50 protein-coding genes and 1 tRNA gene (2 of these 51 cut by a window edge) are annotated in these 57671 nt (G+C 72.5%); 16 read left to right on the top strand and 35 right to left on the bottom strand.

The genetic code is table 11. The annotated features are described in order from the left end of the window. The 7 genes from H0H10_RS35720 to H0H10_RS35690 form a co-directional block, all read right to left on the bottom strand. Positions 1 to 387: the 5' portion of a MerR family transcriptional regulator gene (locus H0H10_RS35720; RefSeq protein WP_188185336.1), read on the bottom strand. Its footprint begins 375 nt before the window's first position; the window shows 387 of its 762 coding nt (coding positions 1-387); it begins with the start codon at positions 385 to 387; the stop codon falls past the left edge of the window. Positions 388 to 547: 160 nt separating this feature from the next. Then, entirely contained in the window at positions 548 to 1309 is a 762-nt protein-coding gene (locus H0H10_RS35715; RefSeq protein ID WP_188185363.1) for an ABC transporter permease, read from the bottom strand. Between the two features lie 41 nt (positions 1310 to 1350). Beyond that, a complete protein-coding gene (locus H0H10_RS35710; protein ID WP_188185335.1) occupies positions 1351 to 2292 on the bottom strand; it encodes an ATP-binding cassette domain-containing protein in 942 nt (313 codons plus the stop codon). A 75-nt stretch (positions 2293 to 2367) separates the two neighbouring features. Then, complete coding sequence (locus H0H10_RS35705) at positions 2368 to 3009, bottom strand: PadR family transcriptional regulator (RefSeq protein WP_188185334.1); 642 nt, start codon at positions 3007 to 3009, stop codon at positions 2368 to 2370. A gap of 10 nt (positions 3010 to 3019) precedes the next feature. Beyond that, positions 3020 to 3565, bottom strand: a complete 546-nt coding sequence (locus tag H0H10_RS35700; protein ID WP_188185333.1) for a DinB family protein — start codon at positions 3563 to 3565, stop codon at positions 3020 to 3022. A gap of 119 nt (positions 3566 to 3684) precedes the next feature. Continuing rightward, the gene (locus H0H10_RS35695; protein ID WP_188185332.1) at positions 3685 to 5145 is read right to left on the bottom strand and encodes an aldehyde dehydrogenase family protein; all 1461 of its coding nucleotides are present in this window, start codon (positions 5143 to 5145) and stop codon (positions 3685 to 3687) included. 64 nt (positions 5146 to 5209) lie between these two features. Then, positions 5210 to 6046: a Sco1979 family transcriptional regulator gene (locus H0H10_RS35690; protein ID WP_507227377.1), complete on the bottom strand. Its 837-nt coding sequence runs from the start codon at positions 6044 to 6046 to the stop codon at positions 5210 to 5212. 344 nt (positions 6047 to 6390) lie between these two features. Between H0H10_RS35690 and H0H10_RS35685 the strand changes: the two genes are divergently transcribed. Continuing rightward, the gene (locus H0H10_RS35685) at positions 6391 to 6894 is read left to right on the top strand and encodes an ATP-binding protein (protein ID WP_188185331.1); all 504 of its coding nucleotides are present in this window, start codon (positions 6391 to 6393) and stop codon (positions 6892 to 6894) included. 94 nt (positions 6895 to 6988) lie between these two features. On the opposite strand, the gene H0H10_RS35680 is transcribed toward H0H10_RS35685, so the two are convergent. The 5 genes from H0H10_RS35680 to rpmG form a co-directional block, all read right to left on the bottom strand. Continuing rightward, a complete protein-coding gene (locus tag H0H10_RS35680; RefSeq protein WP_188185330.1) occupies positions 6989 to 7258 on the bottom strand; it encodes a DUF397 domain-containing protein in 270 nt (89 codons plus the stop codon). Between the two features lie 358 nt (positions 7259 to 7616). Next, positions 7617 to 7850, bottom strand: a complete 234-nt coding sequence (gene rpsR / locus H0H10_RS35675) for a 30S ribosomal protein S18 (protein ID WP_188185329.1) — start codon at positions 7848 to 7850, stop codon at positions 7617 to 7619. Positions 7851 to 7856: 6 nt separating this feature from the next. Next, on the bottom strand, positions 7857 to 9005 hold the full coding sequence (locus tag H0H10_RS35670) for a CobW family GTP-binding protein (protein ID WP_188185328.1): 1149 nt from the start codon (positions 9003 to 9005) through the stop codon (positions 7857 to 7859). After that, a complete protein-coding gene (locus H0H10_RS35665) occupies positions 9002 to 9256 on the bottom strand; it encodes a type B 50S ribosomal protein L31 (RefSeq protein ID WP_188185327.1) in 255 nt (84 codons plus the stop codon). Before H0H10_RS35665 ends, H0H10_RS35670 begins: the two co-directional genes overlap by 4 nt. 8 nt (positions 9257 to 9264) lie before the next feature. Next, positions 9265 to 9429, bottom strand: coding sequence for a 50S ribosomal protein L33 (gene rpmG, locus H0H10_RS35660; RefSeq protein ID WP_033321692.1), 165 nt, complete (start codon positions 9427 to 9429; stop codon positions 9265 to 9267). A 62-nt stretch (positions 9430 to 9491) separates the two neighbouring features. Between rpmG and rpmB the strand changes: the two genes are divergently transcribed. The 4 genes from rpmB (at position 9492) to H0H10_RS35640 (ending at position 11269) form a co-directional block, all read left to right on the top strand. Further along, complete coding sequence (gene rpmB, locus H0H10_RS35655; RefSeq protein ID WP_188185326.1) at positions 9492 to 9728, top strand: 50S ribosomal protein L28; 237 nt, start codon at positions 9492 to 9494, stop codon at positions 9726 to 9728. After that, a complete protein-coding gene (gene rpsN / locus H0H10_RS35650) occupies positions 9728 to 10033 on the top strand; it encodes a 30S ribosomal protein S14 (protein ID WP_188185325.1) in 306 nt (101 codons plus the stop codon). Before rpmB ends, rpsN begins: the two co-directional genes overlap by 1 nt. Positions 10034 to 10218: 185 nt before the next feature. After that, a complete protein-coding gene (locus tag H0H10_RS35645; protein WP_188185324.1) occupies positions 10219 to 10710 on the top strand; it encodes a hypothetical protein in 492 nt (163 codons plus the stop codon). A 28-nt stretch (positions 10711 to 10738) separates the two neighbouring features. After that, entirely contained in the window at positions 10739 to 11269 is a 531-nt protein-coding gene (locus tag H0H10_RS35640) for a DUF4232 domain-containing protein (protein ID WP_188185323.1), read from the top strand. Positions 11270 to 11578: 309 nt separating this feature from the next. Here H0H10_RS35640 and H0H10_RS35635 read toward each other — a convergent pair whose 3' ends face one another. Next, complete coding sequence (locus tag H0H10_RS35635) at positions 11579 to 12697, bottom strand: DUF2786 domain-containing protein (RefSeq protein ID WP_188185322.1); 1119 nt, start codon at positions 12695 to 12697, stop codon at positions 11579 to 11581. Between the two features lie 86 nt (positions 12698 to 12783). On the opposite strand from H0H10_RS35635, the gene H0H10_RS35630 reads away from it, so the two are divergent. From H0H10_RS35630 to H0H10_RS35620, 3 genes are all read left to right on the top strand, one after another. Then, entirely contained in the window at positions 12784 to 13416 is a 633-nt protein-coding gene (locus H0H10_RS35630) for a LysE family translocator (protein WP_188185321.1), read from the top strand. Positions 13417 to 13486: 70 nt separating this feature from the next. Further along, entirely contained in the window at positions 13487 to 14260 is a 774-nt protein-coding gene (locus H0H10_RS35625) for a Clp protease N-terminal domain-containing protein (RefSeq protein ID WP_188185320.1), read from the top strand. 62 nt (positions 14261 to 14322) lie between these two features. Further along, a complete protein-coding gene (locus H0H10_RS35620; RefSeq protein WP_188185319.1) occupies positions 14323 to 16014 on the top strand; it encodes a bifunctional 3'-5' exonuclease/DNA polymerase in 1692 nt (563 codons plus the stop codon). Positions 16015 to 16020: 6 nt separating this feature from the next. Here H0H10_RS35620 and H0H10_RS35615 read toward each other — a convergent pair whose 3' ends face one another. The 13 genes from H0H10_RS35615 to bldG form a co-directional block, all read right to left on the bottom strand. Beyond that, entirely contained in the window at positions 16021 to 19458 is a 3438-nt protein-coding gene (locus H0H10_RS35615) for an AfsR/SARP family transcriptional regulator (RefSeq protein ID WP_188185318.1), read from the bottom strand. A gap of 269 nt (positions 19459 to 19727) precedes the next feature. After that, positions 19728 to 20642 carry a glycosyltransferase family 2 protein gene (locus H0H10_RS35610; protein WP_188185317.1) on the bottom strand — a complete coding sequence of 305 codons (915 nt, stop codon included), beginning with the start codon at positions 20640 to 20642 and terminating at the stop codon, positions 19728 to 19730. A gap of 176 nt (positions 20643 to 20818) precedes the next feature. Then, a tRNA-Thr gene (locus H0H10_RS35605) sits at positions 20819 to 20895 on the bottom strand. Between the two features lie 108 nt (positions 20896 to 21003). Next, entirely contained in the window at positions 21004 to 22596 is a 1593-nt protein-coding gene (locus H0H10_RS35600; protein WP_188185316.1) for an alpha/beta hydrolase, read from the bottom strand. A gap of 136 nt (positions 22597 to 22732) precedes the next feature. Further along, positions 22733 to 23938 carry a DNA polymerase III subunit delta' gene (locus H0H10_RS35595; protein WP_188185315.1) on the bottom strand — a complete coding sequence of 402 codons (1206 nt, stop codon included), beginning with the start codon at positions 23936 to 23938 and terminating at the stop codon, positions 22733 to 22735. Positions 23939 to 24030: 92 nt separating this feature from the next. Further along, positions 24031 to 27297 (bottom strand): dTMP kinase, encoded by a 3267-nt coding sequence (gene tmk, locus H0H10_RS35590; protein WP_188185314.1) that lies wholly within the window; start codon positions 27295 to 27297, stop codon positions 24031 to 24033. A gap of 135 nt (positions 27298 to 27432) precedes the next feature. Then, positions 27433 to 30258, bottom strand: a complete 2826-nt coding sequence (gene topA / locus H0H10_RS35585; RefSeq protein WP_188185313.1) for a type I DNA topoisomerase — start codon at positions 30256 to 30258, stop codon at positions 27433 to 27435. 268 nt (positions 30259 to 30526) lie between these two features. Continuing rightward, positions 30527 to 30724 (bottom strand): hypothetical protein, encoded by a 198-nt coding sequence (locus H0H10_RS35580; RefSeq protein WP_188185312.1) that lies wholly within the window; start codon positions 30722 to 30724, stop codon positions 30527 to 30529. 179 nt (positions 30725 to 30903) lie between these two features. Beyond that, positions 30904 to 32430 (bottom strand): DUF7059 domain-containing protein, encoded by a 1527-nt coding sequence (locus H0H10_RS35575; protein WP_188185311.1) that lies wholly within the window; start codon positions 32428 to 32430, stop codon positions 30904 to 30906. A 39-nt stretch (positions 32431 to 32469) separates the two neighbouring features. After that, on the bottom strand, positions 32470 to 33054 hold the full coding sequence (locus tag H0H10_RS35570; protein ID WP_188185310.1) for a small secreted protein: 585 nt from the start codon (positions 33052 to 33054) through the stop codon (positions 32470 to 32472). 219 nt (positions 33055 to 33273) lie between these two features. Continuing rightward, complete coding sequence (locus H0H10_RS35565; RefSeq protein WP_188185309.1) at positions 33274 to 35679, bottom strand: sodium-translocating pyrophosphatase; 2406 nt, start codon at positions 35677 to 35679, stop codon at positions 33274 to 33276. A 295-nt stretch (positions 35680 to 35974) separates the two neighbouring features. After that, positions 35975 to 36406, bottom strand: a complete 432-nt coding sequence (locus tag H0H10_RS35560) for an ATP-binding protein (protein ID WP_188185308.1) — start codon at positions 36404 to 36406, stop codon at positions 35975 to 35977. 109 nt (positions 36407 to 36515) lie between these two features. Then, the gene (bldG, locus tag H0H10_RS35555; protein WP_005475923.1) at positions 36516 to 36857 is read right to left on the bottom strand and encodes an anti-sigma factor antagonist BldG; all 342 of its coding nucleotides are present in this window, start codon (positions 36855 to 36857) and stop codon (positions 36516 to 36518) included. 82 nt (positions 36858 to 36939) lie between these two features. On the opposite strand from bldG, the gene sftH reads away from it, so the two are divergent. Then, positions 36940 to 39399 carry a DEAD/DEAH box helicase gene (gene sftH, locus H0H10_RS35550; protein ID WP_188185307.1) on the top strand — a complete coding sequence of 820 codons (2460 nt, stop codon included), beginning with the start codon at positions 36940 to 36942 and terminating at the stop codon, positions 39397 to 39399. On the opposite strand, the gene H0H10_RS41355 is transcribed toward sftH, so the two are convergent. From H0H10_RS41355 to ssd, 7 genes are all read right to left on the bottom strand, one after another. After that, entirely contained in the window at positions 39359 to 39955 is a 597-nt protein-coding gene (locus H0H10_RS41355) for an Rv3654c family TadE-like protein (protein WP_373566958.1), read from the bottom strand. The genes sftH and H0H10_RS41355 overlap by 41 nt on opposite strands. A gap of 77 nt (positions 39956 to 40032) precedes the next feature. Then, entirely contained in the window at positions 40033 to 40410 is a 378-nt protein-coding gene (locus H0H10_RS35540) for a TadE family type IV pilus minor pilin (protein ID WP_188185306.1), read from the bottom strand. Further along, on the bottom strand, positions 40397 to 40621 hold the full coding sequence (locus tag H0H10_RS35535) for a DUF4244 domain-containing protein (RefSeq protein ID WP_188185305.1): 225 nt from the start codon (positions 40619 to 40621) through the stop codon (positions 40397 to 40399). The genes H0H10_RS35540 and H0H10_RS35535 overlap by 14 nt, the downstream gene beginning before the upstream one ends. 127 nt (positions 40622 to 40748) lie before the next feature. After that, a complete protein-coding gene (locus tag H0H10_RS35530; RefSeq protein ID WP_188185304.1) occupies positions 40749 to 41528 on the bottom strand; it encodes a type II secretion system F family protein in 780 nt (259 codons plus the stop codon). Next, entirely contained in the window at positions 41525 to 42397 is an 873-nt protein-coding gene (locus H0H10_RS35525; protein WP_188185303.1) for a type II secretion system F family protein, read from the bottom strand. Before H0H10_RS35525 ends, H0H10_RS35530 begins: the two co-directional genes overlap by 4 nt. Beyond that, the gene (locus H0H10_RS35520) at positions 42381 to 43625 is read right to left on the bottom strand and encodes a TadA family conjugal transfer-associated ATPase (RefSeq protein ID WP_309141970.1); all 1245 of its coding nucleotides are present in this window, start codon (positions 43623 to 43625) and stop codon (positions 42381 to 42383) included. The genes H0H10_RS35525 and H0H10_RS35520 overlap by 17 nt, the downstream gene beginning before the upstream one ends. A 227-nt stretch (positions 43626 to 43852) precedes the next feature. Further along, positions 43853 to 44992, bottom strand: a complete 1140-nt coding sequence (ssd, locus tag H0H10_RS35515) for a septum site-determining protein Ssd (RefSeq protein WP_188185302.1) — start codon at positions 44990 to 44992, stop codon at positions 43853 to 43855. 591 nt (positions 44993 to 45583) lie between these two features. Between ssd and H0H10_RS35510 the strand changes: the two genes are divergently transcribed. Beyond that, on the top strand, positions 45584 to 46417 hold the full coding sequence (locus H0H10_RS35510) for an HAD family hydrolase (protein WP_188185301.1): 834 nt from the start codon (positions 45584 to 45586) through the stop codon (positions 46415 to 46417). A gap of 394 nt (positions 46418 to 46811) precedes the next feature. On the opposite strand, the gene H0H10_RS35505 is transcribed toward H0H10_RS35510, so the two are convergent. After that, positions 46812 to 47636, bottom strand: a complete 825-nt coding sequence (locus H0H10_RS35505) for a Fic family protein (protein WP_188185300.1) — start codon at positions 47634 to 47636, stop codon at positions 46812 to 46814. Between the two features lie 101 nt (positions 47637 to 47737). Between H0H10_RS35505 and H0H10_RS35500 the strand changes: the two genes are divergently transcribed. Beyond that, on the top strand, positions 47738 to 48718 hold the full coding sequence (locus H0H10_RS35500; RefSeq protein ID WP_188185299.1) for an ATP-binding protein: 981 nt from the start codon (positions 47738 to 47740) through the stop codon (positions 48716 to 48718). A 7-nt stretch (positions 48719 to 48725) separates the two neighbouring features. Here H0H10_RS35500 and H0H10_RS35495 read toward each other — a convergent pair whose 3' ends face one another. Continuing rightward, entirely contained in the window at positions 48726 to 50003 is a 1278-nt protein-coding gene (locus H0H10_RS35495) for a polysaccharide deacetylase family protein (RefSeq protein WP_188185298.1), read from the bottom strand. A 344-nt stretch (positions 50004 to 50347) separates the two neighbouring features. Here H0H10_RS35495 and H0H10_RS35490 point away from each other — a divergent pair, with 344 nt between their 5' ends. From H0H10_RS35490 to H0H10_RS35470, 5 genes are all read left to right on the top strand, one after another. Beyond that, positions 50348 to 52711, top strand: a complete 2364-nt coding sequence (locus H0H10_RS35490) for a SulP family inorganic anion transporter (RefSeq protein WP_188185297.1) — start codon at positions 50348 to 50350, stop codon at positions 52709 to 52711. Between the two features lie 229 nt (positions 52712 to 52940). Continuing rightward, the gene (gene acs, locus H0H10_RS35485; RefSeq protein ID WP_188185296.1) at positions 52941 to 54896 is read left to right on the top strand and encodes an acetate--CoA ligase; all 1956 of its coding nucleotides are present in this window, start codon (positions 52941 to 52943) and stop codon (positions 54894 to 54896) included. Between the two features lie 204 nt (positions 54897 to 55100). Then, a complete protein-coding gene (gene nhaA, locus H0H10_RS35480; protein ID WP_188185295.1) occupies positions 55101 to 56525 on the top strand; it encodes a Na+/H+ antiporter NhaA in 1425 nt (474 codons plus the stop codon). Between the two features lie 100 nt (positions 56526 to 56625). Continuing rightward, positions 56626 to 57114, top strand: a complete 489-nt coding sequence (locus H0H10_RS35475; RefSeq protein WP_188185294.1) for a phage holin family protein — start codon at positions 56626 to 56628, stop codon at positions 57112 to 57114. Then, positions 57111 to 57671 carry the 5' portion of an alpha/beta fold hydrolase gene (locus H0H10_RS35470; protein ID WP_188185293.1) on the top strand. Its footprint extends 405 nt past the window's final position, so 561 of the gene's 966 nt are visible here — the first part of the coding sequence; its start codon is at positions 57111 to 57113; its stop codon lies beyond the right edge, outside the window. Before H0H10_RS35475 ends, H0H10_RS35470 begins: the two co-directional genes overlap by 4 nt.

Here is a 57671-nt window from a genome sequence, read left to right as displayed (position 1 = left end):
GTCGGGGTCGTGGTCCCCGAAGACCTCGAACTTCTCCTCGGGCGTGAGGTTGATGCCCATGCTGCGTGCCTCCATGGCCTGCTCCACGGCCGCCGCCATCTTCCGCAGCTTCTCGATCCGGGCGGTCAGCATCTCGTGCTGGCGGCGCAGGTGCGCGCGCGGGTCCGCGTCCGGGTCGTCGAGCAGGACGGCGACCTCGTCGAGCGGGAAGCCGAGCTCCCGGTAGAACAGGACCTGCTGCAGCCGGTCGAGGTCGGCGTCGCTGTAGCGCCGGTGGCCCGCGTGGCTGCGCTCGCTCGGGGTGAGCAGGCCGATCTCGTCGTAGTGGTGCAGGGTGCGCACCGTCACTCCGGCGAAACCGGCGACCTGTCCCACGGAATAGCTCACTTCCGCTCCCTTCGTCTGACGCCCTCCACGCTGCCGCCTCACGCGACGTGAGGTGCAAGCCCGGGTGCGGGGCGGGCGGCCCGGACCTGCCGCAGGATCCATGCCAGCGCACCACGGGCACCACCGGCCACGGGACGAGACCGGGGACCGGTTTACCCCACTAGCGGCTGAGCCCCGCGAACCTGCGCACCGCCAGCGGGAAGAACACCGCCAGCAGGACGAGGGGCCAGACGACGGCCCACCCCAGGTGCCCGGACTCCCCGCCGGGGCCGCCGAACAGGTCCCGTACGGCCGTGGCGGTGTGGGACATCGGGTTCCACTGGACGACCGTGCCCAGCCAGTCCGGCATGGAGCCGGGTGTGGCGAAGGCGTTGGAGAGGAAGCCGACCGGCCAGACCAGGATCTGCACCGCCTGCACCATTTCCGGCTTCCCGGCGACCAGGGCCAGGTAGATGCCGGCCCACAGCATCGCGAAGCGGAAGAGGAGGAGCAGTCCGACGGCGGCGAGGAAGGCGCCGGGTCCGCCCTGGGTCCGCCAGCCCAGCGCGTGGCCGACACCGATCAGCACCGCGAGGCCGAGCGCGGACTGGAGCATGTCGGCGGCCGCACGGCCCACCAGCACCGCCCCGTTGGCCATGGGCAGGGAGCGGAAGCGGTCGACGACTCCCTTGTTCAGGTCCTGGGTGACGGCGATCATCGTGCCCTCCAGGCCGAAGGCCATGGTGAGCGCGAGCATTCCGGGGACGAGGTAGTCGACGTACTCCCCGGACACGCCCCGGCCGCCGCCGACCAGGTAGCCGAACATCAGCAGCAGCATGACGGGGAAGACCAGGTTGACGACCACCGTGACCGGCTGCCGCGCCCAGCGGGCCAGCTCGCGGCGGGTCATGGTCCAGGAGTCGGTCAGAGCGTACACGCCCATGGCGTTCGTGCCCATGGCGTTCGTGCCCATGGCGTTCGTGCTCACACGGCCTCCTCGGCGCGCTCGGTGAGGTGCAGGAAGACCTCGTCCAGGGTCGGGCGGCGCAGGGCGACGTCCTCCGCCTCGACGCCGGCCTCCTCAAGGGCCCGTACGACCCCGGAGAGTGCCGTCATGCGGTCGGTGACGGGGGCGCTGAGCAGCCGGCGGTCGGCGTCCACGCGGACGCCGGTGAGCGGCAGCAGGGCGACGGCGGCGCCCAGTTGTCCGGCGTCGCGCAGGACGACGTCGATGCGGTCGCCGCCCGTCGCCGCCTTCAGTTCGTCCGCCGTGCCGTCGGCGACGACCCGGCCCGCGTCGACCACCGAGATGCGGTCGGCCAGCTGGTCGGCCTCCTCCAGGTACTGGGTGGTCAGCAGCACCGTCGTACCGCCGCCGACCAGGGAGCGGACCGAGTCCCACACCTCGGCGCGGCCGCGCGGGTCGAGGCCGGTGGTCGGTTCGTCCAGGAACAGCACCTCCGGTTCGGTGATCAGGGACGCGGCGAGGTCCAGGCGGCGCCGCATGCCGCCGCTGTACTGCCGCACCGGCTTGCGTCCGGTGTCGGTGAGGTCGAAGCGCGCCAGGAGTTCGTCGGCACGCGCGCGTGCCCTGCGGGCGCCCAGGTGGTGGAGGCGGCCGAACATCTCCAGGTTCTGCCGGCCGCCCAGTTCCTCGTCGAGCGCCGCGTGCTGGCCGAGCAGGCCGATGCGCAGGCGCACGGCGTACGCCTCGGTGACGACGTCGTGCCCTGCCACCTCGATCCGGCCCGCGTCGGGACGGAGCAGGGTGGACAGGACCCGGACGAGGGTCGTCTTGCCCGCGCCGTTGGGGCCCAGCACCCCGTGCACCGTGCCGCGTGCGACCGTCAGATCGAGTCCGTCCAGCGCGTTCTTGCTTCCGTACCGCTTGCGTGCTCCTTCGACGGTGATCGCCGCGTCGGCCACTCCGCACTCCCTTCGCTAGCCAAATTTGACTACTGAGGGACAGTAACGCGGTCCGAGCATGTTAGTCAAACTTGATTAGCGACCGTCTCCCCCGTGGGGGCCGCCCGTCGCAAACGGGTTCTCCTCCCCCTCGGCCAGCACGCCGACGAACGGCTCGCCCTCGCCGGCGAAGGTGTAGGCGCCGCCCCGGATGCGTTCGATGAGGCCACGGGTCCACTCGGCGCCGGAGTCGGCGGAGTGGAGCCAGAAGTTCATGATCTCGCCGATGTGCCCGAGCTGCCCGGGGCCCTCCTCGGGCGTGTAGTACTCGGTGACGGAACGGCGCCACTCCTCGATCCTGCGCACCCGCTCCTGAAGGAGCGCGAGCGCCTCCTCGCGCGGCAGGTCGACCATGAAGCCGAGCGCCGCGGTGAGCACGTCCGGCCGCTGGTCGTAGGCCGTCAGGTACTCGCGCAGCAGCGTCAGGTACTCCTCGGTGCCCTGCTCGGTGATCTCGTACTCCACGCGCGGCGGTCCGCCCGCCGTCGACGGCGCGATCTCGTGGGCGAGCAGCAGTCCCTGCTTCGCCATCTGCTTCAGGGCGTGGTAGATCGAGCCGGGCTTGGCGTTGGACCACTCGTGCGCGCCCCAGTACTCCAGGTCGTTGCGCACCTGGTAGCCGTGGGCCCGCCCGTGCTGGCGCACCGCGCCGAGCACCAGGAGACGGATCGCTGACATGGGGTCCAGACTAGGCGGGGGCGCCCTGCTCCTTCGCCACCAGGTCCCAGGCGGAGGCGCCGTCCAGCGACTCCCGGATGATGTCGGCGTGGCCGGCGTGCCGGGCGGTCTCGCGGATCAGGTGCAGGCACAGCCAGCGCATCGAGACGCGCTCGGCGGCCGGGAACCAGGGCTCGTCCGGCAGCGGGAAGGTGTCGTCGAGGCTGGGCACCGAGCGGATGAACGCCTCCGTCTCGGCGGCCACCTCCTCCCAGTACGCGAGCTGCGACTCGACCGTCTCGTCACCGGTCAGGGCGAAGCACTCGTGCCAGTTCGACTCGTCCCGGCGGACGGCCGGCGGCTCCTGCTTGGCGCGGGCGATCCAGCCCTGCTCGACCTCGGCGACGTGCTTGAGGAGCCCGCCCAGGGACAGTTCGCTGGCGCTCGGCCTGCTCGCGGCCTGCTCCTCGGTCAGGCCCAGCAGCGCCCGGCGGATGCCGCCGCGCTGCTCCGCCAGGAAGGACAGCAGCGCCCCGCGCTCGTCGCCCTGCTCCTCGGCTCGCACGTGAGTGACCATGACCGTCCGCCTTTCGTCGGGTTCGGGGGGGCTTCCCCCTGACACCGACGACGCTACGGGCCCTTGCGGTCAGGTCCTGTCCGCAAGGGCCCGGCACGAGCGAGGAGATGCAGGGGGAACTAGAACGGGAACCCGCTGCGGCCGTGCTGGACGGAGATCCACTTCTGCGTGGTGAAGGCGTCCAGCATCGTCTCGCCGTTGAGGCGGCCGATGCCGGAGTGCTTCTCGCCGCCGAAGGGCACGATCGGCTCGTCGTGGACGGTGCCGTCGTTCACGTGGAACATGCCGGTGTCGATCCGCTTGGCGAACGCCACGCCCCGCTCCACGTCCGCCGTGTGCACGGCACCGCTCAGGCCGTACGGCGTGTCGTTGACCAGGCGTACGGCCTCCTCCTCGCCGTCGAAGGGGACGAGGAAGGCGACCGGGCCGAAGACCTCCTGGCGCAGCAGCGCGGAGTCGGCGGGGAGGCCTGTCAGCACCGAGGGCTCGACGAGGTTGTCCGTGGTCGTGCCGTGCACCAGGGCCGTCGCGCCCTCGGCGAGCGCCTGCTCGACGACGCCGGAGACGGCGTCCGCCTGGGAGGAGTTGATCACCGGGCCGATGACCGTCGACGGGTCGCGCGGGTCGCCGGCCTTGAGGGTCTTCACCTTGGCGACGAACTTCTCGGTGAACTCCTCGGCGATCGAACGGTCCACCAGGACGCGGTTGGCGGCCATGCAGACCTGCCCCTGGTGGACGTACCGGCTGAAGACCGCCGCGTCGACCGCGTAGTCGACGTCGGCGTCGTCGAGGACCACCAGGGCGCTGTTGCCGCCGAGTTCGAGGACCGAGCGCTTGAAGTTGGCGGCACAGACGGTGGCGACGTGGCGGCCCACCTTGTCGGAGCCGGTGAAGGAGATCACCTTCGGGACGGGGTGCTCGATGAAGGCGTCGCCGATCTCCGCGATGTCGGTGACCACGACGTTGAGCAGACCGCCCGGCAGGCCGGCGTCCTCGAAGATCTTCGCCACCAGCGTGCCGCCGACCACCGGCGTGTTCTGGTGCGGCTTGAGCACGACGCCGTTGCCGAGCGCGAGGGCCGGGGCGACCGACTTCAGGGAGAGGAGGAAGGGGAAGTTGAAGGGGCTGATGACGCCCACGACACCGACCGGGACGCGGTAGACGCGGTTCTCCTTGCCGTCGACCGGCGACGGGATGATCCGGCCCTCGGGGCGCAGCGCCAGGTGGACCGCCTCGCGCAGGAACTCCTTGGCGAGGTGCAGCTCGAAGGCGGCCTTCAGGTGGGTGCCGCCCAGCTCGGCGATGATCGCCTCGGTGATCTCCGCCTCGCGCTCCTCCACGAGCCGCAGGGTCTTCTCGAACACCGCGCGGCGGACGTACGGGTTGGTCGCCGCCCACTCCTTCTGGGCCCGGGCGGCGGCCCGGTACGCCGCGTCGACCTCGTCGACCGTGGCTATCGTGATCGAGGCCAGCTTCTCGTTGTCGTACGGGTTGAAGTCGATGATGTCCCAGGAACCGGTTCCCGGGCGCCACTCGCCGTCGATGTACTGCTGGGCGAGGTCGGTGAAGTACGACGACATGTGATCCCTCAATCCCCTAGCCGCCTTGGCGAGCCGTCTGATTGGGCGTCATCGTACTTGTGTTTCAGGAGAGTTGAAGGAGACCCCGCAGAAGATCGCGGCTCTCGTCCGGCCCCGGGCTGTCCTGCTGGAGTTCCTTCAGCGCCGCCTCGTACTGGGCGACGTCCTCGCTCTTGTCGAGGTACAGGGCACTGGTGAGCTGCTCCAGGTACACGACGTCCGACAGGTCGGACTCGGGGAAGCTGAGGATCGTGAACGCGCCACTCTCACCGGAGTGCCCGCCGAAGCTGAACGGCATGATCTGGAGCCGCACATTGGGGCGTTCGGACATCTCGATCAGGTGCTGCAGCTGTCCGCGCATCACCTCACGGTCCCCGTACGGGCGGCGCAGCGCGGCCTCGTCCAGGACGATGTGGAACTCCGGGGCGTTCTCGGCGACGAGGCACTTCTGGCGCTCCAGGCGCAGCGCCACCCGGCGCTCGACGTCCGCATCGCTCGCGCCCTTCATACCGCGCCGGACGACCGCGCGGGCGTAGTCCTCGGTCTGCAGCAGGCCGTGCACGAACTGCACCTCGTACACCCGGATCAGCGAGGCCGCACCCTCCAGGCCCACATAGGTGGGGAACCAGCTGGGCAGCACGTCGGAGTAACTGTGCCACCACCCCGCGACGTTGGCCTCCTTGGCCAGGGAGAGCAGGGAGGTGCGCTCCTGCTCGTCCGTGATGCCGTACAGCGTCAGCAGGTCCTCGACGTCCCGTGTCTTGAAGCTCACCCGGCCCAGCTCCATCCGGCTGATCTTCGATTCCGAGGCGCGGATCGAGTACCCCGCCGCCTCGCGCGTGATCCCCCGCGCCTCACGCAGTCGCCTGAGTTGTGATCCGAGCAGCATGCGCCGCACCACCGATCCGGGCTCTCCCGCGCTCACGTTCGCCAGCCTCCCCAACCGTCTTCAGGGGCCGAAGTCTGCCACTAAAACACTCCGAGCAGTACTCGCCCGGTTACGGAAACGGAATCGAGCCAAAGGAAACGCACAGCTTCACGCAGGCCCGGACCCCGAGGGTGCGCGGAGAAGGCAAGGAGAACACGCGAAGATGACGGAAAAATTGACCAACAAGCGGTACGGGCAGGTCCATTTCGGTCACGTGCACGTGCATCTGCCCTTGCATCTGCCGTACGCATCCGAAACCATGGTCCCGCACCACCGCGCCGCATCGCTACGACCGCGAATTCCCGGGAGTGCCTCGCATGGGGACGAATGGATCGACCATGCTCGAGCCGTTACGGCAGGGCCTTCCGCCACTCGACCCCGCGGCCGTGTCCAACGCCGCCTCCTGCGCCCTGCCGCCCCGGTTCGAAGCGGTGCGCGAGGCCCGGCGGTTCACGCGCAGAACGCTCGACGGGTGGGACACGGGCGACCGCTTCGACGACGTGTGCCTGGTGGTCTCCGAACTCGTCACCAACGCCCTGCGCCACGCCCTGCCGGCGAACACCCCGCGGACCGAGGAGCACCACAACGGGCCGGTGCGGCTGCACCTGATGCGCTGGACCGAGAGGCTGGTGTGCGCGGTGCGCGATCCCAGCCACGACAGCCCGGTGGCCCGCGAGACGGAGGACTTCTCGGCGGAGTCCGGCCGCGGCCTGTTCCTCGTCGACTCCTTCAGCGACAGCTGGGGCTGGCACCCGCTCGCCGGCACGCTGGGCGGCAAGGTGGTCTGGGCGCTGTTCCGGCTCCGGCAGCCCGCCGAGTGACGAACCGCGGCGCTTTCCCGCGCCGCGGTTCTACGCGTGTCACGGACGTGCCGGCCCGGATGCGGGCAGCCCACCGGTCAGCGCGCGCGGCGGGTCAGCTCGCTATCAGGTGGTCGAACTCGCCGTCCTTGACCCCGAGCAGCATCGCCTCGATCTCGGCGCGTGTGTAGACGAGCGCGGGGCCGTCGGGGAAGCGCGAGTTGCGCACGGCCACGTCCCCGCCGGGCAGCCGGGCGAACTCCACGCAGGAGCCCTGCGAGTTGCTGTGCCGGCTCTTCTGCCAGGCCACGTCGTGCAGCTGCGTGGCGGCGATGCCGTTGTACACGCCGGACGCGTCGTCAACGTCGTACACGTCGTGGTCCACAGGTCGCTCCCCGGTGGTGCACTGGCTGGTGTGGCCATTGATGCAGCGGTCAACTGATCCGGATCATAACCCCGTTCACGTGCAGATGCGCGAGCAAATGCACGTGCACGCGCGGTGGCCCTGCGATTACAGCTTTGACGCCCGCTTTACCGAAACCGCTGTCTTTATTGACGCCTGTTCGAATGAAGACGTTCCCGCATGTGCCCCGAGAACCGGCGAACATGCGTCGGCGAGCAGCAGAAAGGGCGGGGGCCCGCTCGAAGGAGCGGGCCCCTGGTGCCGGTGGTGCGGACGTGCCGCCCGGTGGCGGTCCGTCAGCGGCTGGAGTACGGGCGGTCTTCGGCCGGGGTGCGGACCGTCAGCGGCTGGAGTACGGCAGCAGCGCCATCTCCCGCGCGTTCTTGATCGCCTTGGCCAGCTGCCGCTGCTGCTGGGAGGTCACCCGGGTGACGCGGCGACTGCGGATCTTGCCGCGGTCGGAGATGAACTTCCGCAGGAGGTCGGTGTCCTTGTAGTCGATGTACGTCACCCCCGCCTGGTCCAGCGGATTGGGCCGGTGCTTGGCGGGCTTGCGGTCGCTCTTGCGGGGCATGGGCGGTCAGACCTCCAGGAGGGTGTCGAAGGCGGGCGGCAACCGCCGCCAGGCGTCGCGCCCGGCGGCGTACTCGGCGTCGGTCAGCAGGCAGGACTCCAGCAGCCACCGGAGCCCGTCGCAGTCGAGGCCGGGCGAGGTGAAGACGAGGTGCTGGCAGCGGTCGCCGTGCTCCGGGTGCCAGTCCAGCGCGGCGGCGGCCCGGCGCACCGGCGGCACCATCTCCCAGGCCGCGTCGGGGAGCGAGGCGAGCCACGGCCCCGCCCCCTCCACGCACAGGGCCCCGCCCGCGGCGTCCCAGTGCAGCAGCGTGTCGGGCCGGTCGGCGAGCCAGAACCGCCCCCGGCTGCGGGCGGCGGCACAGGTCAGGTCCTCCAGCGCCTCGTACAGCCGCTCCGGATGGAAGGGCCGGCGCCGGCGCCAGACGAGGGTGGCGACGCCGTGCGCGTCGGCCTCGGCCGGCAGCAGGGCGCACGCGGGGTGCTGGGCCGCCGCCGCGGCCTCCACGTCGAAGCCGGCGAGGGCGGCCTGCGTCAGGGGCGACCGGGTGCCCGCCGGGCCGCCGTGGCCGATCGGGACCCGGCGGGCCGTCGGATGGAGCTGGGCCAGCAGCTCGCGATCCTCGTCGTCGGCCTCCGGGGAGTCGGCGACGGCGAGGACGGGGGCGTACTCCAGCTGGCGCGCGAAGGTGTCGGCGACGGTGCGCCGGTCGGTGGCCGCGGCGGCGAGACCGCCCTCGGCGAGGTCGTCGCCGTTGCCGAGGTACGGCAGTACCAGCGCCGGGTCGACGGCGGTGATCACGCCCGTGACGGTGAAGCCGCCGGCCGTCACCACCTCCGCCATCGCCTTGGGCTCGACGGAGTCCCACAGTTCGACGACCGCGAGCGGGGTGCCGCCGGCCTGCGCGAGCCGTTGCAGCTCGGGGACCAGGTCCTCGCGCAGGGCGCAGCACGCGCAGTCGTTGACCAGCGGCGCCTCGCCGGCGGACAGGATGCCGGTGGCGTCCCGGACGGTCCGGACGACCGTGCCCGCTGTGGCCGTCGCCAGGTCGTGGTGGAGGACGACGCCACCGGGGACGTCGGCCAGCAGCCGCGCCACGGCCGCCCTGCGGGCGTCGGCGTGCAGCCCCCCGACGATCACCACCGGCAGACTCATGCCCCGCCCCGCTTTCCGTACCGGCGCTCGAAGCGCTCCACGCGTCCGGCGGTGTCCAGGACGCGGGCGGTGCCGGTGTAGAAGGGGTGGCTGACGTTCGAGATCTCGACGTCGACGACGGGGTAGGTGTTGCCGTCCTCCCACTCGATCGTCTTCTCGCTCGTCATGGTCGACCGGGTGAGGAAGGCGTGGTTCGCGGCGCGGTCGCGGAAGACGACCGGGCCGTACTCCGGGTGGATTCCCTTGCGCATGGCGGGGTTCAGCGCTCCTCTCGGAAGTCGACGTGACGGCCGACGACCGGGTCGTACTTGCGCAGGGTCAGCCGGTCCGGGTCGTTGCGGCGGTTCTTGCGGGTCACGTAGGTGAAGCCGGTCCCGGCGGTGGACCGGAGCTTGATGACCGGACGGAGTTCGTTGCGTGCCATGCTGCTATCTTACTGAAAATGAATTCCATTAACAGTCGAGGTTCGAGGAGAGGTACGTCACCGTGTCCGCCCACTGCATGCTGACCGGCGCCCAGCCCGGTTTCGGCAACCGCATCTCCCACTCCCACCGGCGGACCTCCCGCCGCTTCGACCCCAACATCCAGACCAAGCGCTACTGGCTGCCCAGCGAGGGCCGTCACGTCCGGCTGCGGCTGAGCGCGAAGGGGATCAGGACCGTCGACACGATCGGCATCGAGGCGGCCGTGGCACGCATCCGCGCCCGGGGAGTGAGGATCTGATGGCCAAGAAGAGCAAGATCGCGAAGAACGAGCGGCGGCGGGAGACCGTCGCGCGGTACGCCGCCCGGCGCGCCGAACTGAAGGAGGTCATCCGCCGGCCGTCCTCGACGGAGGCCGAACGGCTCGCCGCCCAGCGGGAGTTGCGTCGGCAGCCCCGGGACGCGAGCGCCACGCGCGTGCGCAACCGCGACCAGGTCGACGGGCGTCCGCGCGGCTATCTCCGCACCTTCGGCCTGTCGCGCGTCAACCTGCGGGAACAGGCACACGCCGGGAATCTGCCGGGAGTTCGCAAGGCGTCCTGGTAGCTTGCGGCTGTCTTGGGCCGACCCGGCCGTCCGGCAACAGCTTGGAGCTTCCGGTGACGTTGGTGACTGCGGAGAGTACGGCGAGTGGGGCGTGCACGACGTGTGCCGAGGGCACGCCGGACGCGTCGGGTGAGCCGGGCGGCCGGCGTCGGCCGCGCGGGGGCTCGCACCGGCGGGTCCGGGCCATGGCCCTGGCCGTGGGGCTGGCGGGGTCGCTGGCGCTGACCGCGTGCACCGACGGCGGCGGTTCCGACGACGGCTCCGGCGGCGGCTCCGGCGGGGCTGCGCCCTCGGCCGGCACGAGCGCCTCCGCGAGCGCGGAGACGGGCGGCGGCACCGGCGGGTCGCCGTCCGCCTCCTCCGACGGGATCGAGGGCAGCTGGCTGGCGACCACCGACGGCCATGCCGTGGCGCTGGTGGTCACCGGCGACGACGCCGCCCTCTTCGCGACCGGCGGGACCGTGTGCAGCGGCACCGCGGGCGAGGCGAACGGCACGCGGACGATCCGTTTGAAGTGCACCGACGGCAACGACGACCGGGCGGCCGGGACGGTCGAGTCGGTCGGCAGGACGTCGCTGAAGGTGAACTGGGAGGGCGGCCTCGGCGAGGAGACGTACACCAGGTCCCAGGGCGGGAAGCTGCCGCCGGGCCTGCCGACGGCCACGCTCGGGTCCTGATCCTCCCCGCTCCGACAGGAACTCCGCCATGCGCACCCTTCGGCCCGTCGCCGTCGCCGTCACCGCCGCTGTCGCCGCGGCCCTCGTCCTGACCGCCTGCGACGACGGGGGCGGTGACGCCGTCGACGACCGCGGCGGCGGCGCCTGCCGGATCGGCGCGGTGGACGTGCAGGTGGCGGCGAGCCCGGCACCGGCCGCCGGGGACACGGGCACCGTCGCCGTGACCCTCACCAACACCGGTTCGGCGTGCACGCTCGACGGCTTCCCCACCGTCACCCTCACCGCCGGCGGCACCTCGACGAAGGTGCTCCCGGACGAGGCCGCGACGGCCCAGCGGCTGACCCTGGACAGGGACACGGCCGCTTCCTTCACGCTCACCTACGTCCGCGGAGAGGCCGGCGCCGCGTCGAGCCTCCCCGTGCGATCGGCGGAGTTCGCCCTTCCCGGCGCCCGCGCGACGCACCGCTTCACCTGGTCGTACGGCGACGTGGCGGTGCAGGGCGACGGGGGCGGCGGACCGGACGCCACCGTGGGTGCGTTCCAGCGGGCGGGTGACTGAGAGGGGCGGGCGGCTGAGGGGCTGGGCGGCTGAGGGGCTGGGCGGCTGAGGGGCTGGGCGCCTGAGGGGCTGAGCGGCTGAACGGCGGCCGGAAGCCGGGAGTCGGGCACCGGCGGCAGCCCCGACGAGCCGCGTGGGCAATGCGGCCGGGCGCCGCCCGCCGACGCGCAGGCGAGCACTGCCGGGCGGGCGGCGCCCGGCACCCGCGGGGCAGGAGGCCGGCACGGGGTATCCGCCGCCGGAGGACTACGGCACGCCGCCGGAGGACTACGGCACGCCGCCGGAGGACTACGGCACGCCGCCGGAGGTCTACGGAAGCGGGCGGCGGCGGGTGACCTGGGCCTGGTCGGCCGCGCGGGTGCCCTCCGACCAGCCCGCCGCGTCGTCGACCCCCCGCAGGCGCGTCGTGGTCGTCTCCGGGAACATCCGCTCCAGGCGGTCGGTGACCGCGACCTCACGGGAGGCGAGGACCGGGAGGAGCTCCGCGTCCGCCGTCCCGGTCTCGGCGGTGGTCCGTTCGGTGACGGCCCGCAGGCGCGTGCCCGCGCGGTGCGCGTAGGCCGCCAGGAACGACTGGCGGAAGGTCTTGGTCCTCTTGCGTCCGCCCGCGCGCTGGGCGGCCTCCGCCTTCGTCATCGCGGCCTCGGCCTGCACCAGCAGCGACGTGTAGAGGAGTTCGACCGCTTCCAGGTCGGCCTCGAAGCCGACGACCGTGGAGAAGCCGAGAGGTTCGTTCCACACGGCCCGGCAGTGGTTGGCGTCGGCCACCGCGTCCAGCAGCACCGCCTTGGCCTGCTCGTACGGCGGCTCCACGCCGATCCGGCAGGCGCCCGGGGTGTCGGGCGAGGGCGCGTGGGCCGACAGCAGCGCCTCGTCGATGCTGTGCCGGGCCATCAGCTCCTGTGCCTTGGCACTGAGCGCCTCCGCCTCCTCCGGGTACCCGGTCGCCTCCGCCTTGGCGAGCAGGGCGCGGATGCGGGCGAGGGTGCGGGACCCGGCCCGGTGCTCCCGCCGGGGCTCGTCCAGCGGCTCCAGCGCGGGCAGGCGCAGCAGCAGCCGGTACAGCTCCAGCACGGCGGTGGCGTGCGAGAAGCGGTCGGTGCGCGGGGGCGGCCCGCCCGGCAGGTCGTCGAGCTGCGCGGCCCAGCGGGGGCCTCGCGCACGGTCCCGCGCGGCCTGGGCGCGGATCAGTTCCGCCGCCAGACGCAGGTGTACGTCGTCCAGCTCGCGCCGCACGATCCGTACGACGTCGGCGGGCTGCCAGCCGCGCCGCCAGGCCGTGGCCACGAACTCCTCGCCGCGCCGGGTCAGTTCGGCGTCGGCCGCCGGGTCGGCCGCGAGCAGGGACGCTCCCGTGTCGAGGCTCGCGTCGGTGCTGTCGTACAGGGCGGCCTCGAAGGCGCGGTCGACGGTGCTGGACGTACTCACCCGGCGATGGTGCCACGGTTCACCGGGCCGTCTCACTCCGTGGAATTCGGTCGATGCGGCGGGCCGCCGCGCCGAGCATGGCGCGCATGGTGGACATGACTCTCTACACGGCGTTTCTCGTCGCAGCCTTCGCGCTCTGCATCACTCCGGGCCCCGACATGATGTTCATCGTCGCGGTGGGCGGGCGGGGCGGACCGCGGGCGGGTGTGATGGCCGCGTTCGGGGTGGCCTGCGCGATGCTGGTGCACTCGGTCGCCGCCGCCCTCGGCCTGTCGGCGCTGTTCACGACGCTGCCGACGCTGTACCACGTGCTGCGCTGGGCGGGCGCGGCCTATCTGCTGTACCTGGCGGTGAAGGCGTTCCGGGACCGTTCGGTGCCGGGCGAGGAGAGCGCGGCGCCCGGCGGTGCGGGGATGCGGCGGGCCTTCTGGCAGGGCGCGATCACCAACCTGCTCAATCCCAAGGTGATCCTCTTCAACGTGGCGTTCCTGCCCCAGTTCGTCGATCCCTCCCTCGGCCACGTCCCCGGCCAGCTGCTGCTGCTCGGCGGCACGCTCGTGGTGATGGGGTTCCTGTGGGACGGCTGCGTCGGGCTGCTGTCCGGGCGGCTGGGGGGCCTGCTCCGGCGCAGCGCCCGGCTGAACCGCTGGCTGAACATCGCCTCCGGGACGGTCTTCACGGGCCTGGCGGTGCGGTTGCTGGCGGCTTCGCCGAAGTGAGCGTGCGGCCCGGAACATCAACTGTCAACCGATGGTTGACAGCCCCTGGAGCGCAACCTACGGTTGACACATGACGACGAATCCGAGCATCACGTCATCCGTACGTCTCGACGAACTCATCAACGCCATCAAGAAGGTGCACGCGGAGCCCCTCGAACAGCTCCAGGACGCCGTCATCGCCGGTGAGCACCTCGGCGAGGTGGCCGACCACCTCATCGGGCACTTCGTGGACCAGGCCCGCCGCTCCGGCGCCTCCTGGACGGACATCGGCAAGAGCATGGGCGTCACCCGGCAGGCGGCGCAGAAGCGCTTCGTGCCGAAGGAGTCGGCCGCGCTCGACCCGAACGAGGGCTTCAACCGCTACACGCCGCGTGCCCGCAACGTGGTGATGGCCGCGCACAACGAGGCCAAGGCCGCACACCACGCCGAGGGCCTGCCCGAACACCTCGTCCTCGGTCTGCTCGCCGAGCCGGACGGCCTCGCCGTCAAGGCGATCGCCGACCAGGGCGTCACCGTCGACGCGATCCGCGAGGCGGCGACCGCCGTGCTGCCGCCGGCCGTCGAGGACGCCCCCGACCTGGTGCCGTACGGCCCGGCGGCCAAGAAGGTCCTGGAGCTCACCTTCCGCGAGGCCCTCCGCCTCGGCCACAACTACATCGGCACCGAGCACATCCTGCTCGCCCTCCTGGAGCACGAGAACGGCGAGGGCGTCCTCAGCGGCCTCGGCATCACCAAGGCGAGGACCGAGGAGTGGATCACCAAGGTGCTCTCGCAGATCCAGTTCCAGCCCACGGGCGGCGAGCAGAGCGGGCAAGGCGAGCAGAGCGGGCAGGAGGAGGGCTGAGTCCCGTGTGACAGGGGGCGTTGTCAGAGGGCGTTGTCAGACCCCCCTGTCACACTCGCAGCATGGCCGACCGGTGGGCGCTCGCCGTGGCCGAGGACGGAGGCGTGGACGTCGCCCCCCTCGGCCCCGGCGGGCTGCCCGCCGGACCGGTTCGCCGGGAGCCCGACCTCGCCGGGGCGGTGCGTAGCCGGCCGGACGTCGCGCGCTGGGTGTGGCGGTCCACCGCCGAGGTCTATCCGCGCCTGCTCGCCGCGGGGGTGCGAGTGGAGCGGTGCTACGACGTGGAGGACGCCGAGACCCTGCTGCTCGGCCACGAGGGCCGTTCCGGCGAACCCCGGTCGGCCGCCGCCGCCCTGGCCCGGTTGCGCGGCGGTCCCGTACCGCCCGATCCGCCCCAGCGCTCCGCCGAGCCGGGCGCGCAGTCCCCGCTGTTCGAACCACAGGGCGTCCACGTGCCCCTGGCGGACCTCCTCGCCGTCTACGCCGAACAGCAGCGCCGTCACGACCGGGCCGCCCACCCCGACCGGATGCGGCTGCTGACGGCGGCCGAGTCGGCGGGGATGCTGGTGGCCGCCGAGATGAACCGCGCGGGACTGCCCTGGCGGGCCGACGTGCACCGCGAGGTCCTGCACGACCTGCTCGGCGAGCGGTACGCGGGCGGGGGCGAACCGCGCCGCCTCGCCGAGCTGGCGGACGAGGTGTCCGCGGCGTTCGGGCGCCGGGTGCGGCCCGACCTGCCGGCGGACGTCGTCAAGGCGTTCGCGCAGGCCGGGATCAAGGTCTCCTCCACGCGCCGCTGGGAGATCGAGTCCGTCGACCATCCGGCCGTAAAACCCCTCATCGAGTACAAGAGGCTGTACCGGATCTGGGTCGCCCACGGCTGGTCCTGGCTGCAGGACTGGGTGCGCGACGGACGCTTCCGCCCCGAGTTCCTGGCCGGCGGCACCGTCACCGGGCGGTGGGTGACCAACGGCGGAGGGGCACTGCAGATCCCCAAGGTGATCCGGCGGGCCGTCGTCGCCGACCCGGGCTGGCGGCTGGTCGTCGCCGACGCCGACCAGATGGAGCCCCGGGTACTGGCGGCGATCTCCCGCGACCCCGGGCTGATGGAGGTGGCCGGCCGGGAGACCGACCTGTACCAGTCGGTGTCCGACCGGGCCTTCTCCGGCGACCGCGCACAGGCCAAACTCGCCGTACTCGGCGCGGTCTACGGCCAGACCTCCGGCGACGGCCTGAAGAACCTCGCCGCGCTCCGGCGCCGCTTCCCCCAGGCCGTGGCGTACGTCGACGACGCGGCCCGCGCCGGCGAGGAGGGCCGGCTGGTGCGGACCTGGCTGGGGCGGACCTGCCCGCCGGCGGCCGGAGCACGCGACGACGCCGGCGAAGAGGCGGGAATCCCCCAGGACGAGCCGGCGCAGACCCCCGGCCCGCAGGAGTGGGTGCCCGGGTACGCGTCCACCAACGCCCGTGCCCGCGGCCGCTTCGCCCGCAACTTCGTCGTCCAGGGCAGCGCCGCCGACTGGGCCCTGCTGCTGCTCGCCGCGCTGCGCCGGTCCTGTGCGGACATGGCGGCCGAGCTGGTCTTCTTCCAGCACGACGAGGTGATCGTGCACTGTCCCGAGGAGGAGGCCGAGGCGGTCGTCGCCGCCATCCGGGACGCGGCGGACCTGGCGGGGCGGCTGACGTTCGGCCCGACACCGGTCCGCTTTCCGTTCACGACGGCGGTGGTGGAGTGCTACGCGGACGCCAAGTGACCGGCGTCAGCCGGCGTCGGCGGCGGCCAGCAGCTCCCGCAGCTGAGCCACCACCGCCTTCGCGTCCGTGCCGTCCAGGGCGGCCAGGGCCGCCCGCCACTGCTCGTACGCCTCCCGGTCGAGGCCGCGTTCCCGCAGCAGGAGCCCGCGCTGGTGGCGGGCGAGGCCCCCGGTGTAGCAGTCGGCGCGGGCGTCGGCGCGCCTCAGCAGTTCCGCGCACTCGCGGTCGGCGCGTTCGGTGCGGCCGAGCAGGCGCAGGGCGCGGACGAGACCGAGCCGGGTCTGCGATTCGCCGTGCCAGTCGCCGTGGCCGCCCAGAATGCGCAGGCTCTCCTCGAAGTGCTCCGCCGCCGCGGCCGGTTCGCCGAGGGTCAGGTGGGCGTAGCCGATGTTGCAGTGCGCGGAATGCTGCACGATCACGTTCCCGATCTCGTCGCCGATGGCGAGCGAACGCCGGTGCTGCTCGATGGCGGCCCGTGCATCGGTGTGCTCGTAGAGGTTGCCGAGGTGGCTGCGGGTGATCGCCTCGCCATGGGGGTCGTTGAGCCGCCGCGAGTACTCGAGGCTCTGGCGCAGCGCCTGGTCCGACTCCTCGTAGCGGCCCAGCACTTCCAGGAGCAGGCCGCGGTTGTTGAGGCAGCGGCGGATGCGGGAGTCCGTGACGAGCCGTCGCCAGAGCGCCAGCGACCGGTCGTTGAGGGCGAGGGCGTCGCTGTGCCGGCCCGTGAGGAAGTGCAGGCCCGCGAGGTCGCCCAGGGCGTAGGCCTCGGCTGCCTTGTCGCCCAGGCGCCGGGCGAGGCCGAGGGCGGCCCGGCCGAGCACCTCCATCTCGGCGACCCGGCCGCTGCGCTGCACGTACGGGAAGAGCATGCGGACGAGAACGGCGAGGTCACGGGTCCCCCGGTCGTCGGGCCGTGCTCCGTGGCGCCGGCCCCCGTCGCGAACGCCCGCGCTGCCGGCCCCGCCGCCGTCCTCACCGTCGTCCTCACCGTCGACGCCGCCGTACCGCTCGACGAGCGCGACGACGTTCGCCAGCTCCAGGTCGCCCCAGGCGAAGGCGTCCTCGGGGCAGGCGAAGGCCGGGACGGAGGCGACCTCCGCCGCGTGCCCGGCCGGCTGCGCCGCGGTGGGGCGGCGACGGTCGTCCTGGTCGATGCCGGGTTCGACGATCGCAGTGAGGACGCGTTCGGCGACGGCGGCGTACCAGCGCAGGGCGGCGCCGACGGCGGCGGTGCCGTCGGCGGGCCGCGCGACCTCCCGGGCGAACTCGCGCACCAGGTCGTGGGGTGCGTAGCGGCCGTAGGAGGTCTCCTCCAGCAGGGCCACGTCGACGAGGCGGTCGAGCGCGGTCCCGGCGCGGTGCTCGTCGGCGCCGAGGAGACGGGCCATCAGCGGCACGCCGTACGCCGGCAGGTCCAGGGCGCCGATGCGGCGCAGCGCCTCGGCCGCGTCCCGGTCGGCCTCGCGGTCGGAGGCGGCGAGGGCGTCGTGCGCCACGGCCAGGGAACGGCGCACGCTGAGGTCGTCGTACTCCAGATGGTTCAGCCTGCCCTCCGTGGCGGTCAGTTGTCCGGCGAGCACGTCCGGGGTCAGGGCGCGGCGGGCGGCGAGCCGGGCGGCCACGACGCGCAGGGCGAGCGGGAGGCGGCCGGTGAGTTCGACGAGGGGGTGGCCGGCGCCCAGTCCGCCGAGGCCGTCCCGGCCGTCACGTCCTTCCCGGCCCTCGCGCCCGGAGGCCGCGCGCAGCAGGGCCGCGCTCTCCTCGCCGGACAGCGGCGCGAGCGGGAAGCGACGAGCCCCGTCCAGCGCGGTGAGCGGCGAACGGCTGGTGACGATCACCGCGCAGCCGGGGCCCGCCGGCAGCAGCGGACGCACCTGCGCTGCGCTCTCGGCGTCGTCCAGCACCAGGAGCGTGCGCGTCGGCGCCAGCAGCGAGCGCAGCAACGCGGAGGCGGCGTCGGGACGTTCGGGGATGGTCCGTGGATCGGCCCCGAGGTCGCGGAGCAGCGCGGTGAGTGCCTGAGCGGGGGTCAGGGGGGCCATGCCGGGGGTGGCGCCGTGGAGGTTGACGTACAACTGCCCATCGGTGAAACGTTCCTTCAGCCGATGGGCGACATGCAGCGCGAGCGCACTCTTGCCGACGCCGGCCATACCGCTGATGACCGTGACGCGTGGGTGCGGCCCGGGGGCGAGCGCCCGGAGCAGTTCGTCGCGCAGGGCAGCGCGGCCGGTGAAGTGCGCGGGCGGGGGCGGGAGCTGTGCGGGGCGGGGGGCCGGGGGGACGGGGGGCGCGGCGGGGGCGGAGTCGGGGACTGATGCGGAAGCGGGGTCCGGGGCGGAGGCGTCGGCTGGGCGCGTGGCCGCCGAGTCTCCGGGCGGGTCGGCGTCGTACGGGGCGGAGCCGCCCGAAGCACAACCACCCGAGCCGGAGCGGCCCGCAACGAAACCATCCGAAGGAGAACCGCCCGAAGCAGAACCGCCCGAGCCAGAGCCGAACGAGCCGGAACCGCCCGCCACGCAACCGTCCGAAGCAGAACCATCCGCGACGGAACCACCCGGACAACCCCCGCGCGGGTGACCGGAACCGCCCGCGGCGGCGCACCCGCACCCGGCAGGCCCCGGTCCCGCACCCGCCGTGGCCTCTGGAGCCTCCGGAACCGCCGTGGTCCCCGGGACCGGCGTCGCCTCGCGCAGCACCTCCACGTGAGCGATCCGCACCGCGGGACCCGGCTCGATGCCGAGATCCTCGACGAGGCGGGCGCGCAGATCGCGATGGACGGCCAGCGCCTCGGCCCGGCGGCCGGTCCGGTGCAGGGCCAGCATCAGCTGACGGTGGTACGCCTCCCGCAGCGGATACTCGGCCGCGAGCGCCGCCAACTCCGGTACGAGGGACTCCAGTCGGTCGCCGCCAAGAGCCAGCTCGGCGTCGTACCGCCACTCCAGGAGCAGCAGCCGCGTCTCCCTCAGGCGCTGCGCGAACGCGTACCCGCCCACCTCGGCCGGCAAGCCGGCGAGCGGTGCGCCGCGCCACAGTGCCAGCGCGGCCGTGACCGCGCGGACGACCCGCGCCGGGTCACCCTCCGCCTGCGCGGCCCGCGCCTCGGCCGCGTGGGCCTCGAAGGCGTGCACGTCCAACTCGCCCTCGTCGACCCGCAGGAGGTACCCGGAGGGAACGGTCCGCAACCGGCCGGGTTCGTCGAGCAGCCGCCGCAGCCGGGTCACGTGGTTGTGCAGCGACGCCTGCGCGGACAGCGGCGGAGCGCCACCCCACAGTGCCTCCTTGAGCGACTCGATGGACACGGCCCGCCCCGCCTCCAGCAGCAGCGCGGCCAGAAGAACCCTTGTCTTGGGGCCGGGCATGTGCCCGCCGTGGCCGTCGGCGTCACCCCGGGCGTCGTAGACGACCGGCGGTCCCAGCAGTCCGAACCGCAGCCGGTACCGCATCACACCGCTCCACAGCCTTCCTCTCGGCGGTTCTCCGCCGGTTCGCCACGACGGCCCCCTGGGCCGCGAATCGTTGGCCATATGTTAGCGATTCGTTGGCAAGGCCTGATGTGATCACATCATCGGATCTGGCCCGGGGGTGCGCGCGTAAGACGCGTTGCTCGGGGGAGTGTCGCTGCCGTGGCCGGATCCGGGGACGCACGAGGGCCCCGGTCGGCGGAGGTGAACGACCGGGGCCCTCGTCCTGTCCGCCCCGGCCGCCGCGCCCGTCAGATGACGGGTGGCCGTCCCAGTCGCGTGAGCCGCCACACCGTGCGCCAGCGCATGGGCCGCCGCTCGCCCGCCGGTTCCCGCATCCCTTCCACGAACCCGCCGAACCAGGCCCGCAGCCCGCCGAGCGACCGGTTCCGGGCCAGGGTGAGCAGCACCCACACGCCGAGGTGGACGGGGATGAGCAGCAGCGGCAGCCTGCGCCGGGCGAGCCAGACCCGGTTGCGCGCGTTGACCCGGAAGTAGATGGCGTGCCGGGCGGGCGACGTCTTCGGGTGCTGGAGCAGCAGTTCGGGGGCGTACAGGATCCGCCAGCCCGCGTCGGCCGCGCGCCAGGCCAGATCGGTCTCCTCGTGCGCGAAGAAGAACCGGGCCGGCCAGTCGCCGATCTCGTCGAGCATGGCCGACCGGAACGCGTGCCCTCCGCCGAGGAACCCGGTGACGTATCCGCCTCGCATCGGGTCCGAGGAGCCGACCCGGGGCACGTGCCGCTGCTGGGTCTCGCCGTTCTCGTCGGCGATCCGGAAGCCGACGATGCCGAGCCGGTCGTCGGCGGCGAACAGGTCCCGGACCCGGCGCAGCACGTCGGCGTCGACGAGCAGCCCGTCGTCGTCCAGCTCCACGACGACGTCCACGTCGCCGAACTCCCGCAGCCGGGCGAGGGCCACGTTCCGTCCGCCGGGGCAGCCGAGGTTCTCGTCGAGCTCGATCGGCGTGACCTCGCCGGGCAGCGACAGGCGCTCGGCGAACTCGGGCAGCGGGCAGCCGTTGCCGACGATCACGATCCGCGCGGGCGGCACGTCCTGCTTGGCCACGGATTCCAGCAGGGCGTCGACCTCGGCGGGCCGGTTGCCCATGGTCACCACGGCCACGGCGATCCTCGGCCCCCCGCCGGCCACGACGGCCTCCCCCATGCCCTCACCCTCTTCCGCCCGACGACAGCTATGACGTTCGCGCGATGCTAACCGTTCACAGCACGGACGCGTGGCATACGCGTTCCGGCCACCGAGCCGAACTGCCGACCGCCCCCGCCGGCACGAAGCCGACACAAAAAAGGCCAGGTCACCATCGAGGTGACCTGGCCTTCCACTGGAGCCGCCTTCGGGATTCGAACCCGAGACCTACGCATTACGAGTGCGTTGCTCTGGCCATCTGAGCTAAGGCGGCGCGCCGTCCGCACCATGGTGCGATCAGCAACGTCCGTAAGTCTACACAGTTTCCGGGGGTGCTTCGCACGCGCCCCGGAGGCCGGGCCTCCGGGGCGGGCGGAAGCGGCTACGAGCAGCGCTTTCCGTCCTTCGGCGCGGTGCCGCGCAGGAGGTAGGCGTTGATCGTGGAGTCGATGCAGCTGCTGCCGCGGCCGAAGGCCGTGTGGCCGTCGCCGTCGTAGGTGAGCAGGCGGCCGGAGGACAGCTGGCCGGCCAGGGCCTGGGCCCAGCGGTACGGGGTGGCCGGGTCACGCGTGGTGCCGACCACGACGATCGGGGACGCGCCGGCGGCCTCGATGCGGTGCGGCTCGCCCTTGGGCTCCACCGGCCAGTACGCGCAGTTCAGGGAGGACCAGGCGAGGCCCTCACCGAAGACGGGGGACGCCTTCTCGAAGTCGGGGAGCACGGCCCGCACGCCGTCCGGGGAGGAGAAGGCCGGGGGGAGGTCGAGGCAGTTCACGGCGGCGTTGGCGAACATGAGGTTGCTGTAGTCGCCGTCGGGCTCGCGCTCGTAGTAGCTGTCGGCCAGGGCCAGCAGCCCGGCGCCGTTGTTCGCCTTCATCGCCGACGCCAGCGCCTCGCGCAGCTGCGGCCAGGCGGCCTCGTCGTACATCGCCGCGATCACGCCGGTGGTGGCCAGGGACTCGGTGAGCCGGCGGCCGGCGGCGTCGCCCGTGGGGGCCGGTTCGGCGTCCAGCTTCTCGAAGAACGCCTTCAGGTTCTTGCCGACCTGGTCGGGGGACGTGCCCGGGCCGCCGAGCGGGCAGCCGGGCTGCCGTACGCAGTCCTTCGCGAACGACTGGAACGCCGTCTCGAAGCCCGCGGTCTGCTCCAGGTTCAGCCGGAGGGCCGGCAGCGAGGGGTCCATCGCGCCGTCCAGCACCAGCCGGCCCGCCCGGCGCGGGAAGAGCCCCGCGTACGTCGCGCCGAGGAACGTGCCGTACGAGGCTCCGACGTAGTTCAGCTTCTCGTCGCCCAGCACGGACCGCAGGACGTCCATGTCCCGGGCCGCCTCGACGGTCGACACATGGCGCAGCAGCGTCGGCGCGTCCGAGCCGCAGCCCTCGGCGAACTTCTTGTAGGCGTCGACGAGTTCTCCCGTCTCGCGCTCGTCGTCCGGGGTGACGTCCGTCTGCGTGTACGCGTCCATCTCCCGCCCGTCGAGGCACTCCACGGGCTCGCTGCGGGCCACGCCCCGCGGGTCGACCGCCACCAGGTCGTACCGGGCGCGGACCTCCTCGGGGTAGGCGATCCCCGCGTAACTCTGGAGGTAGTCGATCGCCGAGCCGCCCGGTCCGCCCGGGTTCACCAGCAGCGAACCCAGCCGCTCACCGGGGCCGGTGGCCTTCTTGCGGGCCACGGCGAGCCGGATGTCCCCGCCGGCCGGCTTCGCGTAGTCGAGCGGCGCCTTCATCGTGGCGCACTGGAAGCCGGGGACCCCGCAGTCGCGCCAGTTCAGCTTCTGCCCGTAGTACGACGCCAGCGCGGGCGGGGTCGCCTGCGGCAGCGCGGCCAGCGGCGGCGCCTCCGTCGGCCCGCCGGCGTCCGCCGCCGGGCTGGCGGACATCGCACCCCCGGACGAGCAGGCGGTGGCGAGCAGCGCGGCGGCCATGACGATGGCTGCGGTACGGGTCCTGCGATGAGTGCGCCTTGTGTACATTCTGTGAGCGTAACTCTCCGCATTGGATCACGCGCTCTGCGTGGCCCATGTGCCTCATACGAGTTATGCCGTCAACCGCGTCCGGAGTCCTTCGTCGGGAGTCCTTCGTCGGGGTCCTTCGCCCGGAGCCCTTCGTTCACCCCGCTCTCAGGGCCATCGTCATCGCCTCGACGGCGAGCAGCGGGGCCACATTGCGGTCGAGGGCGTCACGGCAGGCGGCGATCGCCTCGATACGGCGGAGGGTGGACTCCGGGGAGCTGCCGCGGGCAAGGCGCTCCAGGGCGTCCTCGGAGTCGGCGTTGGCGATCGCCACGCGGGAGCCCAGCTGGAGGGCGAGGACGTCGCGGTAGAAGCCGGTGAGGTCGGTCAGGGCGAGGTCCAGGCTGTCGCGCTGCGTGCGTGTTCTGCGGCGCTTCTGCATCTTCTCCAGGTCGTTCATGACGCCCGCCGTGCCGCGTGGCAGGCGGCCGCCCTGGGCCGCGCCCAGTGCCGCCTTCAGCTCCTCGGTCTCCTTGGCGTCCATCTCCTCGGCGAGCTGCTTGGCGTCCTCCGACGCCGCGTCGACCAGTTCCTGGGCCGCCTTGAGCGCGCCGCCGACGTCCTCGATCCGCAGCGGCAGCTTCAGCACGGCCGCCCGGCGGTCGCGGGCGGCCGGGTCGGTGGCCAGCCGGCGGGCCCGGTCGACGTGGCCCTGGGTGGCCCGGGCCACCGCCGCGGCGACGTCCGGCTCGATCCCCTCGCGGCGTACGAGCATGTCGGCGACGGCGTCGACCGAGGGCGTGCGCAGGTTCAGGTGGCGGCAGCGGGAGCGGATCGTGGGCAGCACGTCCTCGATGGAGGGGGCGCACAGCAGCCAGACCGTGCGGGGGGCCGGTTCCTCCACCGCCTTGAGGACGGCGTTGGCGGATCTCTCGTTCAGCCGCTCGGCGTCCTCGACGAGGATGATCTGCCAGCGGCCGCTCGCGGGCGAGGTGAACGACTTTCGGACGGTGTCGCGCATGTCCTCGGCGAGGATCTGCGTGCCGACGGCGGCGACCGTGCTGACGTCCGCGTGGGTGCCGACGAGGGCCGTGTGGCAGCCGTCGCAGAAGCCGCAGCCGGGGGCGGCTCCGAGGGCTCGGTCGGGGCTCACGCACTGCAGCGCGGCGGCGAAGGCCCGGGCCGTCTGCGTCACCCCCGCGCCGGGCGGCCCGGTGAACAGCCAGGCGTGCGTCATCTTCGACGCCTCCGGCAGAGGGCCGTCGGCCGCGGCGGCGGTGACGAAGGCGTCGGCGTCCCGGGCCGCGGCGGCGAGCTGCTCGCTCACCTTCTCCTGCCCGACGAGGTCGTCCCACACGGTCATGGGTCACGCCGTCCTTCCGTCACGTTGCGCCCGGTGTCGTCCGTCGTCATCCATTGTGCGGGCGCCCACTGACAACCCGGGCCGGCCGAGCGTCAGCGGCCCCGGCCCCTCCCCCGGCGGCCTCCGTCGTCCTGGTCGTCGTCCTCATGCGGCCCGAGCAGTTCGTCCGCCAGCGTCGGCAGGTCGTCCAGCGGCGTCTCCTCGGCCCAGTCGGACCGCCGGCGCCGGGGCTGCGCCTGCTCGGGGTCGACCTGGGGCAGCTCCCGCGTGCGGTCGTCGGAGGCGTCGGGCCGGGCGGGCGGGTTCTCGTCCCGGAAGAAGCCGGGCGGCACCCGGTCGGCGGGGTCGTCTCCGCGTACGGGCGGCAGCACGGCCGTCTCGTCGGCGGCACCGGGCGCCACCGGCGGCAGCACAGCCGTCTCATCGGACTCACCCGGCGCCACCGGCGGCAGCACGGCCGTCTCATCCGCCGCACCCGGCGCCACCGGCGGCAGCACGGCCGTCTCATCCGCCGCACCCGGCGGCAACGGCAGCTCGGCCGTCACCTCCGAGTCGGAGACCGCGGAGGTCCGCCCGTCGCCGCGCTCGTCCCGCACCGGCCGCAGTACCGCGGTGTCCTCCGCCGGCCCGTCGGGGCCCTTGTCCAGCTTCACCACCGGCGTCGGCACGGTCGCCGCGTCCGGGGCCGGGGCAGGGGCCGGCCGGGGGGCGTCCGCCGCGGGCGGGGCCGTCGGCTTCGGGCCCGTCGCGGCCGCGGCCGCAGCCTGCTCCGCCGCCCGGCGCGCCTCCTCCGCGCGCAGCAGGGCCTCCTCGGCCTTGCGCTGCTTCTCCAGGCGCCGTGCCTCGGCCTCGGCCCGCAGCCGGGCCTCCTCCTCGGCCTGCTTGCGGAGCCTCTCCTCCTCGGCCCTGCGGCGGGCCTCCTCCTCGGCGCGCGCCTTCTCCTCCGCGAGGAGCCGTGCCCGCTCCTCCTCGGCGCGCCGACGCGCTTCCTCGGCCCGCTGCCGGGCCTCCTCGGCCTGCCGCTCGGCCTCGCGCCGCTGGGCCTCCTCCAGCTCGCGCCGCTTGCGCTCCTCCTCCTCGGCGCGCAGCCGCTCCAGCTGCTCCTGGCGCTCGCGCTCCAGGCGCTCCTCCTCGGCCTTGCGGGCGGCTTCCTCCTCCGCCTTGCGCCGGGCCTCCTCCTCGGCCTTGCGCCGCGCCTCCTCCCGGGCCTCGATCTCGGCCTGGGACAGCGGCAGCACCTGGTCGAGCCGGGCCCGGACGACGGTCGTGACGGCCTCGGGCTCCTGGCCGGCGTCCACGACGAGGTAGCGCCCGGGGTCGGCGGCGGCCAGCGTCAGGAAACCGGACCGCACGCGCGCGTGGAACTCGGCGGGCTCCGACTCCAGCCGGTCCGGCGCCTCGGTGAACCGCTCGCGCGCGGCCTCCGGCGAGACGTCCAGCAGGACCGTCAGATGCGGGACGAGCCCGTTCGTCGCCCAGCGGTTGATGCGGGCGATCTCGGTCGGGGACAGGTCACGGCCCGCGCCCTGGTAGGCCACCGAGGAGTCGATGTAGCGGTCGGAGATCACCACGGCTCCGCGCTCCAGCGCGGGCCGCACCACCGTGTCCACGTGCTCCGCGCGGTCGGCGGCGTACAGCAGCGCCTCCGCCCGGTGCGACAGTCCGGCGCTGGACACGTCCAGCAGGATCGACCGCAGGCGCTTGCCCACCGGCGTCGCGCCCGGCTCGCGGGTGAGCACGACCTCGTGGCCCTTGCCCCTGATCCACTCGGCGAGCGCCTCGGCCTGGGTGGACTTCCCGGCGCCGTCACCGCCCTCCAGGGCGATGAAGAATCCGTTCGCCGCGGGTGCGGGCACCGGGTCGTCGCCGCCGAGCAGCGCGTCCCTCAGGTCGTGCCGGAGCGGAACGCCGGAGCGGTCGTCGACCTTGGCGAGCACCAGCGCGGCCACCGGCAGCAGCAGCGCGCCGACGAGCATGAGGACGAAACCGGCGCCGCCGTGCGCGAAGACGAACTTGCCGTTCTCCAGCCGGTGCGGCCCGATCACCGCGGCCAGCACGGGCGCGACCACCGCGCCGAGCGCCACGCAGACCCGGACGACCGCGTGCAGGTGCTCGGTGGTCCGCGTCCGGCGGTGCTCCTCGCTCTCCTGGTCGAGCAGCGTGTGCCCGGTGTTGGCGGCCACGCCCGCGCCGACGCCGGCCAGCGCGACGAGCAGCAGCACCGTGGTGTCGTCCGGGACGAGCCCTGCGGCCAGCAGGGCGACGCCGGCGAAGGCGGTCGCCAGGGCCAGCAGCCGCCGGCGCGAGAGCGAGGGCAGCAGGGCGGGGGCCGTACGGATGCCGACGACGACCCCGCCGGTCAGCGCGGCCACCATCAGCCCGTACAGCACGGGGCCGCCGCCCAGGTCCTTGGCGTGCAGCACCGCCACGGCGACCGCCGCGGACACCGCCCCGGCGACCGCCGCGCAGGCGAGCACCAGCAGCGGGGCGGCGCCGGTGCGGCCCTTGTCCGGGCCCGTGCCGCTCTTCGGGCGGCGCAGCCCCTCCAGCGGCGACCGGGCGCGCGGGGTGCGCGTGGCGGGCAGCTCCAGGAAGGTCAGCACGGACAGGGAGGCGGCGAACAGCCCGGCCGCGACGTACGAGCCGAGGGCGGCCTGGTGCTCGGCGAACCAGGCGATGCCGGCGCCCAGCAGGTTGTTCACCAGCCCGGCGACGACGAGCACCACCGCCGCGAGGGGGACCGCCACGAAGCCCGTCCGCAGGGACAGGCGGCGCAGCGCCTCCATGTGGTCCGGCAGCGGACGCACCGTCGCGCCCTCCGGTGGCGGCGCGGGCAGCAGCGCGGGGGCCGCGCTCTCCCGGCACACCGTCCAGAAGCGCTCGGCGACGCCGGTGACGAAGACGGTCACCAGGAGGACGGCGAGCGCGTCGTCCGGCGTCCAGTCGATCCACAGCGGCGCGACGATCAGCAGCGCGGCCCTCAGCCCGTCCGCGCCGACCATGGTCCAGCGGCGGTCGAGCGGGCCGTCCTGCGAGGTGAGAGCGGTCAGCGGGCCCAGCAGGACCGCGCCGAAGAGCAGCGTCGCCAGGATGCGCACACCGAAAACGGTCGCCACTGCGAACGCCACGCCCCGGTAGCCCGCGCCGAACGAGCCCGCGCCGATCGCGGCCTGGACGGCGAGAACGACCAGCACGAGGAGGGCCAGCATGTCGCCGACACCCCCCACGAGCTGTGCGCTCCACAGCCGCCTCAGCTGCGGCTGGCGCAGCAGGGCGCGCACGGCGCGCTCGCGGGAGTCCGCGACCAGGGCGTCGTCCGGGGTGGGGTGAGAGGCCGTTGGCTGCTCGGCTCGCGTCATGCGTTCAGCCTATCGGGAGCCGCCGACAGGCCCGAGCGCCCGGCCGGGCGTGCGCACGCCCCGACACCGAATCGATGCCGGGGCGTTCGCTCTGCGAATGAAGGTGCGTCTCACGCGCCGTCGTCCGGGGCCGGCTCAGTCCTCCGACGCCTTGGTGGCGGTCGCCTTCTTGGTGGCCGTCTTCTTCGCCGTGGTCTTCTTGGCGGCCGTCGTCTTGGCGGCCGTCTTCTTCGCCGCGGTCTTCTTGGCCGCCGTCTTCTTCGCCGGGGCCTTCTTCGCGGCGGTCTTCTTCGCCGTCTTCTTGGCGGGCCCCTTGGCGCGCTTCTCGGCGAGCAGCTCGAAGCCGCGCTCCGGGGTGATCGCCTCGACGCTGTCGCCGGAGCGCAGAGTGGCGTTGGTCTCGCCGTCGGTGACGTACGGACCGAAGCGCCCGTCCTTGACGACGACCGGCTTGCCGCTGACCGGGTCCTCGCCCAGCTCCTTCAGCGGCGGCTTGGCCGCGGCCCGGCCACGCTGCTTGGGCTGGGCGTAGATCGCCTGCGCCTCCTCCAGCGTGATCGTGAAGATCTGGTCCTCGGACTGCAGGGACCGCGAGTCCGTGCCCTTCTTCAGGTACGGGCCGTAGCGGCCGTTCTGCGCGGTGATCTCGACGCCGTCCGCGTCGGTGCCGACGATGCGCGGCAGCGACATCAGCTTCAGGGCGTCGTCCAGCGTCACCGTGTCCAGGGACATCGACTTGAACAGCGAGGCCGTCCGCGGCTTCACGGCGTTCTTGCCGGTCTTGGGAGTGCCCTCGGGGAGCACCTCGGTGACGTACGGGCCGTAGCGGCCGTCCTTGGCGACGATCGTGTGGCCGGTGGCCGGGTCGGTGCCCAGCTCGAAGTCGCCGCTCGGCTTGGCGAGCAGTTCCTCGGCGAGCTCGACGGACAGCTCGTCGGGCGCCAGGTCGTCGGGGATGTCGGCGCGCTGGTGCTGCTCGGTGTCCTTCTCGCCGCGCTCGATGTACGGGCCGTAGCGCCCGACCCGCAGCACGATGTCGTTGCCGACGGGGAAGGACGACACCTCGCGCGCGTCGATCGCGCCCAGGTCGGTCACCAGCTCCTTGAGGCCGCCGAGGTGGTCCCCGTCGCCGTTGCCGGCCTCGGCCGCGCCGCCGTTGCCGGTGCCCTCGCCGAAGTAGAAGCGCTTCAGCCACGGCACGGCCTGCGCCTCGCCGCGGGCGATGGCGTCGAGGTCGTCCTCCATCTTGGCGGTGAAGTCGTAGTCGACGAGCCGCCCGAAGTGCTTCTCCAGGAGGTTGACCACGGCGAAGGACAGGAAGGACGGGACGAGCGCCGTGCCCTTCTTGAACACGTAGCCGCGGTCCAGGATGGTGCCGATGATCGACGCGTACGTCGACGGGCGGCCGATCTCGCGCTCTTCCAGCTCCTTGACCAGCGACGCCTCGGTGTAGCGGGCCGGGGGCTTGGTGGCGTGGCCGTCGACCGTGATCTCCTCGGCCGTCAGCGCGTCGCCCTCGGCGACCTGCGGCAGCCGGCGCTCGCGGTCGTCCAGCTCGGCGTTCGGGTCGTCGGCGCCCTCCACGTAGGCCTTCAGGAAGCCGTGGAAGGTGATCGTCTTGCCGGACGCGGTGAACTCGACGTCCCGTCCGTCGGCCGCCGTGCCGCCGATCTTCACGGTGACGCTGTTTCCGGTCGCGTCCTTCATCTGGGAGGCGACGGTCCGCTTCCAGATCAGCTCGTAGAGCTTGAACTGGTCGCCGGTCAGACCGGTCTCGGCGGGCGTGCGGAAACGATCACCCGAGGGACGGATCGCCTCGTGCGCCTCCTGCGCGTTCTTGACCTTGCCGGCGTACGTCCTCGGCTGCGCCGGCAGGTAGTCGGCGCCGTACAGCTGCGTGACCTGGGCGCGGGCGGCGGCGACCGCCGTGTCGCTCAGGGTCGTCGAGTCCGTACGCATGTAGGTGATGTAGCCGTTCTCGTACAGCTTCTGCGCGATCTGCATCGTCGCCTTGGCGCCGAAGCCGAGCTTGCGCGAGGCCTCCTGCTGCAGCGTCGTCGTACGGAACGGGGCGTACGGCGAGCGGCGGTACGGCTTGGACTCGACGGAGCGGACGGCGAACCGCGTGTCCTGGAGGGCGGCGGCGAGCGCGCGGGCGTTCGCCTCGTCGAGGTGGAGGGTGTTCGCGCTCTTCAGCTGCCCGAGGGAGTCGAAGTCACGGCCCTGCGCCACCCGCCGGCCGTCGACGCTCTGCAGGCGGGCGACCAGCGACGACGGGTCGGAGGCGTCTCCCGCGCGACCGGTCGCGAAGGTGCCCGTCAGGTCCCAGTACTCGGCGGAGCGGAACGCCATGCGCTCGCGTTCCCGCTCGACGACCAGCCGGGTCGCGACGGACTGGACGCGGCCTGCCGACAGGCGCGGCATGACCTTCTTCCACAGGACCGGCGAGACCTCGTAGCCGTAGAGGCGGTCGAGGATGCGGCGGGTCTCCTGGGCGTCGACGAGCTTCTGGTTGAGCTGGCGCGGGTTGGCCACGGCCGCCCGGATCGCGTCCTTGGTGATCTCGTGGAACACCATCCGCTTGACCGGGATCTTGGGCTTGAGCACTTCCTGGAGGTGCCAGGCGATGGCCTCGCCCTCGCGGTCCTCATCGGTGGCGAGGAAGAGCTCGTCGGAGTCCTTCAGCAGATCCTTGAGCTTCTTGACCTGCGCCTTCTTGTCGGCGTTGACCACATAGATCGGCTGGAAGTCGTGTTCGACGTCCACACCGAGGCGGCGGACCTCGCCGGTGTACTTCTCGGGCACCTCCGCGGCGCCGTTCGGAAGATCGCGAATGTGCCCGACGCTCGCCTCGACGACGTAACCGGGCCCGAGGTAGCCCTTGATCGTCTTCGCCTTGGCAGGCGACTCGACGATGACGAGTCGGCGGCCGCCCTTCGCGGTCTCGCTGGTCGGGGACAACTTCGCTCTTCTCTCCGGTCGACGCTGGGCCTCCCCAGGCCGTGGTCCCGGGTCGGGTCGTGCTCTGTTTCGGTCGTGACGCTGCGGAGTGTGACGGTACCTCCCGCCCCCGTGTCAAACGGGAAAAGCCCACAACGGCCACTCGAACGGTAACCCGACGAACCCTGTTCCTGCCGCCCGGAGTGCTCAGCGGCCCTCACCTGCATATCCGGAGCGCGACCTCCCGATTACCCGGGCGGTAGTGCGGTGCCCGGCCGGAACGGGCCTCTCACACACGCGTCAGACACCACGCCCCGAGGGCCAGAGCGACCACGGCGGCAACGCTCGCGAGGGTCGCCGATGCGACGGGGTTCACACCCTGGGCGACAGGCTTGCCGTGCCGCACCCGGCTCGCAGTCCACACCAGCAGACCGCCCCCGAACAGGGCGAACACCATTCCCGAGAAGATCGCCGGACCGCTCTCCATGATCTTCGTGCCTCTCTTTTGCCGCCCGCGAGTACCCAGCTTCCGGGAGACTGACACGCGCGGGCGGCGATCAGGCGAACCCGAGGTGAACGGGCGGCCGCCGGCGCGTCGCCGTGGCTCGTTCCACGCGGTGCCGCGGCGGCCGAGACGGCCGTCACAGGGATTCGCCGGCACATGCACTACGCCGGTTCGAGGAATCCCTGCTCCACCAGCAGCCGGATCTGCGCGGGCGTACGGTCGCGCAGCGCCACCGGGTCCTCGCCCAGCAGCTGGGCGATGGCGTCCAGAATGCGGCCCGCGGTCATGGTGCCGTCACAGACGCCGGCGAACCCGGCGCCGACCGTGTCGACCCGGGTGGCCCGGCGCATGCCGCGGTTCTGGCGCAGGACGACGTGCTCGGGGTCCTCGGCGCCGGGCAGCCCCACCTGCTCCTGGACGACCTCGCCGGCCAGCGTGAAGCGTGCTTCGAGCAGGGCGGCGTCGTCGTGCGTGCGCAGATAGTCGAGGCGGTCGAAGTGCGCCCGCACCGTCTCGCCGAGCGGCTGCTCGATCGGGTGCGGCCACTCCTCGGTGGTGATCGAGGGCTCGGCGGACCCCGTCTTGCGCAGGGTGATCCAGCCGAAGCCGACGGCCTTGACCTTGCGCGCCTCGAACTCGTCGAGCCACGCGTCGTACCGCGCCTGGTACTCGGCCACATCGCCGCGGTGGTCCCCGGCGTCCCTGAGCCACAGCTCGGCGTACTGCGTGACGTCCTGCACCTCGCGCTGGACGATCCAGGCGTCGCAGCCGCGCGGCACCCAGGAGCGCAGCCGGTCCGCCCAGTCCTCCCCCTCCACGTGCTGCCAGTTGGCGAGGAAGTGCGCGAACCCGCCCTCGTTCAGCCGCTCCCACGCCTGGGAAACGAGCGTGCGGCACAGATCGTCCCCGCCCATCCCGCCGTCGCGGTAGGTGAGCCGTGCGCCCGGGGAGATCACGAACGGCGGATTCGACACGATCAGGTCGTACGTCTCCCCGTCCCGGAGCGGCTCGAACAGCGAGCCCTCGCGGAGATCGGCGGCCGGGGCCCCGGACAGCGCGAGGGTGAGCGCGGTGATGTGCAGCGCGCGCGGGTTGAGGTCGGTCGCCGTCACCCGCGTGACGTGCCGGGCGGCGTGCAGGGCCTGGATGCCGGAGCCGGTGCCGAGGTCGAGGGCGGTGGCGACGGGCGTGCGGACGGTGATGCCGGCGAGCGTCGTGGAGGCGCCGCCGACCCCGAGGACGACGCCCTCGGCGCGGCTGCCGATGCCGCCGGCACCGCCGACCGCGCAGCCGAGGTCGGAGACGATGTACCAGTCCTCGCCGTCGGGTCCGGCGTACGGCCGCACGTCCACGGTGGCCGCCACCTCGTCGCCGCCCGTGCGGACGAGCCAGCCGCTCTCCAGGCAGGCGTCGGCGGGCAGGACGTCCGCCACGCGCGCGTGGGCGACCGGTTGCTGGAGCAGGAAGAGCCGTACGAGCACTTCCAGCGGTGTGTCGCCGCGGGTGGCCCGGAGCGCGGGCACCGTCTCGCTGCGGGACAGCGCCGCGTAGGCGGGAGCGCCGAGCAGCTCCAGCAGTCCGTCGGCGGTGAAGGAGGCCCCGAGCAGGGCGTCGCGCAGCCGCGCGGTGACGTCGGCGCGGTCGGCGGAGGGCAGGGTGGAGAGGCTGGCGTTACTCACGTCCCCCATTGTGAACCCGCGCCCTCCCCCGGGCCCCTGGAGCGGCCGTCAGCTCGCCGTCGCGGAGGCGGTGGCCGACTTGCAGCTGGGCTGCCTGGCCATCGCCTGGCCGACCTCGCCCTCCTCCAGGGTCTTCAGCGCGTCGCTGCCGCTCTTGCTGAGCTTGTCCAGCTCGGTGGCGATGTCCTTGAGGCCGTCGGCGAACTTCGCCTGGTCATCGGTGTCGAGGGCCTCCACCTGCTTCCTCAGGGAGGCGTACGACGAGGAGAGGCCGTTGAGCTCGGCGACCGCGTCCTTCTGCTTCTTCTCCCCGTCCTCGACGTCCGGCGCGCCGGCCTTCTGGACGGTGCTGCCCATCGCCTTGTACGCGTCGGACATGTCCTGGAAGGCCTTCGCGTCGGTCTTCTGGACCTCCTCCGGCGTGCTGTTGTCCGAGGTCTGCTTCTGGATCGCCGCGTTGGCGGCCTCGATCTTCTTCGCCTGCGGCTGTACGCCGTCGCAGACCTGCTTCGCCCAGGAGTCCAGCTTGTCGTTGCCGTCGTCGCTGCTGCATCCCGTCAGCGCCAGTACCAGTACCGCACCGCCGGACAGTGCGGCCGCGAGCTTCTTGTTCACCGGATTGGTCCCTTCCATGGCTCTCGGCCCCGGAACATACACGCCGGACGGGGGACCTTTGCAGGATGAGCATCCGTTAAGACCGGTATTGCATCCATTTGCACCAAGAGAGAGAAGGCTCACGATGCGGGGCGCGCACACGCGGCGCACGGGCGGACGACGCGTCAACGCGCGCCTCCCGCCCGTGCTTTGAGACTGCCTTCCCGCGATCTGCCACCAGGGCGTCTGGGGAACCGGCTACGAAACCACCGCCGGATCGGCCGACTTGGGCTCCCGGTCGGTGCTGTCCTCGTCGCCCACGGCGATTCCGCGCCGCTTGGAGACGTACACCGCGGCGACGATGACGGCGAACGCCACCACCGCGATCAGCACCCGCATGCCGATGCTCTTGTCGGCGCCGTAGGAGAACTTGATGACCGCCGGTGCGATGAGCAGCGACACCAGGTTCATGACCTTCAGCAACGGGTTGATCGCCGGGCCCGCGGTGTCCTTGAACGGGTCGCCGACCGTGTCGCCGATGACGGTGGCGGCGTGGGCCTCGCTGCCCTTGCCGCCGTGGTGGCCGTCCTCGACGAGCTTCTTGGCGTTGTCCCAGGCACCACCGGAGTTGGCGAGGAACACTGCCATCAGGGTGCCCGCGCCGATCGCGCCCGCCAGGAACGCCCCGAGGGCGCCCACGCCGAGCGTGAACCCGATGAAGATGGGCGCCATGACGGCCAGCAGCCCGGGCGTGGCGAGCTCGCGCAGGGCGTCCCTGGTGCAGATGTCGACGACCTTGCCGTACTCGGGTTTCTCGCTGTAGTCCATGATCCCGGGCTTCTCGCGGAACTGCCGCCGCACCTCGAAGACCACCGAACCCGCCGACCGCGACACCGCGTTGATCGCCAGCCCGGAGAAGAGGAAGACCACCGCCGCGCCCGCGACCAGCCCGACGAGGTTGTTGGGCTGCGAGATGTCCATCATCAGGCTCATCGGCGCGCCCTCGCCGCTCAGCTTCTCCCCGACGTCTCTGGCGCCGGTGGTGATGGCGTCGCGGTACGAGCCGAACAGCGCCGCCGCCGCGAGGACGGCGGTGGCGATCGCGATGCCCTTGGTGATCGCCTTGGTCGTGTTGCCGACCGCGTCCAGGTTGGTGAGCACCTGTGCGCCCGCGCCCTCCACGTCGCCGGACATCTCGGCGATGCCCTGCGCGTTGTCGGAGACCGGCCCGAACGTGTCCATGGCGACGATCACGCCGACCGTGGTGAGCAGGCCGGTGCCGGCCAGCGCCACCGCGAACAGCGCCAGCATGATCGACGTGCCGCCGAGCAGGAAGGCCCCGTAGACGCCGAGGCCGATCAACAGGGCGGTGTAGACGGCGGATTCCAGACCGACGGAGATACCGGCGAGGACGACGGTGGCGGGGCCGGTGAGCGAGGTCTTGCCGATGTCCCTGACGGGCCTGCGGGTGGTCTCGGTGAAGTAGCCCGTGAGCTGCTGGATCAGCGCGGCGAGCACGATGCCGATCGCCACCGCGACGAGCGCGAGGATCCGCGGGTCGCCGTCCTTGCCCGCGATCGCGGCGTCGGTGACGCCGTCGAGGTCGGAGTACTTCCCGGGGAGGTAGACGAAGACGGCCACCGCCACCAGCACCAGCGAGATCACCGCGGAGATGAAGAAGCCCCGGTTGATCGCACTCATGCCGCTGCGGTCCGCTCGCCGGGGCGCCACCGCGAAGATTCCGATCATGGCGGTGACCACGCCGATCGCCGGGACCAGCAGCGGGAACGCCAGCCCGGAGTCGCCGAAGGCGACCTTGCCGAGGATCAGCGCGGCGACCAGGGTCACGGCGTACGACTCGAAGAGGTCGGCCGCCATGCCCGCGCAGTCGCCGACGTTGTCGCCCACATTGTCGGCGATGGTCGCGGCATTGCGCGGATCGTCCTCCGGAATGCCCTGCTCGACCTTGCCGACCAGGTCGGCGCCGACGTCGGCGGCCTTGGTGAAGATGCCGCCGCCGACCCGCATGAACATCGCGATCAGCGCGGCACCGAGACCGAAGCCCTCCAGGACCTTCGGCGCGTCGGCCGCGTACACCAGCACCACGCAACAGGCGCCCAGCAGGCCGAGCCCCACCGTGAACATGCCGACCACACCGCCGGTGCGAAAAGCGATCTTCGTCGCCCGGTGCGAAACGAGCGTGAGATCCTTTTCCGGTTCGCCCGGGGCCGGTGTCGCTTCCCGCGCCGCCGCGGCGACGCGCACATTGCTGCGTACCGCGAGCCACATGCCGATATAGCCGGTGGCCGCCGAGAACGCCGCGCCGATCAGGAAGAACACCGATCGTCCGGCACGCTGATTCCAGTCGTCCGCGGGCAGCAGCATGAGCAGGAAGAACACGACGACGGCGAAAACGCCGAGCGTGCGCAACTGCCGGGCCAGATAGGCGTTGGCGCCTTCCTGGACGGCCGCCGCGATCTTCTTCATGCTGTCGGTTCCCTCGCCCGCCGCGAGTACCTGGCGCACCAGGACGCCCGCGAGCACCAGCGCGGCCAGCGCGACGACCGCGATGACGGCGACCAGGACGCGATTGCCGTCGGTCAGGACCGCGGCCGCCAAGGTCGAGGGATCACCCAACTGATGAGGGGTAGAAAGCTCCGCCATTCGTCCTCCTTGACGCTTGGACTGAGCTCAAGATGTGGACGGATTGTAGGTACCGGAACCCGATCAAAACAGTGCACGACAAATAGAATTGGCCTGTCAACCGGAAAGCGTAATGCGCCAAAAGCATTGGGTCGGGAACGCGACCGTGATCCGTTTGTCCATACGGGTTGATCGTGAATGAATTCACTTAACGCCCGCACGGAACCACTGTATGCGCGGGCGTTGTCCTCCGCACACGGCAAAGGGCCCTACGTGGTAGGGCCCTTTGGGTGATGCCCGGCTGAAAGAGGTGCTGTCAGGCCAGGGGGACCACCGGCGGCGTGGTCGGCCAGGTCATGCGGATCAGCCCGCCGTCCTCGCCCGCCGTGACCTCCACGTCGTCGACGAGTCCGCTGATGACGGCGAGGCCCATCTCGTCCTCCTCGGCCTCCACCTCGTCGCCCCCGGCTCCGGGGGACCCGGCCACGAAGGGCAGGTGCGGCGCCTCGTCGCCGACCTCGATGGAGAACTGCTTCTCCTCCTCGATCAGCGACACCTTCACCGGCGCCGTGATGCCACCGTTCTGATGGAGCCCGACGGCCCGGGTGCAGGCCTCCCCGACGGCGAGCCTGACCTCGTCGAGGACGGCCTCGTCCACCCCGGCCCTGCGTGCCACCGCGGCCGCCACCAGACGGGCGGTCCGCACGTGCTCGGGCAGCGCGCTGAAGCGGAGTTCAACGGTGGCCATGCATCCCCCTCAGAACTACGGGCGTGCTGTCGGGGGACCGGGCCGCGCACGACCCGGTCCCCCGTGTTGCCTCAACTCTGCGTCCCGGGCCGGGGCCCGGGAACGGTCGTCAGTCGGTGGCCGCCACCGCTTCATCGACCGAGGTGTGAATCGGGAACACCTTGGTGAGACCGGTGATGCGGAAGATCTTGAGAATGCGCTCCTGGTTGCAGACCAGGCGCAACGAGCCCTCGTGGGCACGCACTCGCTTCAGGCCGCCGACCAGCACGCCGAGCCCGGTGGAGTCGAGGAAGTCCACGCCCTCCATGTCGACGACGAGGTGGAAACTCCCGTCGTTCACCAGCTCGACCAGCTGCTCGCGCAGCTTGGGCGCGGTGTATACGTCAATTTCGCCACCGACCTCGACGACCGTGCGATCGCCGACGGTACGGGTCGACAGGGACAGGTCCACGGATCCTCCAGCACCTTGCTATCGAGCGGTCGTCCCTCGGGACACCTCGGCTTGAAGCCCCCAGGACGGTTCGCCAGCCGCGATGGCATTCAATCACTTACCGGCAGGCGTGCACGACGCCTTGGTCCCATTGTCCGTCACGCCGGTGACACACTCGGTGCCGATGGCCAAGAATCACCGATCCGATCGATCCCCGGCGGAGCCCGTCTCCCGGCCGGAGCCGGGCACGGTCCTGGGCCGGCTCGCCTCGGGGCCGAGCCGGGCTGCGCGCATCACTCATACGGAGCACTTGCCCCCGCGAGCGGGCCGGCATGCCGTCTGGCCGGACCGGATTCGCCCCGAGGTCGTCGCGGCGGTGCAGGCCGCCGGAATCGAACATCCCTGGGCCCACCAGGCACGCGCGGCCGAGCACGCCCTGGATGGCGACTCGGTGGTCGTCGCCACCGGTACCGCCTCGGGCAAGTCCCTGGCCTACCTGGTCCCCGTCCTGTCGACGCTCCTGGACGGCTCCGAGGCCCCCAACGGCCGGGGCGCCACCGCCCTCTACCTCGCCCCGACCAAGGCACTCGCCGCCGACCAGTGCCGGTCGGTGAAGGAACTTTCACAGCCGCTCGGCGCGTCGGTCCGCGCCGCCGTGTACGACGGCGACACGCCGTTCGAGGAACGGGAGTGGATCCGCCAGTACGCCACCTACGTCCTGACCAACCCGGACATGCTGCACCGCGGCATCCTCCCCTCCCACCCGCGCTGGTCCTCCTTCCTGAGGGCGCTGAAGTACGTCGTCATCGACGAGTGCCACACCTACCGCGGCGTCTTCGGCTCGCACGTCGCCCAGGTGCTGCGCAGGCTGCGCCGGCTGTGCGCCCGCTACGGCGCGTCGCCGGTGTTCCTGCTGGCCTCCGCCACCGCCGCCGAGCCCTCGGTGGCGGCCCGCCGGCTCACCGGCCTGCCGGTGGTGGAGGTCGCCGACGACGCCTCACCGCGCGGTGAACTGGTGTTCGCCCTCTGGGAGCCGCCGCTGACCGAACTGGAGGGCGAGAAGGGGGCGCCCGTCCGCCGCACGGCCACCGCCGAGGCCGCCGACCTGCTCACCGACCTCACCGTGCAGGGCATGCGCTCCATCGCCTTCGTCCGCTCCCGGCGTGGCGCCGAGCTGATCTCGGTGATCGCCCAGGAGCGCCTGGGCGAGGTCGACCGGTCGCTGGCCGGGCGCGTGGCCGCGTACCGCGGCGGCTACCTCCCCGAGGAGCGCCGCGCCCTGGAACGCGCCCTCCACTCCGGCGAACTCCTCGGCCTCGCGGCGACGAACGCCCTGGAACTGGGCGTCGACATCTCCGGTCTGGACGCCGTGGTGATCGCCGGGTATCCCGGCACGCGGGCGTCGCTGTGGCAGCAGGCCGGCAGGGCGGGCCGGTCCGGACAGGGGGCCCTGGCGGTGCTGGTCGCCCGGGACGACCCGCTGGACACCTTCCTCGTCCACCACCCGGAGGCCCTGTTCGACCAGCCGGTGGAATCCACCGTCCTCGACCCCGACAATCCGTACGTCCTGGCCCCCCACCTGTGCGCCGCCGCGGCCGAGCTGCCCCTCACGGACGAGGACCTGAAACTGTTCGGCCCCGCGTGCGAGGAACTGCTCCCCCAGCTGGAGGCGGCGAAGCTGCTGCGCCGCCGGACGAAGGCCTGGCACTGGACGCGCCGTGAGCGGGCCGCCGACCTGACCGACATCCGCGGCGCGGGCGGACGGCCGGTCCAGGTCGTCGAGGCCGGCACGGGCCGGCTGCTGGGCACGGTCGACGCCGAGGCCGCCCACACGACGGTCCACGAGGGCGCCGTGCACCTGCACCAGGGCCGCACGTATCTCGTCCGCTCCCTGGACCTGGAGGATTCCGTCGCCCTGGTGGAACAGGCCTCCCCGCCGTACTCGACGGTCGCCCGGGACACGACGTCGATCTCCGTCCTGGAGACGGACGTCGAGGTCCCCTGGGGCGACGGGCGCCTGTGCTACGGCTCCGTCGAGGTCACCAACCAAGTCGTCTCCTTCCTGCGCCGGCGGCTGATCACCGGTGAGGTCCTCGGCGAGTCCAAGCTCGATCTCCCGCCCCGGACGCTGCGCACGCGCGCGGTGTGGTGGACGGTCACCGAGGACCAACTGGACGCCGCCCGGATCAACCCGGAGATCCTCGGCGGTTCCCTGCACGCCGCCGAGCACGCGTCCATCGGGCTGCTGCCCCTCTTCGCCACCTGCGACCGCTGGGACATCGGCGGCGTGTCGGTGCCGCTCCATCCGGACACGCTGCTGCCGACGGTCTTCGTGTACGACGGCCACCCCGGCGGCGCGGGCTTCGCCGAGCGCGCCTTCCACACGGCCCGCGAATGGCTCACGGCCACCCGCGAGGCCATCGCCTCCTGCGAGTGCGACGCCGGCTGCCCGTCCTGCATCCAGTCCCCCAAGTGCGGCAACGGCAACGATCCGCTCCACAAGAGGGGAGCCGTGCGACTCCTCACGGTGCTGCTGCGGGGGGCGGAGGCGGGGAGCCGGTAGGCGCGGAGCCGGTGGGCAGGAGGCCGGTGGGCAGGAGGCCGGTGGGCACGGAGCCGGTGGGCAGGAGTCCGGTGGACTGGGCGGCGGGGGATTCCGAGCCGGCGAGAGGCACGGAGCCGGCGGGCCAAGTGCCGGGAGACACCGAGCCGCCGGGCACGGAACCAGCGGGCGAGGAGCCGGGAGACACCGAGCCGCCGGGCACGGAACCAGCGGGCGAGGAGCCGGGAGACACCGAGCCGCCGGGCAGCGGGTCGGAAGGCCCGGTGTCCGCGGGCCCCGGCGGGCCCGCCCTCGCCCGGACCTCCGCCGCGAACGGCCCCCGTCCCGACGCCGCCGTCACGTCCGAGATCCGCCCGCTGAGGACGCACCGCACGAGCCGCGCCCCCTGGGCCCGCGCGACCCGGTCCGCCCGCGCACACGCGGCCGTACCGCCCTTGGCCCAGTGGTCCGCCGCCGCGAGCGCCGCGAGGTCGGCGCCGCCCGCCGCTCGGTGCCGGGCCACGACGGCCTGGCCCAGGGCCAGCACCACGCCGAACACCAGGCACAGGACGGCCACGGCACCAACACTCCACACGGTGGCGGACCCCCGGTCCGATCCCCGACCGATCACCGGACGGCACGAGAGACCGGCCCTCACCTCGTCACCCCCGTCGTCCCCTCCACGGCCGCCACCGCCTCCTCCCGTACCTCGAACGGAAGGCCGTGCAACGCCGGCGGCTTGGCGACGACGACCACACGGACCCGGCCGGCCTCCCGGCCCACGGTGACCTGCGCTCCGTGGGGCGCGGCCTCCCGGGCGGCCGCGACGACCGCGCCGGTCGGATCCTGGCGTGCCGCCGCCCTGGCGCCCGTCCGGGCAGCGTCCACACACTGGATCTGGGTGGCCACGACGAGCAGGCCCCACACCAGCGCCATCACGAACACCACCAGCACCGGTAGCACCACGGCGGTCTCCGCGGTCACGAAACCCCGGTCGCCTCCTCTGCGGATCGCCCGCTCACATCCGCGCATCGAGCGCTCGCTTCACGATGTCCTGCAGCTCCGCACTGACCGCCCCGCTCGTCAGCACCTTGTAGAGGACCACGGCGAACGCCACCGCCGCGACGATGCCCATCGCGTACTCGGAGGTGACCATGCCCGCGTCCCGCCGCGCGGCCCTCCGCCGCGCCACGCGCACTCCACACACCAGGGCCCGCAGCCGTGCCCGTACCGCCTGATACATCACAACCCCCGTAAGGTCCGATCATTCGTTTCGCTTGTTCGCTTGTTCGCTTGTTCGCTTGTTCCGCTTGTTTCGTTTGTTCTCTCTGATCCGGTGGTCCGCTCGATCTCGCGGATCCGGCTCAAGGTCATCCGCCCATCACCCCGTCGGCGAGCCCGATCACCACCGGCAGTACGCCCACGGCGATGAAGGCGGGCAGGAAGCACAGCCCCACCGGTGCCGTGACCATCACGGCCGCCCGGCGTGCCCGGGCCGTCGTGGCCCGCGCCCAGTCGGAACGGGCCTGTGCGGCGAGCCGGGCGACGGGTCCGGCCGCGGGCAGGCCGGACACGGCGGCCCGTTCCAGCAGCCGCGCCAGGGGCCGGGCGCCGGGGACCGCCGCCAGCCCGCGCCAGGCGCCGCCCGGTTCACCGCCGAGCCGTACTTCCGCCGCCCCGTGCGCCAGCGCGTCCCCGACGGGACCGCCGAGGGCGTCGCCCACGGCACGGGCCGCGACCACGGGACCCGCACCCGCCGCGATGCAGGCGGCCAGCAGGTCGGCGGCAAGCGGCAGCTGACGGGCCGCCTCCACGGCCACGGCCTCCTCCGCGGCCCTGCCGGACGCCGACCGCCGCACCTGCCATCGCCACAGCCCGGCCGCGACCCCCAGCCCCACCAGGGCGCCGGCGACGCCGCCGACCAGCGCCCAGCCCGCACCCACCGTGGCCAGCAGGGGCAGCCATCTGCGCGCCGTCGCCGGCACCTCGACGCGCGGGGCCGTACGGGTCTGCTGCGGGGCCAGCAGGCCGGTGAGCCGTCGCCGTACCGTCCGGGCGCGCCGCCCTGCGCCGATCCGGTGCACCAGCCAGCCGACGAGGAGCACCGTCCCCATCACGGCCCCCAGCCTGTGGACAACGTCTCCGGTCACGCCCCCGCCTCCGCTCGCCGCACGATCCGCGTCACCCACCACGCACCCAGGCCCTCCAGCACCGCCCCGGCCAGCAGGCAGCCCAGCCCCGCTCCGGTGTGCAGCAGCACGTGCAGCGGGTCGGCGCCGAGCGCGACGCCGAGGAGGAGCCCCAGGACCGGCAGACCGGCGAGCATCACCGCAGTGGCACGTGCCCCCGCCAACTGGGCCCGCAGGTCGGCCCGCTGATCCCGCTCGGCGCGCAGTGCCGCCTCCAGCCGCTCCAGGCCGGCCGCCAGTCCGGCGCCCTGGTCGACGGCCACCCGCCAGCACGCGGCGAGCCCGCGCAGCCCGTCGGCACCCGGTTGCCGTGCTGCCGCCGCGAGCGCGCCCGGCACGTCCCCGCCGAACCGGGCCGCCGCCAGCACCGCCGCCTGCCCGTCGCCGAGCCCTCCGGAGTCGTGTGCCGCGTACAGCAGCGCCTCGCCCGGCTGCCGCCCCGCCCGCACCTCCCCCGCGAGCGCCCCGCACAGCGCGATCACCGCGTCCTGCCGGGCCTCACGGGCCCGCCGTGCCCACCCCGCGAGCCGCAACCGCCGCAGCACCGCGACACCGGCCGCCCCCGCGAGGAGCGGAATCACGGAGCCGCCCAGCACCGCCGTCACCAGCCCGGCGGCGAGCGCCCACCATTCGGCCCGCAACCGTCCCTGGACCCGCCGCAGCGCGTCCGGCACCCGGTGTGCCACGGGCGGCCCGCTCCCGACCGCCCCTCCGCCCGCGAGCAGCAGCCGCGCGCGCCGCGCCTGCGCATGCCACCCGCCCGTCAGCCATGCCGCGGCCCCCAGGCACGCCAGGGCCGTGCCCGTCGCCAGCTCACCCGTCCCGGTCACCTACGTCTCCCTTCCGATACGTCTCCCTTCCGAGGGCTCGGGCATCGACGCCCTCGCCGCGCAGCAGCTCCCGCAGCCGCTCCCATCCGCGCTCGGGGGCGAACGCCGCCGCGCCCCACCGCAGTGCCGGCACCGTCCGCACCAGCCCCGACGGGTCCCGTTCCAGTACGTGCACCTCGGCGATCCGCCGCCGTCCCGCCCGGTCACGAACCAGGTGCAGGACCACCGACAGGGCCGCCGCCAGCTGGCTGTGCAGTGCTGCCCGGTCCAGCCCGGCCGCCGTGCCGAGCGCTTCCAGCCGGGCCGGTACGTCGGCTGCGGCGTTGGCGTGCACCGTGCCGCAACCGCCCTCGTGGCCCGTGTTCAGCGCGGCGAGCAGGTGCACCACCTCGGGCCCGCGCACCTCGCCGACGACGAGACGGTCCGGCCGCATCCGCAGCGCCTGACGCACGAGGTCCTCCAGGGTGACCAGGCCCGCGCCCTCCTGGTTGGCGGGTCTGGTCTCCAGCCGGACGACGTGCGGATGGTCCGGTCGCAGCTCCGCGGAGTCCTCGGCGAGCACGATCCGCTCCCCCGGTCCGACCAGTCCGAGCAACGCACTCAGCAGCGTCGTCTTGCCGGTTCCGGTACCGCCGCTGACGAGGAACGAGAGCCTTGCGCCCAGGAGCGCCCGCAGCACGCGGTCCCCGCCCGGCGGCACGGTGCCCGCCGCCACCAGCTCGTCGAGCGTGAACGCGCGCGGCCGTACCACCCGCAGCGACAGGCATGCGCAGCCGACGGCGACCGGAGGCAGCACCGCGTGCAACCGGGTGCCGTCGGGCAGCCTGGCGTCCACCCACGGCCGGGCGTCGTCGAGCCGTCGTCCGGCCACGGCGGCGAGGCGCTGCGCGAGACGGCGTACCGCCCCGGCGTCCGGGAAGGAGACCGGCGTCAGCTCCAGGCCGCCGCCCCGGTCCACCCAGACCCGGTCCGGGGCGGACACCAGCACGTCGGTCACGGACGGATCGGCGAGCAGCGGTTCCAACGGCCCGCTGCCGACCAGCTCGGACCGCAGCTGCTCGGCGGCACCGAGGATCTCGGCGTCCCCGAGCACCCGCCCCTGTTCCCGCAGGGCCTGCGCCACGCGCGCGGGCGTCGGTTCCGCCCCGCTCTCGGCGAGCCACCTGCGCACACCGTCGAGCAGCCCCGGATCCGCCCCTGCGGACGCTCCGGCAGCAGCCCCTCCCACGACCGCCCTGGAGGTCGTCCCGGTGGCCGCCGCGGCAACTGCCGCACGAGCCACGAAAGCCCGCTGAGCCCCAAGAGCCCGAGCCGTGGGAGAAGTGGGAGAAACCGCGTCGGCCACGCCGGCCGCGGACACCGCAGGCCGCCACCGGCCGACCTCCCCTCCCGACGCCACACCCTGCGCCCGGCCCGACGCCACACCCTGCGCCCGGCCACCAACCACCGACGTCTTCATGCCACCCCACCCGTCTCGGCCAGCGCCCGCTCCCAGAACTGGCGGCAGAACCGCGCCAGCGGAGCACGTGGTGCCGCGCCCGGCGGCTGCCTGCCCTCGGTCGCGCGCAGCAGTCCGGACTCCACCGGCACCTCGCCCGCCAGCGGCAGGCCGAGCAGGCTCGCCACCTCGCGGTCGTCGAGCCCGGGCGCGTACGGCCCCCGCACCGCGACCCTCAGGTCACGCAGCACCATGCCGACCGCGGAGGCCACCCGGCCGGCGGCCGCGACGGCACGCAGTTCGGCTGGTACGACGAGGAGTCCGACATCCAGCTGGGCAAGCACCTCGGCGACTCCGTCGTCGATCCGCCGCGGCAGGTCGACGACGACCGTGCCGCCCCTGCGCCGGGCCGCGGCGAGGACCGCCCGCACGGCCTGCGGCGGCACCGCGACGCAGTCCCCCCGGTCCCAGCTGAGCACCCGCAGCGAGTGCAGCTCGGGCAGCGACTCCTCCAGTGCCCCGCCACCGACCCGGCCGCGTGACGCGGCGAACGCGGGCCACCTCAGCCCCTCGGCCGTCTCGCCGCCGAGCAGGACGTCGAGTCCGCCGCCCAGCGGATCGGCGTCCACCAGCAGGCTGCGCAGCCCCTCGCGGGCGGAGGTGACGGCGAGCGCGCAGGCCAGCGTGGACGCTCCGGCGCCGCCCCGGCCGCCGATGACCCCCACGGTGAGGGCGGGCCTGCCGACGCCCTCGGCGACGTCGGCGATGCGGTCGACCAGCCACTGCTCGCCGTCGGGCAGCATCAGGACGTGGTCGGCGCCGATCTCTACGGCCCGCCGCCAGACGCCGGAGTCGTCCTGGTCCCGGCCGACCAGCACCACCCCCCGTCTGCGCACGGCTCCCCGTAAGCGACGGGCGGCGTCGTCCCCGACCAGCACGAGCGGAGCGCTCTCCCAGCCGACCCGGCCGTCGGCCGCCGTCGGCACCGAGTGGTGCACCTCCGGGGTGGCACCGGCCGCCGCGCACAGGCGCAACAAGTCGTCGAGGAGTTCGCCGTCCTCGGTGACGATCAGCGGTCCGCTCTGCCGCCCTCCGTCCGGTCCGCCCTGTCGCCGTCCGTCGGCGGGCGGCGGATCGTGTGTGATGTTTCCGGCCATGCTCTGCGTCCCCCTTCGCTGCCTCTCGCGCCGGCCTCGGCGGCGCGCGATTCCCACGTGTGTGAAGAGCCGTCGACCGGCCTCCATATGAGCGGCCGGTCAAAACCGGCCATAGGCGTCCGGCAAACGGAACCGGCGGTGAACTCGGCGCGGCCCGACGCGTGGGAATCACGGTGCAGGGCTCCGGGAAATCATGTGGATCTTGGTCGAAAACTGTGGACAACTCGACAGTTGTGAATATCGCCATCGCCCATACCGGTGAGCGCAACCCACGCCCGCCCCGCCCCGCGCGGAGCATCCGCAGAGCAGCCCGACGGCTACGGAGAGTGAGCGCATGGGAGCGCGGCAAGATCGCCGTTCATCGCCGCAGAAGACAGCGCCTGAACCGCGCGGAGAAGAGGAAAACCCACCCGGACATGCGACGACCCCCGCCGGGGGGGAGAGCGGGGGTCGTCTCCACGGCCGACTCGGGGGGGGGAGGAGTCGGACCGGGTTAGCACGGTCGCGAACGATCCGTGACTTCCATGGTGTACCCGAGAGCCCTCTCAGGCAAACCCACGCGCCACACCTTACGCCGAATGGGCTGCCCCTATGCTCAAGGTCGTGGAAAACCACTCGTTGCCCCGCACAGCGGCCTTCTTTGATCTGGACAAGACGGTCATTGCGAAGTCGAGCACGCTCACCTTCAGCAAGTCCTTCTACCAGGGCGGGCTGATCAACCGCCGGGCCGTCCTGCGCACCGCCTACGCCCAGTTCGTCTTCCTCGCCGGGGGCGCCGACCACGACCAGATGGAGCGGATGCGCCAGTACCTGTCCGCGCTCTGCCGCGGCTGGAACGTCCAGCAGGTGAAGGAGCTCGTCGCCGAGACGCTGCACGACCTGATCGACCCGATCATCTACGACGAGGCCGCCTCCCTGATCGAGAAGCACCACATGGCCGGCCGGGACGTCGTGATCGTCTCCACGTCGGGCGCCGAGGTCGTCGAACCGATCGGCGAGCTGCTCGGCGCGGACCGGGTGGTGGCCACCCGCATGGTCGTGGGCGACGACGGCTGCTTCACCGGAGAGGTGGAGTACTACGCGTACGGGCCGACCAAGGCCGAGGCGATCAGGGAGCTGGCCGCGTCCGAGGGCTACGACCTCGCCCGTTGCTACGCCTACAGCGACTCGGTGACCGACCTGCCGATGCTGGAGTCCGTGGGCCATCCGCACGCCGTGAACCCGGACCGCGCCCTGCGCCGCGAGGCCATCGCGCGCGAGTGGCCGATTCTCGACTTCCACCGGCCCGTCCGGCTCAAGCAGCGGATCCCCGCCCTGTCCGTACCGCCGCGCCCGGCACTCGTGGCCGCCGCAGCGATAGGCGCCGCGGCCGCCACCGCGGGCCTCGTCTGGTACGCGAGCCGACGCCGGGGGCCGCTGCTCTGACCGTCGTCGCGGCGCCGCACGGCCGCCCGACGACACAACGTCCCTTTGCAGGTGTTTGAACCCAAAAGTAAAGAAGTGGAGGCCAGGACTTCCACTCGCTCCTGACCGGGAGTACAAATGAGTTAACGGCCCGCGAGACCAAGGACATCCGAAAGGATCACCTTAAGAACGCAATTGGCCCCACGGACCGAGCATGAACACCGGGCACCCACGCGACGTCGACCCGTCGATTACGGGCCAGCCGCACCAGGTGACGGGCGAAGTTCCCGACCTGATGGGCAAGTTATCGAGGACGCTTGGTAACTCGGTGGCCATGCCAGCGGCGGTACGAATCCTCGTACCGCCGCATTATTGAGCGCACCGCGATCCTCCAGGCCGCACCGGCCGCGATCCCTCAGGCCGCTCCCCGCTGAAGCGCCTCGCACACCGCCGTCGACTCCCGCGCACCCAGTTCCACCGCCCGGCCGCAGTGGGCGATCCAGGCGGCCATGCCCTCCGGCGTTCCGGAGACGTAGCCGTCGAGTGCCGCCAGATAGGCCGCCCGGCCCAGCTCGGCGTGGCCGACCTCGGCGGCACAGACCGATTTCGGGTCCAGACCGCTGCCGATCAGCACGATGCGCTCGGCCGCGCGCGCGACGAGCCCGTTGTGCGAGGCGAAGGGACGCAGCGCGAGCAGTTCGCCGTGCACGACGGCGGCCGTCACGAGCGCCGGCGCGGAACCACCCGCGATGATCAGCTCCGACAGGCCCTCCAGACGGCCGTGCGCCTCCGCGGCACCCGGCAGCGGCAGCTCCACCAGCGGCTCGTCGACCGGCTCGCCCTCCTGGCGGGGACGCCCCACCTGGTCGGCCTTGTCCGCCGCCGCCACGAGGTGCAACCGGGCCAGCACCCGCAGCGGCGACTGCCGCCAGATGGACAGCAGTTGCCCCGCCTCGGCGGTCAGCCGCAGTGCCGCGCCCACCGTGCGCGCCTCGGCGTCACCGCTGAAGTCGGTGCGCCGGCGCACCTCCTCCAGGGCCCAGTCCGCACCGGACAGCGCCGCCGAGCCCCGGGCACCGCGCAGCGCCGCCTCGGAGGTGATCTCGTTGCTGCGCCGCCGCATGATCCGGTGGCCGTAGACCCGGTCCACGGCCTTGCGTACGGACTCCACGGACTCGGACACGCCGGGCAGTGCGCCCAGGGCCGCGAGCGGATCGGCGGTCGCGCCTGTCGTACTCATGGGTACGACCCTACGCACCCCGGCCGCCCACCCCACGAAGGAGTGGTCTTCTTCACGTCCGTGTGCGACGTACAGCTATCATCCCGCTACGCTTGGTGAACATGAAAATTGCTTTCGTCGGGAAGGGCGGCAGCGGCAAGACCACCCTGTCCTCCCTGTTCATCCGCCACCTCGCCACCACCGGCGCACCCGTCGTCGCGATCGACGCCGACATCAACCAGCACCTGGGGGCCGCACTGGGCCTCGACGAGGCGGAGGCGGCCGGGCTGCCCGCGATGGGCGACCACCTCGGACTGATCAAGGATTACCTGCGCGGCACCAACCCGCGCATCGCGGGCGCCGACAAGATGATCAAGACGACACCGCCCGGGGAGGGATCGCGGCTGCTGCGGGTGCGCGAGGACAACCCGGTCTACGACGCCTGCGCGCGGCCGGTGGAACTCGACGGCGGAGCCGTCCGTTTGATGGTCACCGGGCCCTTCACGGACGCCGACCTGGGAGTCGCCTGCTACCACTCCAAGACGGGAGCGGTGGAGCTGTGCCTGAACCACCTGGTCGACGGCCGTGACGAGTACGTCGTGGTCGACATGACGGCGGGCTCGGACTCGTTCGCCTCCGGCATGTTCACCCGCTTCGACATCACGTTCCTCGTCGCCGAACCGACCAGGAAGGGGGTCTCCGTCTACCGGCAGTACAAGGAGTACGCCCGTGACTTCGGCGTCACCCTGAAGGTCGTGGGCAACAAGGTGCAGGGGGAGGAGGACCTGGACTTCCTCCGCGCGGAGGTCGGGGACGACCTGCTGGTGACCGTCGGGCACTCGGACTGGGTGCGCGCCATGGAGAAGGGCCGCCCGCCCCGGTTCGACCTCCTGGAGGACGCCAACCGCCGGGCGCTGCGCACCCTGCACACGGCCGTCGACGCGACGTACGAGCTGCGGGACTGGGAGCGGTACACGCGGCAGATGGTGCACTTCCACCTGAAGAACGCCCACAGCTGGGGCAACGAGCGCACCGGAGCCGACCTGGCCGCGCAGGTCGACCCCGGGTTCGTCCTCGGCGAGGGGGTCGCCGCCCCGGCCTGACCGGCGGTCACCGGCCGGCCGGCGGCGCGCCCGGCACACCCTTCGGGGCCGGTGCGGGGCCGGCCGACAGGAAGGACGCCCAGCCCTGCTTCGGCGCCTCCCCGACGCCCAGGGTGCGCAGCTTCTTCAGCGTCCTCGGGTCCTGGGCGTCCAGCCAGTCGACGAGCTGCCGGAAGGAGACGCAGCGCACCTCGTCCTTGGTGCACACCCGCTCGATGACCTCTTCGACGGCGCGCATGTAGGTGCCGCCGTTCCAGGACTCGAAGTGGTTGCCGATGATCAGGGGCGCGCGGTTGCCCTCGTACGCCCGCCGGAAGCCCTGAAGCAGACCGTCGCGCATCTGGGCGCCCCAGTAGGCGTGTTTGGCGGGGTCGCCCTGGGTCGAGGTGCCGGACTGGTTGACCATGAAGTTGTAGTCCATGGTGAGCTGCTCGAAGGTGTGCCCGGGGAACGGCACGAGCTGCATCGACAGGTCCCACAGCCCCTGCTTCTTCGTCGGCCACACCTGGTTGTTGACGCCGCTGCTGTCGTAGCGGAAGCCCATCTCGGCGGCGGCCCTGATGAAGTTCTCCTGGCCCTCCAGGCAGGGCGTGCGGGCGCCGATCAGCTCCTTGTCGTAGTCGAAGGGCAGCGGGGCGGCGTTCTTCAGCCCGGCGTTGGTCCTCCAGGTCTTCACGAACTGCTTGGCCTGGGCGATCTCGTCCTTCCACTCCTGGACCGTCCACTCGCCGACCCCGCCCCCGCTGCCGCAGAAGTGGCCGTTGAAGTGGGTGCCGATCTCGTTGCCCTCCAGCCATGCCTGGCGCAGCTGGCTGACGGTGTCGGCGATGCCCTGCTCGTCGTTGAAGCCGATGTCGGAACGGCCCGGCGAGTGCTGCGGCGGCCGGTAGAGCTCCCGCTTCTCCTCCGGCAGCAGGTACACGCCGCTCAGGAAGTACGTCATCGTCGCGTTGTTCTCCTTGGCCACCTTGCGGAAGTGGGAGAACAGCTTCTGGCTGTCCTCACCGGCGCCGTCCCAGGAGAACACCACGAACTGCGGGGGTTTCCGGCCCGGCTTGAGCCGTTCCGGTCTGGCCAGGTGCGGCTGCGCTCCGGTGTAGGCGGTGGAGCCGTCGCCGATCAGCCGGACGACCTGCCCGGGCGCCGGCGCCCCCTTCGCCTTCTGCGGGCCGTGCGCCCCTCCGCCTGCATGGGAACCGCCGGCGCCGGTCGCACAACCGGCGAGCGATGCGGCACAGACCGCGGCGATCGCGGTGCCCGCGGCGATCCTGTGGGTGGCGGCCATGTTCCGCCCACCTTCTTCCTTCTCTCGGGCCAACGCCGGTGAGGGCGATGTCGGTTGCTGAGCCGGGACGTGCGTCAGCGCCGTCAAGGTCGCACGCGACCGAGAAGGAATTAATACGACAAGCCGATAAAAAGCCCGCTTCACCCCTATGAGCAGCCTGATACTCCGTTTGCGCGAAAAGTCTATGCCCGCTCTTTACTCTGAATTACGATCTATTTACTGAGCGCAACCATCACGCGCCGATCCCGCCGCTGTACGCCGTGACCCACGGCCGCGAGCGCCCCCGCCCCAGCGGGGGACCCACCCATGACCGCGACCGCGCAGCCCGGAGGAGACGGGAAGACATGTCAGCCTGCGTCCCCACCCACGCCGACTCGTCCCGAACCAAGCACGTCCATCCACCGCACAGCCCGCCGCACAAGCGGCCCCGGCGCTTCCGCGTCGCGGGCGCCGACGTGTCGGCCTCGATCGCGGTCTTCCTGATCGCGCTGCCCCTGTCCCTGGGCATCGCCCTCGCCACCGGCGCCCCCCTCCAGGCCGGCCTCGTCGCCGCCGCGGTGGGCGGGATCGTCGCCGGGTGGCTCGGTGGCTGCCCGCTCCAGGTCAGCGGCCCCGCCGCGGGACTCACCGTGGTCACCGCCGACCTCATCCAGCGCTACGGATGGCGTACGACCTGCGCCATCACCGTCCTCGCCGGGCTCGCCCAACTGGGCCTCGGCTGTCTGCGCGTGGCGCGCTCCGCCCTCGCCGTCAGCCCCGCCATCGTGCACGGCATGCTCGCGGGCATCGGCGTCACCATCGCCGTCGCCCAGTTGCACATCGTCCTCGGCGGCACCCCGCAGAGCTCGGTCCCCGACAATCTGCGTGCCCTGCCCGCCCAGTTGGCCGACCTGCAACCGGCCGACGTGTCCATGAGCGTGCTGACCCTCACGCTGCTCCTGTTCTGGCCGCGGATCCCCGGCCGGACCGGGCAGCTCCTGGGCAAGGTCCCGGCCGCCCTCATCGCCGTCGCCGGGGCCACCGCGGTCGCGGCACTGGTCGGACTGCGCCTGCCCAAGGTCGACCTGCCGTCCTGGAGCAGCCACGCCCTGGCCACGCTGCCCGACGGCCCGGTGCTCGGCCTGCTGGCCGCCGTACTGACCACCACGCTCGTGTGCAGCGTGCAGTCGCTGCTCGGTGCGGTCGCCGTGGACAAGCTGGTCGCCGACCGGCCGGGCCCCACCGGGCGCGTCGGCCGCTCCGACCTCGACCGCGAGCTGCTCGGGCAGGGCGCCGCCAACATCGTCTCCGGATCCCTCGGCGGGCTGCCCATCGCCGGTGTGGCCGTACGCAGTTCGGCGAATGTGCAAGCGGGCGCCGTCAGCCGGAACTCCACGATGCTGCACGGCGTTCTCGTAATGATCGCCACACTGCTGTTGGTCCCGGCCCTGGAGCTCATCCCGCTCGCCTCGCTCGCCGCGCTGGTCATGGCCGTCGGCCTGAAGATGGTGTCGCTGAACCACATCCGCACGGTGACCCGCCACCGTGAGGTGCTGGTCTACGCGGTCACCACCTGCGGTGTGGTGTTCTTCGGCGTCCTGGAGGGCGTGGCGCTCGGCATCGCCGTGGCCGTCGCCGTCGCCCTGCACCGCCTGACCCGCACCCGGATCACGCACGACGAGAGGGAAGGAGTCCATCACGTACATGTCCGAGGCCAGTTGACGTTCCTCGCGGTGCCACGGCTGAGCCGGGTCCTGCATCTCGTGCCCCACGGCGCCGACGCGGTCGTGGAGCTGGACGGTTCGTTCATGGACCACGCGGCGTACGAGACGCTGCAGGACTGGCAGAAGACGCACACCGCGCACGGCGGCACCGTGGAGGTCACCGGCCGCCGCCCCGGAACACGCATCTCCGAGCCCGCCGAGCTGGACGGCTGCCGCTGCCGGCCCTGGACGCCCTGGCGCAACCACCAGTGCGACCGCCCGGGCTCCGCACCCCCGGCCGACGACCCGCAGGGCCCGGACGGCCGGACGGCCGCACCGAGCACCGCCGACCGGCCGAGCGGGGAGGAACTGGCGCGCGGCATCAACGCGTTCCACCGCAACACCGCCCCGTTGGTGCGCGGCGAGCTGGCCCGTCTGGCGCGCGAGGGACAGCAGCCCTCCCAGCTGTTCCTGACCTGCGCCGACTCACGACTGGTCACGTCGATGATCACCTCCAGTGGTCCCGGTGACCTCTTCGTCGTGCGCAACATGGGCAATCTCGTGCCCCTGCCCGGCGAGGAGAGCGGAGACGACTCGGTGGCCGCCGCGATCGAGTACGCGTTGGACGTGCTGAAGATCCGGTCCATCACGGTGTGCGGGCACTCCGGGTGCGGAGCCATGCAGGCGCTGCTCAGCGCCGGGCCCGAGGACGAGCGGACCCCGTTCAGACGCTGGCTGCGGCACGGGCTGCCGAGCCTGAAGCGGATGACCGAGGACGACGGCTCGTGGGCCCCGCTGGCCGGGCGCCGGCCCGCCGACGAGGTCGAGCGGCTCTGCCTGAGCAACGTGCTCCAGCAGCTGGAGCACCTGCGCGCCCACGACTCGGTGTCCCGGGCCATGAGCGCGGGCGAGCTGGAGCTGCACGGCATGTACTTCCATGTGGGCGAGGCCCAGGCCTATCTGCTCACCGAGGAGTCCGGGAACGGGGTGTTCGATCTCGTACGAGAAGCGGACCCGTCCCGCTGAGCCGACGGGCCGCACGGGAAGCCGGCGCCCAGGGAGTGTGAGCGGCGTTACAGACGCTGAACCCTGGGCCGCCGGCGTCCGTGGGTACGGATGACCGCCGGCCACGGAAAACAGCCGACAGTTCCAGACAGGTCTAAACCAATTGCCCGTCGGCCCTTGTCATCGGCCCCCCGGGTCTGATGAGCTGTGGCCTGGGACACAACGGACAACCCTGAGAAAGGGAGATGTCGTGAGCAATGAATCCTTGGCCAACCTGCTCAAGGAAGAGCGCAGGTTCGCACCCCCCGCCGACCTGGCCGCGAACGCCAACGTCACGGCGGAGGCGTACGAACAGGCCAAGGCTGACAGGCTGGGCTTCTGGGCCGAGCAGGCCCGCCGGCTGACCTGGACTCAGGAGCCGACCGAGACCCTCGACTGGTCGAACCCGCCGTTCGCCAAGTGGTTCAAGGACGGCACGCTCAACGTCGCGTACAACTGCGTGGACCGGCACGTGGATGCCGGGCACGGCGACCGCGTCGCCATCCACTTCGAGGGCGAGCCCGGCGACAGCCGCGCCATCACCTACGCCCAGCTCAAGGACGAGGTCTCCCGGGCCGCCAACGCCCTGCTGGAGCTCGGTGTGCGCAAGGGCGACCGGGTCGCCGTCTACATGCCGATGATCCCCGAGACGGCGATCGCGATGCTGGCCTGCGCCCGGATCGGCGCCGCGCACTCGGTCGTCTTCGGCGGCTTCTCCTCGGACGCCCTCGCGACCCGCATCCAGGACGCCGACGCCCGCGTCGTCATCACCGCGGACGGCGGCTACCGCCGCGGCAAGCCGTCCGCGCTCAAGCCGGCCGTCGACGAGGCCGTCGAGCGCGCGGGCAACGTCGAGCACGTGCTCGTGGTCCGCCGCACCGGCCAGGACGTCGCCTGGAACGACTCCCGCGACAAGTGGTGGCACGAGACCGTCGACCGGCAGTCCGCGGAGCACACGCCGGAGGCGTTCGACGCCGAGCACCCGCTCTTCATCCTCTACACCTCGGGGACGACGGGTAAGCCCAAAGGCATCCTGCACACCTCCGGCGGCTACCTCACGCAGGCGGCCTACACCCACTGGGCCGTCTTCGACCTCAAGCCGGAGACCGACGTCTACTGGTGCACCGCCGACGTCGGCTGGGTCACCGGCCACTCGTACATCGTCTACGGCCCGCTCGCCAACGGCGCGACGCAGGTCATGTACGAGGGCACGCCCGACACCCCGCACCAGGGCCGCTTCTGGGAGATCGTGCAGAAGTACGGCGTGACGATCCTCTACACCGCGCCCACCGCGATCCGGACGTTCATGAAGTGGGGCGACGACATCCCCGCGAAGTTCGACCTGTCCTCCCTGCGCGTCCTCGGCTCGGTCGGCGAGCCGATCAACCCCGAGGCGTGGGTCTGGTACCGCAAGAACATCGGCGCGGACGCCACCCCGGTCGTCGACACGTGGTGGCAGACCGAGACCGGCGCGATGATGATCTCGCCGCTGCCGGGCGTGACCGAGGCCAAGCCGGGCTCCGCCCAGCGCCCGCTGCCCGGCATCTCCGCGACCGTCGTCGACGACGAGGCCAACGAGGTGCCGAACGGCGGGGGCGGCTACCTGGTCCTCACCGAGCCGTGGCCGTCGATGCTGCGCACCATCTGGGGCGACGACCAGCGGTTCATCGACACGTACTGGTCGCGCTTCGAGGGCAAGTACTTCGCCGGTGACGGCGCCAAGAAGGACGACGACGGCGACATCTGGCTGCTGGGCCGCGTCGACGACGTGATGCTCGTCTCCGGTCACAACATCTCCACCACCGAGGTGGAGTCGGCCCTCGTCTCCCACCCGTCGGTCGCCGAGGCGGCCGTGGTCGGCGCGGCGGACGAGACGACCGGCCAGGCCATCGTGGCGTTCGTGATCCTGCGCGGTACGGCCGCGGAGACCGATGACCTGGTCGCCGAGCTGCGCAACCACGTCGGCGCCACCCTCGGCCCGATCGCCAAGCCCAAGCGGATCCTGCCGGTGGCCGAGCTGCCGAAGACCCGCTCGGGCAAGATCATGCGGCGCCTGCTGCGCGACGTGGCGGAGAACCGGCAGCTCGGAGACGTCACGACGCTGACGGACTCGACGGTCATGGACCTCATCCAGTCCAAGCTCCCGGCTGCGCCGAGCGAGGACTGAACCTCCGGTTCCGAGGGCACCCGGCGAGCGACATGCCGGGTGCCCTTCGCATGGGGGGCGCCCGGGGGCGCGAGCCCACCCAGCCCCGCTCGCGCCACGTTAGGTAAGCTAAGGAACGCGTAAGAGAGACAACAAGATCCTCATGGTGCGCCGGGAAGTCTGGTCGGCACGTGTTCCGTGCTGCCCATCGACCGGAGGTCCCCCGTGTCCGCGCCCCGCACCCCCCGCAAAGTCTTCGGACATCTGTCCCTGCCCGAGCGGTCCTATGTCGCGGACGCCCTGCGCACCGAGACCGTCGGCGGCGTCCTGCTGCTGCTCGCCGCGATCGCCGCGCTGGCCTGGTCGAACATACCCACGCTGCACGACAGCTACGAGAGCGTCACCCACTTCCACTTCGGGCCCGGGGCCCTCGGCCTGAACCTGTCCGTCGCACACTGGGCCGCCGACGGACTCCTCGCGATCTTCTTCTTCGTCGCCGGGATCGAGCTCAAGCGCGAGCTGGTCGCCGGTGACCTCAAGGACCCGAAGGCCGCCGCACTGCCGGTGGTGGCGGCGCTGTGCGGCATGGCCGCCCCCGCGCTCGTCTACACGCTCACCAACATCGCCGGCGGCGGCTCCCTGGCCGGCTGGGCCGTGCCCACCGCCACCGACATCGCCTTCGCCCTCGCCGTGCTCGCGGTCATCGGCACCTCCCTGCCGAGCGCCCTGCGCGCCTTCCTGCTGACGCTCGCGGTCGTCGACGACCTGTTCGCCATCCTGATCATCGCGGTGTTCTTCACCGAGACGATCAACTTCGCCGCGCTCGGCGGCGCGGTCGTCGGCCTCGCCGTCTTCTGGCTGCTGCTGCGCAAGGGCGTACGCGGCTGGTACGTGTACGTCCCGCTCGGCCTCGTCATCTGGGGGCTGATGTACAACAGCGGCGTCCACGCCACCATCGCCGGCGTCGCGATGGGCCTGATGCTGCGCTGCCACGTCCGCGAGGGCGAGCAGCACTCCCCCGGCGAGCACATCGAGCACCTGGTGCGCCCGCTGTCGGCGGGACTGGCCGTTCCGCTGTTCGCGCTGTTCAGTGCGGGCGTGTCCATCTCGGGTGACGCGCTCGCCGACGTGTTCACCAAGCCGGAGACCCTCGGCGTCGTCCTCGGGCTCGTCATCGGCAAGACGTTCGGCATCTTCGGCGGCACCTGGCTGACGGCCCGCTTCACCAGAGCGTCGCTCAGCGACGACCTGGCCTGGGCGGACGTGTTCGCGGTGGCGACCCTGGCCGGCATCGGGTTCACCGTCTCGCTGCTCATCGGCGAGCTCGCCTTCGAGGGCGACGCGGTGATGACCGACGAGATCAAGGCCGCCGTCCTGACCGGCTCCGTCATCGCGGCGGCCCTGGCGACGGTGCTGCTGAAGCTGCGGAACGCCAAGTACCGCAGGATGATCGAGGCCGAGGAGCGCGACGACGACCTCAGCGGCGTCCCGGACATCTACGAGGAGCACGACCCGGAGTACCACCGGCGCCTGGCCGCCCTGTACGAGAAGAAGGCCGCCGAACACCGCCGGATCGCCGAGGAGAAGGAGGCCCTGCGGCTTGCCGAGGTGCCGGGCGGGGAAGGCGACGAGGGCGACGGTCCGGCATGATCTGACGAGACGGTACAAAAGACGGGACCGTACGCAGTCGGGCAGAAGACGACCGCCACGGAACCGTAGGCAGATCAGCCAGCAGAAGAGGGAGACCGCGATGAGCGCACCCGACGGCAGCCCGGTCGGCACCGAACGCAGCATCGGCCAGCTGTTCGCCTCGGCGACCACCGAATTGTCGGCGCTGGTGCACGACGAGATCGCGCTGGCCAAGGCCCAGCTCAAGCAGGACGTCAAGCGCGGTGCGACCAGCGGGGGCGCGTTCTCCCTGGCGGGCGCCGTCCTGGTGTTCTCGCTGCCGATGCTGAACTTCGCGCTGGCGTACGGGATCCGCACCTGGAGCGGGTGGAACCTCGCGGTCTGCTTCCTGCTCTCCTTCGCGGCGAACGTCATCGTCGCGGGCGGCCTCGCGCTGATCGGTGTCGTCTTCGCGAAGAAGGCCAAGAAGGGCCGGGGCCCGCAGAAGGTCGCCGCCTCGATGAAGCAGTCGGCTGGCGTGCTGCAGAACGCCAGGCCGCACCCGCGTCCGGAGCTGCCCGCGGACCGGGCCCCGGAGGCCATCGAGGCTGTGGCACGCTCGTCCTCATGACGGGCTCGTTCACCCCTCCGGGGCAATCACCTCCGGCGCACCCCACCTCGGTCGTACGGCTCGACGTCCCGGGCGGACACGAGGTGATCCACCGGGACGTCGCCGCCAACGGCGCCCGCTTCCACATCGCCGAGCTGGGCGACGGGCCGCTGGTGCTGCTGCTGCACGGCTTCCCGCAGTTCTGGTGGACCTGGCGGCACCAGCTGGTGGCGCTCGCCGACGCGGGCTTCCGCGCGGTCGCCATGGACCTGCGCGGCGTCGGCGGCAGCGACCGCACCCCCCGCGGCTACGACCCCGCCGGCCTCGCCCTCGACATCACCGGCGTGATCCGCTCACTCGGCGAGCCCGACGCCGCGCTGGTCGGCCACGACCTGGGCGGCTACCTCGCCTGGACGGCCGCCGCGATGCGCCCCAAGCTGGTCCGGCGGCTCGCGGTGTCGTCCATGCCGCACCCCCGGCGCTGGCGCTCGGCCATGCTCGGAGACGTCCGCCAGACGCGGGCGGGCTCCTACATCTGGGGCTTCCAGCGTCCCTGGATCCCCGAGCGCCAACTGACC

Origin of the sequence: Streptomyces griseicoloratus (assembly GCF_014534645.1) — a bacterium.
Taxonomy (GTDB): Bacteria; Actinomycetota; Actinomycetes; order Streptomycetales; family Streptomycetaceae; genus Streptomyces; species Streptomyces griseicoloratus.
The sequence above is the reverse complement of the archived record's forward strand: the minus strand, read 5'-3'. Positions and strand labels throughout refer to the sequence as shown.

Coding starts and splice junctions, on each gene's coding strand:
- H0H10_RS35715 (WP_188185363.1), bottom strand. CDS start 1,309: ATGGGCGTGTACGCTCTGACCGACTCCTGGACCATGACCCGCCGCGAG.
- H0H10_RS35705 (WP_188185334.1), bottom strand. CDS start 3,009: ATGTCAGCGATCCGTCTCCTGGTGCTCGGCGCGGTGCGCCAGCACGGG.
- H0H10_RS35700 (WP_188185333.1), bottom strand. CDS start 3,565: ATGGTCACTCACGTGCGAGCCGAGGAGCAGGGCGACGAGCGCGGGGCG.
- H0H10_RS35695 (WP_188185332.1), bottom strand. CDS start 5,145: ATGTCGTCGTACTTCACCGACCTCGCCCAGCAGTACATCGACGGCGAG.
- H0H10_RS35685 (WP_188185331.1), top strand. CDS start 6,391: ATGGGGACGAATGGATCGACCATGCTCGAGCCGTTACGGCAGGGCCTT.
- rpsR (WP_188185329.1), bottom strand. CDS start 7,850: ATGCCCCGCAAGAGCGACCGCAAGCCCGCCAAGCACCGGCCCAATCCG.
- H0H10_RS35670 (WP_188185328.1), bottom strand. CDS start 9,005: ATGAGTCTGCCGGTGGTGATCGTCGGGGGGCTGCACGCCGACGCCCGC.
- H0H10_RS35665 (WP_188185327.1), bottom strand. CDS start 9,256: ATGCGCAAGGGAATCCACCCGGAGTACGGCCCGGTCGTCTTCCGCGAC.
- rpmG (WP_033321692.1), bottom strand. CDS start 9,429: ATGGCACGCAACGAACTCCGTCCGGTCATCAAGCTCCGGTCCACCGCC.
- rpsN (WP_188185325.1), top strand. CDS start 9,728: ATGGCCAAGAAGAGCAAGATCGCGAAGAACGAGCGGCGGCGGGAGACC.
- H0H10_RS35645 (WP_188185324.1), top strand. CDS start 10,219: ATGGCCCTGGCCGTGGGGCTGGCGGGGTCGCTGGCGCTGACCGCGTGC.
- H0H10_RS35640 (WP_188185323.1), top strand. CDS start 10,739: ATGCGCACCCTTCGGCCCGTCGCCGTCGCCGTCACCGCCGCTGTCGCC.
- H0H10_RS35630 (WP_188185321.1), top strand. CDS start 12,784: ATGGTGGACATGACTCTCTACACGGCGTTTCTCGTCGCAGCCTTCGCG.
- H0H10_RS35625 (WP_188185320.1), top strand. CDS start 13,487: ATGACGACGAATCCGAGCATCACGTCATCCGTACGTCTCGACGAACTC.
- H0H10_RS35620 (WP_188185319.1), top strand. CDS start 14,323: ATGGCCGACCGGTGGGCGCTCGCCGTGGCCGAGGACGGAGGCGTGGAC.
- H0H10_RS35615 (WP_188185318.1), bottom strand. CDS start 19,458: ATGCGGTACCGGCTGCGGTTCGGACTGCTGGGACCGCCGGTCGTCTAC.
- H0H10_RS35610 (WP_188185317.1), bottom strand. CDS start 20,642: ATGGGGGAGGCCGTCGTGGCCGGCGGGGGGCCGAGGATCGCCGTGGCC.
- H0H10_RS35600 (WP_188185316.1), bottom strand. CDS start 22,596: ATGTACACAAGGCGCACTCATCGCAGGACCCGTACCGCAGCCATCGTC.
- H0H10_RS35595 (WP_188185315.1), bottom strand. CDS start 23,938: ATGACCGTGTGGGACGACCTCGTCGGGCAGGAGAAGGTGAGCGAGCAG.
- tmk (WP_188185314.1), bottom strand. CDS start 27,297: ATGACGCGAGCCGAGCAGCCAACGGCCTCTCACCCCACCCCGGACGAC.
- H0H10_RS35580 (WP_188185312.1), bottom strand. CDS start 30,724: ATGGAGAGCGGTCCGGCGATCTTCTCGGGAATGGTGTTCGCCCTGTTC.
- H0H10_RS35575 (WP_188185311.1), bottom strand. CDS start 32,430: ATGGGGGACGTGAGTAACGCCAGCCTCTCCACCCTGCCCTCCGCCGAC.
- H0H10_RS35570 (WP_188185310.1), bottom strand. CDS start 33,054: ATGGAAGGGACCAATCCGGTGAACAAGAAGCTCGCGGCCGCACTGTCC.
- H0H10_RS35565 (WP_188185309.1), bottom strand. CDS start 35,679: ATGGCGGAGCTTTCTACCCCTCATCAGTTGGGTGATCCCTCGACCTTG.
- H0H10_RS35560 (WP_188185308.1), bottom strand. CDS start 36,406: ATGGCCACCGTTGAACTCCGCTTCAGCGCGCTGCCCGAGCACGTGCGG.
- sftH (WP_188185307.1), top strand. CDS start 36,940: ATGGCATTCAATCACTTACCGGCAGGCGTGCACGACGCCTTGGTCCCA.
- H0H10_RS35540 (WP_188185306.1), bottom strand. CDS start 40,410: ATGCGCGGATGTGAGCGGGCGATCCGCAGAGGAGGCGACCGGGGTTTC.
- H0H10_RS35535 (WP_188185305.1), bottom strand. CDS start 40,621: ATGTATCAGGCGGTACGGGCACGGCTGCGGGCCCTGGTGTGTGGAGTG.
- ssd (WP_188185302.1), bottom strand. CDS start 44,992: ATGGCCGGAAACATCACACACGATCCGCCGCCCGCCGACGGACGGCGA.
- H0H10_RS35510 (WP_188185301.1), top strand. CDS start 45,584: ATGCTCAAGGTCGTGGAAAACCACTCGTTGCCCCGCACAGCGGCCTTC.
- H0H10_RS35505 (WP_188185300.1), bottom strand. CDS start 47,636: ATGAGTACGACAGGCGCGACCGCCGATCCGCTCGCGGCCCTGGGCGCA.
- H0H10_RS35500 (WP_188185299.1), top strand. CDS start 47,738: ATGAAAATTGCTTTCGTCGGGAAGGGCGGCAGCGGCAAGACCACCCTG.
- H0H10_RS35495 (WP_188185298.1), bottom strand. CDS start 50,003: ATGGCCGCCACCCACAGGATCGCCGCGGGCACCGCGATCGCCGCGGTC.
- H0H10_RS35490 (WP_188185297.1), top strand. CDS start 50,348: ATGTCAGCCTGCGTCCCCACCCACGCCGACTCGTCCCGAACCAAGCAC.
- H0H10_RS35475 (WP_188185294.1), top strand. CDS start 56,626: ATGAGCGCACCCGACGGCAGCCCGGTCGGCACCGAACGCAGCATCGGC.